The 50,148-nt window shown below is 31.3% G+C and carries 45 protein-coding genes and 2 pseudogenes (1 of these 47 cut by a window edge); 13 read left to right on the top strand and 34 right to left on the bottom strand.

Features of this window, described 5'->3' with window-relative positions; all coding sequences use genetic code 11:
* The 5 genes and pseudogenes from BM319_RS20775 to BM319_RS20795 form a co-directional block, all read right to left on the bottom strand.
* Positions 1–939, bottom strand: partial view of a DNRLRE domain-containing protein gene (locus BM319_RS20775; RefSeq protein WP_025568270.1) — the 5' end (the start) only. 3,276 nt of this gene lie to the left of the window's left edge; the window shows 939 of its 4,215 coding nt (coding positions 1–939); it begins with the start codon at positions 937–939; its stop codon lies beyond the left edge, outside the window.
* 572 nt (positions 940–1,511) lie between these two features.
* The gene (locus tag BM319_RS20780; RefSeq protein ID WP_025568271.1) at positions 1,512–3,200 is read right to left on the bottom strand and encodes a hypothetical protein; all 1,689 of its coding nucleotides are present in this window, start codon (positions 3,198–3,200) and stop codon (positions 1,512–1,514) included.
* Positions 3,200–5,281: a hypothetical protein gene (locus BM319_RS20785; protein ID WP_025568272.1), complete on the bottom strand. Its 2,082-nt coding sequence runs from the start codon at positions 5,279–5,281 to the stop codon at positions 3,200–3,202. Before BM319_RS20785 ends, BM319_RS20780 begins: the two co-directional genes overlap by 1 nt.
* Positions 5,271–5,939 carry a hypothetical protein gene (locus BM319_RS20790; RefSeq protein WP_025568273.1) on the bottom strand — a complete coding sequence of 223 codons (669 nt, stop codon included), beginning with the start codon at positions 5,937–5,939 and terminating at the stop codon, positions 5,271–5,273. The genes BM319_RS20785 and BM319_RS20790 overlap by 11 nt, the downstream gene beginning before the upstream one ends.
* 270 nt (positions 5,940–6,209) lie before the next feature.
* Positions 6,210–7,568 (bottom strand): annotated as a pseudogene (locus BM319_RS20795) (IS1182 family transposase).
* A 638-nt stretch (positions 7,569–8,206) separates the two neighbouring features.
* Here BM319_RS20795 and BM319_RS20800 point away from each other — a divergent pair.
* The gene (locus BM319_RS20800) at positions 8,207–8,827 is read left to right on the top strand and encodes a recombinase family protein (protein ID WP_025568274.1); all 621 of its coding nucleotides are present in this window, start codon (positions 8,207–8,209) and stop codon (positions 8,825–8,827) included.
* Between the two features lie 167 nt (positions 8,828–8,994).
* Here the strand turns inward: BM319_RS20800 and BM319_RS24885 are convergent, their stop codons facing one another.
* From BM319_RS24885 to BM319_RS20815, 4 genes are all read right to left on the bottom strand, one after another.
* Positions 8,995–9,162, bottom strand: a complete 168-nt coding sequence (locus tag BM319_RS24885) for a hypothetical protein (RefSeq protein ID WP_175495657.1) — start codon at positions 9,160–9,162, stop codon at positions 8,995–8,997.
* 102 nt (positions 9,163–9,264) lie between these two features.
* Positions 9,265–9,510 (bottom strand): type II toxin-antitoxin system HicB family antitoxin, encoded by a 246-nt coding sequence (locus BM319_RS20805; protein WP_025568275.1) that lies wholly within the window; start codon positions 9,508–9,510, stop codon positions 9,265–9,267.
* A gap of 14 nt (positions 9,511–9,524) precedes the next feature.
* Entirely contained in the window at positions 9,525–16,496 is a 6,972-nt protein-coding gene (locus BM319_RS20810; RefSeq protein WP_175495661.1) for a DNRLRE domain-containing protein, read from the bottom strand.
* Positions 16,497–16,840: 344 nt separating this feature from the next.
* Positions 16,841–17,143 carry a hypothetical protein gene (locus BM319_RS20815; RefSeq protein WP_025568862.1) on the bottom strand — a complete coding sequence of 101 codons (303 nt, stop codon included), beginning with the start codon at positions 17,141–17,143 and terminating at the stop codon, positions 16,841–16,843.
* Between the two features lie 176 nt (positions 17,144–17,319).
* Between BM319_RS20815 and BM319_RS20820 the strand changes: the two genes are divergently transcribed.
* The gene (locus BM319_RS20820) at positions 17,320–17,616 is read left to right on the top strand and encodes a restriction endonuclease (RefSeq protein ID WP_091024496.1); all 297 of its coding nucleotides are present in this window, start codon (positions 17,320–17,322) and stop codon (positions 17,614–17,616) included.
* A 184-nt stretch (positions 17,617–17,800) separates the two neighbouring features.
* Positions 17,801–18,655: a DUF3800 domain-containing protein gene (locus tag BM319_RS20825; protein WP_025568861.1), complete on the top strand. Its 855-nt coding sequence runs from the start codon at positions 17,801–17,803 to the stop codon at positions 18,653–18,655.
* A 170-nt stretch (positions 18,656–18,825) separates the two neighbouring features.
* On the opposite strand, the gene BM319_RS20830 is transcribed toward BM319_RS20825, so the two are convergent.
* The 6 genes from BM319_RS20830 to BM319_RS20855 form a co-directional block, all read right to left on the bottom strand.
* Positions 18,826–18,993, bottom strand: a complete 168-nt coding sequence (locus BM319_RS20830) for a peptidoglycan-binding domain-containing protein (protein WP_091024498.1) — start codon at positions 18,991–18,993, stop codon at positions 18,826–18,828.
* A gap of 102 nt (positions 18,994–19,095) precedes the next feature.
* On the bottom strand, positions 19,096–19,455 hold the full coding sequence (locus BM319_RS20835) for a M15 family metallopeptidase (RefSeq protein WP_025568860.1): 360 nt from the start codon (positions 19,453–19,455) through the stop codon (positions 19,096–19,098).
* Positions 19,448–19,642, bottom strand: coding sequence for a phage holin family protein (locus BM319_RS20840; RefSeq protein ID WP_091024503.1), 195 nt, complete (start codon positions 19,640–19,642; stop codon positions 19,448–19,450). The genes BM319_RS20835 and BM319_RS20840 overlap by 8 nt, the downstream gene beginning before the upstream one ends.
* A gap of 550 nt (positions 19,643–20,192) precedes the next feature.
* Positions 20,193–20,606: a hypothetical protein gene (locus BM319_RS20845; RefSeq protein WP_025568859.1), complete on the bottom strand. Its 414-nt coding sequence runs from the start codon at positions 20,604–20,606 to the stop codon at positions 20,193–20,195.
* A 77-nt stretch (positions 20,607–20,683) separates the two neighbouring features.
* On the bottom strand, positions 20,684–22,168 hold the full coding sequence (locus tag BM319_RS20850; RefSeq protein WP_175495662.1) for an amidase domain-containing protein: 1,485 nt from the start codon (positions 22,166–22,168) through the stop codon (positions 20,684–20,686).
* A gap of 379 nt (positions 22,169–22,547) precedes the next feature.
* Positions 22,548–22,748: a hypothetical protein gene (locus tag BM319_RS20855; RefSeq protein WP_025568856.1), complete on the bottom strand. Its 201-nt coding sequence runs from the start codon at positions 22,746–22,748 to the stop codon at positions 22,548–22,550.
* A 66-nt stretch (positions 22,749–22,814) separates the two neighbouring features.
* On the opposite strand from BM319_RS20855, the gene BM319_RS20860 reads away from it, so the two are divergent.
* Positions 22,815–23,342: a DUF4238 domain-containing protein gene (locus BM319_RS20860; RefSeq protein WP_025568855.1), complete on the top strand. Its 528-nt coding sequence runs from the start codon at positions 22,815–22,817 to the stop codon at positions 23,340–23,342.
* A gap of 139 nt (positions 23,343–23,481) precedes the next feature.
* Here BM319_RS20860 and murA read toward each other — a convergent pair whose 3' ends face one another.
* The 10 genes from murA to BM319_RS20910 form a co-directional block, all read right to left on the bottom strand.
* A complete protein-coding gene (murA, locus tag BM319_RS20865) occupies positions 23,482–24,780 on the bottom strand; it encodes a UDP-N-acetylglucosamine 1-carboxyvinyltransferase (RefSeq protein ID WP_025568854.1) in 1,299 nt (432 codons plus the stop codon).
* 98 nt (positions 24,781–24,878) lie between these two features.
* Complete coding sequence (locus tag BM319_RS20870; protein ID WP_025568853.1) at positions 24,879–25,604, bottom strand: polysaccharide deacetylase family protein; 726 nt, start codon at positions 25,602–25,604, stop codon at positions 24,879–24,881.
* A 100-nt stretch (positions 25,605–25,704) separates the two neighbouring features.
* Positions 25,705–27,423 (bottom strand): carbamoyltransferase family protein, encoded by a 1,719-nt coding sequence (locus BM319_RS20875; RefSeq protein ID WP_025568852.1) that lies wholly within the window; start codon positions 27,421–27,423, stop codon positions 25,705–25,707.
* Positions 27,424–27,542: 119 nt separating this feature from the next.
* Positions 27,543–28,805 (bottom strand): glycosyltransferase family 4 protein, encoded by a 1,263-nt coding sequence (locus tag BM319_RS20880; RefSeq protein WP_025568851.1) that lies wholly within the window; start codon positions 28,803–28,805, stop codon positions 27,543–27,545.
* Between the two features lie 260 nt (positions 28,806–29,065).
* Entirely contained in the window at positions 29,066–30,001 is a 936-nt protein-coding gene (locus BM319_RS20885; RefSeq protein ID WP_025568850.1) for an NAD-dependent epimerase/dehydratase family protein, read from the bottom strand.
* A gap of 38 nt (positions 30,002–30,039) precedes the next feature.
* A complete protein-coding gene (locus BM319_RS20890; protein WP_025568849.1) occupies positions 30,040–31,149 on the bottom strand; it encodes a DegT/DnrJ/EryC1/StrS family aminotransferase in 1,110 nt (369 codons plus the stop codon).
* 301 nt (positions 31,150–31,450) lie between these two features.
* A complete protein-coding gene (locus BM319_RS20895) occupies positions 31,451–32,428 on the bottom strand; it encodes an ABC transporter ATP-binding protein (RefSeq protein WP_091024511.1) in 978 nt (325 codons plus the stop codon).
* Positions 32,428–33,228, bottom strand: a complete 801-nt coding sequence (locus BM319_RS20900) for an ABC transporter permease (RefSeq protein WP_091024514.1) — start codon at positions 33,226–33,228, stop codon at positions 32,428–32,430. The genes BM319_RS20895 and BM319_RS20900 overlap by 1 nt, the downstream gene beginning before the upstream one ends.
* A 3-nt stretch (positions 33,229–33,231) precedes the next feature.
* Positions 33,232–34,029, bottom strand: a complete 798-nt coding sequence (locus BM319_RS20905) for an ABC transporter permease (protein ID WP_091024518.1) — start codon at positions 34,027–34,029, stop codon at positions 33,232–33,234.
* Between the two features lie 533 nt (positions 34,030–34,562).
* Positions 34,563–35,030 (bottom strand): NUDIX hydrolase, encoded by a 468-nt coding sequence (locus BM319_RS20910; protein WP_502686169.1) that lies wholly within the window; start codon positions 35,028–35,030, stop codon positions 34,563–34,565.
* Between the two features lie 1,656 nt (positions 35,031–36,686).
* Between BM319_RS20910 and BM319_RS20915 the strand changes: the two genes are divergently transcribed.
* A complete protein-coding gene (locus BM319_RS20915; RefSeq protein ID WP_091024523.1) occupies positions 36,687–37,304 on the top strand; it encodes a hypothetical protein in 618 nt (205 codons plus the stop codon).
* A gap of 89 nt (positions 37,305–37,393) precedes the next feature.
* Positions 37,394–38,368 (top strand): hypothetical protein, encoded by a 975-nt coding sequence (locus BM319_RS20920; RefSeq protein ID WP_091024525.1) that lies wholly within the window; start codon positions 37,394–37,396, stop codon positions 38,366–38,368.
* A 284-nt stretch (positions 38,369–38,652) separates the two neighbouring features.
* Here BM319_RS20920 and BM319_RS20925 read toward each other — a convergent pair.
* A pseudogene (locus BM319_RS20925) lies at positions 38,653–38,991 on the bottom strand (Tn3 family transposase); the annotation flags it as partial.
* Positions 38,992–39,460: 469 nt separating this feature from the next.
* On the opposite strand from BM319_RS20925, the gene BM319_RS20930 reads away from it, so the two are divergent.
* Both BM319_RS20930 and BM319_RS25165 read left to right on the top strand, forming a co-directional pair.
* Positions 39,461–40,336: a hypothetical protein gene (locus BM319_RS20930; RefSeq protein WP_091024527.1), complete on the top strand. Its 876-nt coding sequence runs from the start codon at positions 39,461–39,463 to the stop codon at positions 40,334–40,336.
* 24 nt (positions 40,337–40,360) lie between these two features.
* On the top strand, positions 40,361–40,483 hold the full coding sequence (locus tag BM319_RS25165; protein WP_286143863.1) for a hypothetical protein: 123 nt from the start codon (positions 40,361–40,363) through the stop codon (positions 40,481–40,483).
* 321 nt (positions 40,484–40,804) lie between these two features.
* On the opposite strand, the gene BM319_RS20935 is transcribed toward BM319_RS25165, so the two are convergent.
* Positions 40,805–41,014, bottom strand: a complete 210-nt coding sequence (locus BM319_RS20935) for a DNA methyltransferase (protein ID WP_091024559.1) — start codon at positions 41,012–41,014, stop codon at positions 40,805–40,807.
* Between the two features lie 308 nt (positions 41,015–41,322).
* On the opposite strand from BM319_RS20935, the gene BM319_RS20940 reads away from it, so the two are divergent.
* Both BM319_RS20940 and BM319_RS20945 read left to right on the top strand, forming a co-directional pair.
* The gene (locus BM319_RS20940; protein ID WP_091024529.1) at positions 41,323–41,928 is read left to right on the top strand and encodes an RHS repeat protein; all 606 of its coding nucleotides are present in this window, start codon (positions 41,323–41,325) and stop codon (positions 41,926–41,928) included.
* Between the two features lie 10 nt (positions 41,929–41,938).
* Positions 41,939–42,196, top strand: coding sequence for an RHS repeat-associated core domain-containing protein (locus tag BM319_RS20945; protein WP_091024530.1), 258 nt, complete (start codon positions 41,939–41,941; stop codon positions 42,194–42,196).
* On the opposite strand, the gene BM319_RS20950 is transcribed toward BM319_RS20945, so the two are convergent.
* Positions 42,173–42,982: a class I SAM-dependent methyltransferase gene (locus BM319_RS20950; protein WP_091024531.1), complete on the bottom strand. Its 810-nt coding sequence runs from the start codon at positions 42,980–42,982 to the stop codon at positions 42,173–42,175. The two genes, BM319_RS20945 and BM319_RS20950, sit on opposite strands and share 24 nt — an antisense overlap.
* Positions 42,983–43,157: 175 nt before the next feature.
* On the opposite strand from BM319_RS20950, the gene BM319_RS20955 reads away from it, so the two are divergent.
* Positions 43,158–43,640, top strand: coding sequence for a hypothetical protein (locus BM319_RS20955; protein ID WP_091024533.1), 483 nt, complete (start codon positions 43,158–43,160; stop codon positions 43,638–43,640).
* Positions 43,641–43,735: 95 nt separating this feature from the next.
* On the opposite strand, the gene BM319_RS20960 is transcribed toward BM319_RS20955, so the two are convergent.
* The 4 genes from BM319_RS20960 to BM319_RS20980 form a co-directional block, all read right to left on the bottom strand.
* Positions 43,736–44,056: a YndA family protein gene (locus BM319_RS20960; RefSeq protein WP_139226552.1), complete on the bottom strand. Its 321-nt coding sequence runs from the start codon at positions 44,054–44,056 to the stop codon at positions 43,736–43,738.
* A gap of 308 nt (positions 44,057–44,364) precedes the next feature.
* Positions 44,365–45,306, bottom strand: a complete 942-nt coding sequence (locus BM319_RS20965; RefSeq protein ID WP_139226553.1) for an IS3 family transposase — start codon at positions 45,304–45,306, stop codon at positions 44,365–44,367.
* Complete coding sequence (locus BM319_RS20970) at positions 45,228–45,557, bottom strand: transposase (protein WP_091024537.1); 330 nt, start codon at positions 45,555–45,557, stop codon at positions 45,228–45,230. The genes BM319_RS20965 and BM319_RS20970 overlap by 79 nt, the downstream gene beginning before the upstream one ends.
* A 307-nt stretch (positions 45,558–45,864) precedes the next feature.
* The gene (locus tag BM319_RS20980) at positions 45,865–46,965 is read right to left on the bottom strand and encodes a hypothetical protein (protein ID WP_091024542.1); all 1,101 of its coding nucleotides are present in this window, start codon (positions 46,963–46,965) and stop codon (positions 45,865–45,867) included.
* A 296-nt stretch (positions 46,966–47,261) separates the two neighbouring features.
* On the opposite strand from BM319_RS20980, the gene BM319_RS20985 reads away from it, so the two are divergent.
* On the top strand, positions 47,262–47,777 hold the full coding sequence (locus BM319_RS20985) for a hypothetical protein (protein ID WP_091024544.1): 516 nt from the start codon (positions 47,262–47,264) through the stop codon (positions 47,775–47,777).
* Between the two features lie 20 nt (positions 47,778–47,797).
* On the opposite strand, the gene BM319_RS20990 is transcribed toward BM319_RS20985, so the two are convergent.
* Positions 47,798–48,253, bottom strand: coding sequence for a hypothetical protein (locus BM319_RS20990; RefSeq protein ID WP_091024546.1), 456 nt, complete (start codon positions 48,251–48,253; stop codon positions 47,798–47,800).
* A gap of 495 nt (positions 48,254–48,748) precedes the next feature.
* Here BM319_RS20990 and BM319_RS20995 point away from each other — a divergent pair, with 495 nt between their 5' ends.
* On the top strand, positions 48,749–49,498 hold the full coding sequence (locus BM319_RS20995) for a hypothetical protein (protein WP_091024549.1): 750 nt from the start codon (positions 48,749–48,751) through the stop codon (positions 49,496–49,498).
* Positions 49,499–49,592: 94 nt separating this feature from the next.
* On the opposite strand, the gene BM319_RS21000 is transcribed toward BM319_RS20995, so the two are convergent.
* Positions 49,593–49,820 (bottom strand): hypothetical protein, encoded by a 228-nt coding sequence (locus BM319_RS21000; RefSeq protein WP_091024551.1) that lies wholly within the window; start codon positions 49,818–49,820, stop codon positions 49,593–49,595.
* Positions 49,821–50,148 lie beyond the last annotated feature (328 nt).

Below are 50,148 nucleotides of genomic sequence, written 5' to 3' on the forward strand. Positions count from 1 at the left end.
CGGATACGCACCCATTACAAATGTGTCTGATGAGTTTGTTACTGAAGTTGTGGGATCAATAAAGATTGGAAATACACGTTCCGAACTAGCTAACCATTCTGGATCTGCATTTAAGGTTAACAAATACCCCTCTTCAGTTTTTTCAATCTCATAATTTACTTTATTAGAAGTTGCAGTTTCTCCCGAACCCTCATTATAATTTGAGTCGGACATAACAGGCTTAGGTAATTCAAAAATTTTTTTATTATCTTCATCTTTCAATAGGATGCTGCCATCCTCAATTACCGCTTCTAGATCTGTTTTTAATTTAAATTTAAAAATATGATAACCATCGTATTGATGTAATACTAAATCTTCTTTGGTATTCTGACTAAAAGTGTAATTTTGTAAGTCGATTGAAGGGAAAATACCTTTATGAACAATTTTATTAGTATTTTCAACAAAAGCAGCGTCAACATCTTTGGCGTTTAATGTTGTTTTGTCCTCTCCAATAGCTTGCAAGATTGATAGCGACAATGAATGTCCCTCATATGAAAAATTAGCATATTTACCATTAGACATTGTTTTTAAGAAATCAGTGTCAATTGCTGTATTTTCCGTTGTTACAATATTTGTTGTTGATTGATCTTTTACTAAATCAGGAGATATTTCTTTAAAATTTTCATCTCCTAATTCCTTCGTGTGTATTGGTTCAAAATATATTTTTTCTGTATATTTACCCTCACCGTTATAGAAAGTTTTGGTATTTTCGGTACGTTCATCAACTATTTCTCCTACTTCTGGTTCATTAAAAGAAGTAATACCTGTTTTAATATTATTTGCATCAGCATTATTTATTGGTATTTTCGCTTCAGCAAAAATATTAGTAGGTAATGATGCAAATAACAAGCTAAACATCACTAAAATCGTAAAAACATTCTTCAAATTCAGTTTTCTCACGTTGTATTTCTCCCAATATTTCATTTTTTTAAACTATTCCGATTCACTCTACCCTCCATAATTTAATATTCAAAAACCTTTTTCATTATAATTTGATTAGAAATAGATTACAATATTATTATTATTGTTAATTTTAATTATAGTAAATTTATTAGGTAAATTCAGAATATATTTTATTTAATTTCAAAATGTTTACCCCAACTTCTTGATATAATTTTCATATATCTTCTTTTTGCAACAATTTTTTCCATAATCTCAACCTGAATTAGTTTGTCCTAATTAAAAAAAAGAATATGAAGATAAATATTCCCTATTGCAAAGAATATGTAATGATAAAGGAAATAAAAAGAACTAAAACTAAAAAGAACCACTCCATTGACCAGAAGTGATTCTTTTTAGTTTTAAGTTATAGAAAGTTCAACTATGAACAACAACATTTTATCTATTTTCTTTCTATGGTAGTGGTAAAGGAGTTTCTAAAGGATGTCAAATTAAACTTCCTCTTTTTTATTGTTACTAAATCTCAATATCCATTATTGCAATAAAATTGATTTCTTTAAAATAATTGTTTTTTATAGCATATCAATCATTATATGGAATAAATATACTTCTATTCCGTTTCTTATATGAACAGTCTTTCCAACTTTAATATTCGCATACTCATAACCAATCAATTCTTGATATCCTATAGATTTCAATCTAAAATCATATTTCTTTATATATTCAACATACCTATTCCAAAATTCACCAAAATTATTTGATGTTGAATAAATTAATATAAAATTACATTTTAATCCCATTGTATCATATTTAAATATCTTATCTAAATGTAGATTTAAATATGTCTTTTTTAATGAATTTAAATTTAAAGCTTCTATAATTGAAAAAGGACGACCATCTTTTTGTTTTACAAAGATATCAACTTCTCCAGATGTTTTTCCTTCATTAGATTTTCCCCATAAAGTTTGGTCTTTATTACTAATGCCAGCCATATCTAAACAAGAAACTATAAATGTATTTCTTTCATTTTCCGTTTTATCTCTATATATATGGTTTCCTTGTAAATTAATACAAGCGTATAAGATAGTATCTAATAATTTTTCATAAGTATACTCTGAAAGCAAATCATATAGAGCTAACATTTTCTGAGTGCTTGTTTTTCCTTTTAATTTTTCAAATTCTTTTTCGATCCGAGTTTTATCGGCCATAGGAAATGTATTAATTATTTTACTTAATAACAAGTTAGCTTCTGCTTCTTCATTTACCTTGTTATCACATGCTAGCTTTTTTATATATAGAAGAAATTCAACCATTATTTGATCGTCTTTTACCTCATCCAAAAACTTATCAATTTTAATTATCTCAGCATTAAAATTTATTGAAAATATCGGTTCAATAGACCTTCTTATTAAATTTCCAGAAACATTTTTCAATAACGAACCTTCTACTAGTTCATTGTAAACCTCTTGATTTTTTATTTCATAAAAGTAATAACAAAGATTGTTAAACTCTTTTTTATAATCTAACCAATCTGATGGTTCGCTTAATCTTATCTTATTAAATGAATACAGCGTACGATAAAGTCCTACCTGAAAATGTGAAACTTCGTTAGTTGTAGAAAATATTTTTTGCTGCCATAATAGCTGAGCTATTTGTTTTAAATAATTTTCATTATTACCTTCCTGTTTTTGAATGATAGCTAGTAACATAGATACGACTAATATAAAAAAATCTGCATCAGTTCTGTTCTCTATGCAACTACTTGCATCTTCAAAATATTTAATACTTAATTTTAAAGAACAAATATATTCTTTTTGATCTTCAACTTCATTTGCCTTCAAAAAATTAACCAATCCTAGTTGAAAAAAACATTCACTTTGAATTTCACTTTCATCATGTTCACTTAACTTCAGATATATTTGCTCAATTTCGTCGGAATCTTCATCATAAAAAAGAAATAACTTTCTTAATCTGGTTAATTCTAAAAAACACTCTTCTGAAGAATCCCACTCGTCTACCAATAAGTTTAATGCAAACCTTTTTTTTATTTTATTTATCATTACAAAATTTATAAACTTTTCAAGTGCTTTCTTTCGAATATACTCATTCTCATCATTATCCTGTATAATTTTTTTAAAAAATTGTTGAAGTAATTTACTATCTAAATTTATCAATTCTTCAATACCTTTATTTTCAAAAAAATAGTATTTGTCCTTTAGAGGTAAAGTCTTAAATTTCTGTAAATCAACAGAATATGACATTAGAATACATATTCCTCTCTATTAAATACTTTTTCATTTTCAAATTTACTAACTAAATCTCTTTCTGCAGTTCCAATAATAATTTGCAACTGGTTAGAATATCTTTCATTGATGCCCTTTAATACATCTTTTAATCCATTTAGATAGTTTGAATCACCTTCTTCTTTATTTGGACTATCTATAATTAAAAAACGTGTATGTCTTCCAAAATTATATTCTATATCCAACTGAATAAGTCCTAAATATAAAGCAAGCTTTGCTCTTAATTGTTCACCTTCAGTTATCCCATCAAATGAAATATACTCTCCATCTTGTTCATAATGAATATCAAAATTTTCATTAATTCTAATTCCTGTTATTGAATGTAATCCAAAGTGTTTCAATTCCTCTAACATTAAATCATTTAAATAACCAATTATTTTTTCACTATTCTTATATCTCATCTTACTTAAATTTTTTATAGCCATCTCCAATAACTTTATTTTTATTTCAGCACTTTTATATACCATTTCATTAGAAGCATCTAATTCACTAAGACGATATTCTAAAACTGCTTTTTCTGAAATTAGAATATTAATATTTTCATTGTCATATTTTTTACTATCTAACTCGTTTAAATGTAATTCAATTTCAGCTAAACGAGTATTTAATTCTATCAAGTCACTTTTTTCGGATTTATTTATTTCCAATTTCTCTATTTCTTTATTAACTGTATCAATCTCTTCTTTCATTATTAAAATATTATTCTTTATTATTTTCTGTTCTTCCATTAAGTTTTCTTTTAAAACTTCTAAATCATTTATCTTCTGAATGTATAATTCTCTATTTAATTCATAATCCGTGTCATCTACTAATTCATGGCATAAAACACATTCTTTTTCTACATGATCACTTTTTATATCGTTAGATACTTTACGATTACAACTAGGACACTGCTTAATATTTAGATTTGAAAAGAAAATACCGATATCTATATATTCCTTCATATCATTTATTGAACGTATAACTTTGTTAGTTTCTTTTGTAATTCTTTTTAACTCAGTATTGTAGGATGTAAGTGTAGTTTCTAGTTGGCTACTTTGATTGTAGAATTTATTTAGATCAAGTGTTGCTTTCTTTAATGAGGAATTCTTTTCATTAATTACATCTATAATATAATTGTATTCTTTGTATAACGGACTAATAGGATTAATTTCAGCTTCTTTTAATTTTAGAGTAGTTAACTCCTGATCTATATCCCTTATTCTATTTAATAAATCTAGTTTTTTATCTTTCTCGCTACCAATAATATCTTTTGTTTGAGCGTTATTGAATTGTAAAAAATCTTTTTTTATTGAAAGTTGATTAATCGCGTATGTAAGTTCCAAACCTAACAACATCTGTAAAACTTTCTTACCTTGACTACCATACATTAACTTATCGCTATCTTTTGATTCTAAATAAATAGATTTAAAATAAGTTTTCCAACTTGCATTTGCTTCTATTAGTTCATTTTTATCTTTACTTGAGCTCTTTTGAGTCCATTTTAATGAATAGTATGAAAACTGTTTGAAAAAGAAATCTTGAATTTGTTCTTCATAGTCTTCTATTCCATTGGCGTCAATAATAGGATCTAACTTTTCCAAATTTAGGTCATCCAGATTATTTATAGCCTCACCATACAGTAAACCTTTCAATTTTCGAGATTTATTAAAAGTGATTATAATAGAGAAGTCTTTTTCATTGATTTTAAATACCAAAGCAAGAGAATGTAACCACTTTTTCACATCATTTTTAAGCTTATTATTACCTGTGAGCGCTAATTGAATAATTTTGAACAAACTAGATTTACCTTTAAAATTATTCGCAATAATTATATTTACTCCACTATTAAAGGGTAAATTAAGGTCTATCTTTTCCCCTTTACTCTTTTCACCTCGAACTATTACTCTTTGAATTAATAATTTTTTACCAGTTGATATAGGTGTATCTTTTTTAAAATCATTTAAACTACTTAATAATTCTTCAGTTTCTTTAAGAGTAAAAAATTCTTTGAATTCATTGTAAATTTCACTAACGAATTTTTCATAATTAAATTTCATATAATTCTTCTCCAAACATTTCAAAATATGTTCTTCTTACAGTATCTTGTATATCACTAATATAATCTTTATATGATGTATTTCTGTATTCATCAATTTGATATTGCATAACTTTTAATTGCGACCCAGAAAGATCCCCAAAATATTGTTTTATCAGTTCTAATCTTGATACATACCAGTTAAATGAAGACAAATGATTTACTTCTTGAAATTTTTCTACTGCTAAATCCGTAATAAAATATTGTTTATCTATAGTCTTTAAATCCAAACTCTTTTTACTTTTAAAATCAATAAAACCTATACTTTTTAAGAAACTTATTACATCGTCAATATTCTCATATGCGCCAAAGAAAAACCTTTCCATTTCAATTCTGCGAATAATTGGTTCATTGGAATCAAAGATAGTATTAATCAGATTTTTACAATCGATTTCATTTATTTTATTTTCCTTTGCAAATAACATAACTTCATAAGCAAAATAATCAGGATTTCTTAATAAAAAGTCAATTTTCTGTATTTTAACCTCACTTTTAAAAATCCTTCTAAAAGAATTTGGTTGATCTAATTCTTCAGAAAAGATATATAAAATTAAAAAAATCCTAAGCTTATCTTTATACCCTTTAATTTCTTCAGAAAAATCTATAGCATGATCTTCCATTTTTTCCTCCAATATTCACTTTAAGATATGATTTAATCTTATACTCAGTAATAGTAACTTTCAATTATTTCTGTTAAAATTATCCATTCAACCGGAATAGCCTTATTTCTATCTTTACAAGCTTTATAAATAAACACAACAAAAAAAAGACTTACACCGAGTGTAAGCCTCAGATTGTCGACAAAAGGGGTTCGGAATGGTCTTATTCCGAACCCCTTTTGTCATTTTTTTATATTTTGAGTGAGAATAGACCTCTGTTATCCTCATTTACTATGCTGTTTTTGGACCACTCCAAGTCCAAGTGGCCATCTTTTTTAAATTCATGGATGCAAAAGTAAGCATCGCCTGCATCGACAATTTTTTAAGTCCCCTTAAAGTTGTCCATCGCATACCATGCTTTTCTTTCGCATCTGCGAAAACACGTTCAATCGTTTCTTTTCGCTTCGCATAGATCGGTTTTACTTCTTCATGATGACGAAGGTGTTCTGCTTCCTCGATGTATTCTTGCCAAATATGACGAGTCACCACTTTTTGATGATCTTTACTTTCCGTACATTGCGCTAAAAATGGGCATGTCGCACAAATCTTTTTAGGTGATTTGTATTCACGATAGCCTTCTTTCGTTGTAGTCGAGTAAGTCAAAATTTCTCCTGCTGGACAAAGGTAACAATCATAGTGCTCGTCATAAACATATTCATGTTTTCGGAAGAAGCCTTCTTTTGTACGTGGTCGTGTGTATGGTAAAGCTGGTGTCATTTCGTTATCAATCAAGAATTTCGCAATAGCTGGTGTTTTGAATCCCGCGTCTGCCGCAACCGCAGTAGGCTTTCCAACTTTTTCAATCACTTCTTTTACTAATGGTTCCAACAGTTGACTATCATGTACGTTCCCCGGAGTCACAATACTTCCTAAGACAAAGCCGTTACGATCTTAAGCTGCATGAAAAGAGTAGGCGAATTGTTTGGTCCTTTCATCTTTTACATAGTAGCCACTTTCTGAATCAGTTGTACTTTCTTTGATTTCTTTTTCTTCTTCTTTCTCAAACTTGTCCGGGGGAAACGGCTTTTTTCCATGGTCTTCACGATCTTGATTGATTTCTGTTTGAAGCTGTTCTTGATAAGCTCGAGTTTCTTTACGAACGACTTTCTTTTCGAATTTATTCTTATTCGCACTCGCTTTCACATGGGTAGAATCAATGAAAATGTGCTCTGAACTAATTAATTTTTTCTCGGCAGCCAATTTCAAAATACGATAGAATATCTGTTCAAATAAATCGGAATCTTGAAAGCGACGCTCATAGTTTTTACTAAAGGTTGAAAAGTGTGGTACTTTATAATAAAAGCCATAGCCTAAAAACCAACGATAAGCCATGTTTGTTTCCACTTCTTCAATCGTTTTACGCATGGATCGAATGCCAAATGTATATTGAATAAAGGTTAACTTAATTAAAATAACTGGATCAATACTTAGGCGGCCCACAGGAGAATACATATCTTTCACCAAATCATAAATAAAAGAAAAATCAATTGATGCTTCTATTTTTCGAACTAAGTGATTGTCAGGTACAAGTTGGTCAAGTGCGATCATCTCTAATTGATCTCTTTGAATTGAATGATGTTTCGAAAGCATGTATTTCACCTCAAGAAAATTTTACTAATTCTATTTTAAAACAAAAAAGACTGTAGGCAAACTCGATTTTCATCGAGTTTGTCTACAGTCTGAGACTTACACCGAGTGTAAGCCTTATATATATTTTAGATAAATGGAGTTATGAGATTATTTAATGAATTCCACCTATTTCTAACATTCCCTTGATAATATTAATGCGGCCGAGAGGACTTGCCCCCCCACGGAGAAGCCTCCACTATGCCCTCAACCAAGTGTTATATATTACACACAGGATTTTTCATCATTTTTTCAATTTTTACGATATTTTCACCTGTCTACCCCAGAACTCTTTTTGAAATTACTTCGTCCCAACTCCTTTTTTATTCCTATTGTTGAAGAGTCAAGAGTCATAATTAAATAAATCTACCTTGCATTTTAATTCCATAAAAATTAATACCCAGAACCTCAAGATCAAATCACTTATATTCCCGTTCGTTAAAGTACACTTAGATGAACGCTTCTAAAATACTTGTAATCTACTAAAATGTATGTTCGTTATTTTGTGAAAATCAATTTTTGAACGTTCGGTGAATTCAAATAGATTTACGGACAGAATTTGGTATAATTTAGATATCAAATCGGAAAAAGGAATGAATATAATGGATAGTCGAAAATTTGGATACATTCGAGTAAGTAGTAAAGATCAAAATGAACAAAGACAATTGGATTCGATGAAACAACATGGTATAGATGAGCGTGATCTTTTCATTGATCAACAAAGTGGCAAAAATTTTAATCGAGAACAATATCAACTGTTGAAACGAATCCTTAGAAAAGGAGATATCCTTTATATTCATTCTCTCGATCGATTCGGAAGAAATAAAGAAGGTATTTTAGAGGAATGGAACGACATAACCAAAACTATTCAAGCTGATATTGTTGTCTTGGATATGCCGTTGTTGGATACAACTCAATATAAAGATAGTTTGGGTACATTTATTGCTGATCTTGTTTTACAAATTCTCTCTTGGATGGCTGAGGAAGAACGAGAAAGAATACGAAAGCGTCAACGAGAAGGAATTGATGCAGCTCTACGAAATGGAGTCAAATTTGGGAGACCTACTATACAACTTAGTAATGAATTTGAAAATGTATATGAAAGATGGAAGTCGAAGGAAATTACGGGGGTTGCTGCGATGAAAGAATTAGGAATGAAGAAAACGACTTTTTATAAATTCGTAAGAGAGTACGAGAAAACTAAAAATGAGTTGTATATATAATAGGAAGAAACTAGCTTAATCATCTGTCTAACATACCAGACCTTATCATCAACTAGTAAAAATATGACATTAGATTCAAAGTGTATATTTCTTGAGTACACTTTAAAAAAGCAAGTTTTTCAATACCTTTATTTTAACTTAATAATATATCATTATGAATTATTAGTTTAAGTTATCCATAGCTCATTATATGGATCTTCTTTATCAAAAACAAATCGTTTACTTGACGGGTTAATGCTTGTTTTTGATGACTGAACTACTCCTGCATTGAGCTTTGCGTATTCGATTGCTTGCCAATAACTTGCCCAATCTTGTTTTTTTAAAGTTTTTTGCATTTTTCAAACCAAACCATAGATAAGAAAAAGAGAATCATGGACCTATAGCCACAGATTCTCTTTTCGAATGATAAACTAAGCAATCATTAATATACAATATTATTAATTTAACGTTCTAGTTATCAAAAATAACATTTCATTTTTTTTCAAATAGATTTGTTCAGCTGAGCTTGGAATCGGTAACTTTTCAATTGGAATATCCCTAATATATAATTCCATAGCTTCTTTTGCCATTTTTTGCGCCTCTACATTTGACCATGCACAGGATAAACATCCTGGTAAATCTGGAAAAGAAATGTTAATACCATCATTGTCGTATTCAAAAATTGCATAATATGATACCTTCATTTACGCCCATCCTCTCATAATCCGGCTTGTTTTCTAATACTTTGTAATGTACCAATAGGAAGATCTTTAGCTCCATGCCATGGTACTGTGACTCTTCTTGATCCTTTTCCTAGTTTAACGTGGCTTCCTTCTTGATCAATCGCTTCAAATCCCTTTTTTTCCAGATATTTAATTACTTGTTTTGCGTTTTTTGGACTACGAAAAAATGTATTTGCTTTGGTTACACCACTTTTCTTCGTATTTTGCTTCCATTTACCAGTCTTATTTTTATAATCGGTCGTTCTTGCTGCTTTCCGTTTATAATAACCACCATAGGCATCGTTTGATTCAGATTTATAATAGGAATAATTTAATGGTGGTTCACCTTGTTCCATTTCTTCTTCTGGTAACTCTCTATTCCCATTAGGATCAAAAAATCTTACTGGGTTATTACTTGCATATTCATAACCATTTTGTGTAATTGAATCACTTTCTTTACCTGGATCCGGATCTAATGATAAAAATACTCCTTGTTTAGGGTGGTAATATCTAGCAATTAGATAGTAATAACCTGTATCCACATCATATTGATAACCAGCAAATCGATAAGGATTATCTTTTACTTCAATTGTTTCTTCTGTTTTTAATGGATTACCCCAAGCATCGTACTCATATGATGCAACAATTTGGCCCGTCTGATTAGTTAAAGCAATAACGTCTCTATGAGAGTTATAATGGTAATAAAATAGTTGCCCCTGAGTTTTCATCGCTAGACGTTGACCATTAACTGAATAGATATAGGATCGTAACACAGCCCCCGTACTATCTGTTTCATATAGTACGTTGATACTGTCTCCATCGTAAAAATACTTAGTTGTGACACCATCAACCGTCTTCTCAATACGACGACCTTGCTCATCATATTTATAAGTCGCAAATGGTATACTTTCTCCGTTTTTCGTAACTGAAATTAGTTGACCTAGTGGATTCCACTCGTAACGATAATCTCCGTCATCTGTACGATTACCATCAGCGTCATAATGAATTGGGTCATTACCATATTCAGTTAATTGATTTTCCTTATTAAATTGGGAGTTTGTTTCAGTTGTTGCGCCGTCTTTAGTTTCTTTCACATTTGTACGATTACCAAAGCCGTCATAACTATAAACGTTTTTTGTACCATTTGGAAGTTCTTCCGATGTTAATTGATTTAAAGAATCATATGTGTAAACAACTGCTTGATTGTTTGGTAAATTTACTTTTGTACGATTACCATTTGCATCGTACTCATATGATTCATCTAATAGGATTGAACCATTATCTAATTGAATTCGCTCTGTATCAATTAAATTCCTATTATCATATTGATAGGATGTACTCGAATTATTACCTGCAGTATAGGAACGCAAGTTTCCAAGTTCATCATAACTAAATAAAAAGTTTTTGCCTCCATTTGAAACAATTGAATTTTGATTCATATTGTTATACGAATAACTTGTTGTTTCAGACATTTGCCCTTGGTTAAAAGTTGTGCTTATTAATTTATCTGAATCAGATGGATACAACCACGTTTGGACCGAGCTTGCCGTTCCTTGGGTTATGGTTTTTTTAGTAATACGGTTTTGAGTATCAATTACATCGTTTGTAGTTGTTCGATTTAATAGAGCGTCATCAACTTCTGTTTGATTTCCATTTCCATCGTACGTAAAATCATAATAGTTTATATGATTGTAAGCAATTGAAGTTATACGATTTGAACCATCATAAGTATTTGAAATCGTTGTACCACTTGGTAATGTTGATTCAATTAACCGACCATTATCATCGTACTTATTTGTTGTAGCATCATTTAATGGTCCAGTTGTTTTTACTAAATTACCATTGTCATCATAGTCAAAAAGGTAGGTCTGACTAAGGTTATCTATTGAACTATTAATTGTTTTACTTGTTTGTAAACCTGCTTTATATTTGTAGTCGATAGTTGTGTGATTCGCAAGTGTTACATAGTCTAGTTGATCTGCATTATCATAATGGAATTGTTTCACATTTTGACTCGGACTCGCATCTGTTACCTTTGTTTGATTTCCAAACGAATCATATTCAAATTTAGTTGAATAATTTGCTTGGTCAGTCGTTTGAATTAAGTAATTACCATCTGTATCATAGATTGATATTGTTTTATTTTTTCCTTTTATAATGCGAATACCATCAAACCAAGCTGTACCTGTAAAGTTCCCTCCAAAAACAACTGACACATCAATTGTATTGATAGGTTTTGATGCTAATGCTGAGATATCTGTATATGCTCGATTCCAATCTTTTGTTCCATCTAAAAAGTTTGCAGTAATAGTTGCGTTTGTTCCATCTGTGTAATTAATGACTGCTTTTAATGCATATTTAGTCGAATCTTTCGTGCCACCAATTGGAACAACAACATTTGTTGCTTTAGACAATCCCGTTAAAGTTAGATCAATTGGTTGATCATCTGATTTTTGGCCAATTAAAACCGTTTGTTTATACTCATTTGTAGGAGCTGTGGAACTTGAACGAACGATTTTTAATGAATTTGATGAATCAAAATGTTCTGCTGTGTCAACAGTACCGCCACTACCTATCCAAGAAGTTAGTGCGTTTTCAAAGCCTCCATTTTCAATTGGGTTATAACTAGATTGAAACTCGGATTTTTCCAATTGAACCGAGTCAAACCACACATCACCTTTACCATTAATAGAATTGTGATCTACTTCTAATTTTACTTGAACTTTCGTTGTTCCAGCAGGCGTTTTAAAGGAAAAAGGTTTATTAATCCACTCTTGTTTTCCAGAAACATTAATTGTACCGACTGTAGTACCAATACTTGTGCCACTTGCATTAAAGAACTGGAATCGATAGATTGCTTGTACATTTGTTAAATCAGACTTAATATCTGAACTTAAAGTATATATCGTATTTTCTTTAATATTATTAATGGTTTGATATAAATATAGATACCCAGTAGAATCAGATGTTGATACTGGAGAAAATTTAATGGATTTATTTCCACTAATACCATCTTTACCTACAGAATCAATACTAATTGTACCTGTATCATTTACAGGTGTAACAATTTTAGTCCAACCAGTTAAATCACTTTGGAAGCTACCATTCGTTACTAAATTTGTTGCTGCACTTAAACTATTACTAGTTTCGATAGCATTTCCAAAACTATCATATTTCGTATAAGCTGCAATCGAATTCGAAATATCATTATCTGATACAGCATTCACGCCATCATAAACGGTAGATGATTCTTTTGACTCAGTATCTGTGTATGAAGTTTCATTATTTAAATTATCGTATTCAAAATCTTCTGTACCATAATGAGATGTAGCTGTATCTGTATTACCGTTCGTATCATATGAATAGGTTTCAGTTGGCGATTTATCAACATCATTTGGATCATATGATTCTTTCAATCTATTACCTTCATAGTAATATGCAGTTGTCGTATTTTTCCCGCCAACATCTTCTTTTATTCTAGTGGGATTGGCATCTGCATTGTACCAATACTGATTGATTTTATCATTTGGGAATTGAACTTTTACAAAATTCCCTAATGAATCAGAATCATAAGTTAGTTGATAGATTTTATTCATCGGATCAGTTATGGAAGCTACTTGATCATCTTGATACACAATATTTATAGCTGGCGTATTCGTTGAAATAACTGGTAATAATACTTTTGTCATTTTATTTTCAGAATCATATTCGTACTGAGTTAATTCATTATTTGGATCGGTTACTTTTGAAAGCAACAGACCATTATACTCATAATTGATTGTACGACTCGAGAATAAACTTAACAGATCGATATGTCCATCAGCATTATAATGAACATCCACCACTTTTGTATTTGATGCATCAGATATTGACGTCAATTGATTAGTAGTATAATTAAATGTCGTTTTAAGATGATTTCCATCTTCAATACTTTTAATATGACCAGTCGTCTTATCGAAAGTCTTTGTTATTTGACTATTATCTTTAAGTGAAAGTTCTGAGCCATTATCTGTTAATGTTAAATCAACGCCAGTTGGTGGTTGATATACTCCTTTTAAATCTTTTTCAAATGTTAAAAGTGTGCCATCTTCATCTACATAATGAGCTTCATTATTTATTAATGTAATCGATTCATCTAAGTTACTATGCCAGCCTACTCCAAATAATCCATTGATTGTTGACTGACTATTATAAGTTCGTTCAATTGTGATTCCTGTTCCTTTTCCACCTAATGAAAAATCATTTTCACTTCTGATATAGTTACCAGTTGCAGTATTAACACTACCACCAGGTACATCCACATATGACCAATAGTCTTGAATACCGAGGAATGGTACTGCATCTCCAATTACTGTTCTAAAATATGTTGTTGAATATACAGTTTCTCCTTGGGTATTATATGCACTTATCCTAAAGTAATAGTATGGACTAGTTGCATAAGTTGTCCCATTTTTTGCATACAGTTTAGATGGTTCGAGAGGTAATTCTACACCACCATAATTAGGATCATCCGGGTTAGTCGGATGATGTAAATTTTTCATGCCACCATCAATTTCCGATTGACTCGGCCAAATTCCTTTATTTTGTGTGGTCCAACTATCTACATCCCCTACATCATAGGATTCATAATCTTTTCCATTGTAAACCCATACTTTATAACCTGTTGCTCCCGAAATCTTATCCCAACTCAAGTTTACGTATCCTGAGTTACTTTGACTTAAATTTGTATAAGCTCGTCCTGTTGGAGGACTAGGTACAGGAATTTGCGGAATGTATGAATAAGAAGCTGCAGGTTGCACCGTCTCACCATTAGCATTATATGGAACAATTTTTAATACGTAATATCTTGGTTTATAATTGGGATTTGCTTTTTGATAGACTATAGACGGATCTATTGCTAGTTCATCACCCGATTTTGTGTTATCTAAATGTAAATCATAACTTTCTGTCGGTTTTGGCCAATACTTTTTATCTTTCGTTGTCCATGATGTCACATTGCCGATATCTAATGATTCGAATGCTTTTCCGTTATACATTAAGAACTTGTAACCAGTTGCACCTGTCACAGGCTTCCAACTTAAATCAATATATCCGTTTGTTCCTCTAGTAAAACTATTAACAGAGGTCATTTCTGCAAATTTCAGATTTGGTATCGTCGGTTTAAAAGGTGGGTCAGATTGAGCACTTTCACCTAACGGATAGATAGCTTTTATACGAAACCAATAATTTGTATTTGTAGGGTATTTATTTCCATTCTTTTTATATAAAGCTGATGGATCATTTGGTAGTTCTACTCCACCATCTGTACTGACATGATGCAATGTATAAATTCCACTTGCGATTTCTGATGGCGATGGCCAAATTTTCCTCCCTTTTGTACTCCAGCTTGTTACATTTCCAACAGAAAACTCATCATAATCATTCCCATTGAAAATTAACACTTTATAACCAGTCGCACCTGGAACTGCATCCCAATTTAAATCAACGTATCCTGAATTGGTACTATCACCATATGAATAGGCATATCCAGTTGGTGAATCAGGTGTTGGAATAGTATAGTTAACGGATATGTATGGATTGTTATCAGAATTTGAAGTTGAAATTATTTTTTTCCAATAAGATGATCCATTTCCGTTTTCATGTAATTTAAGACCATAATTAGTTAAAGAACCATTTAACCAACTTTTTACTGTATTTGTAACATCAAAGTTTGCCCACTGACCTTCTCCTACAGTAGTAGTTGCTATATTTGTAGAACTAGGTTTCGTATCCCAAGTTACGGACGAATTAGACCATGATCCTGTAATACGATCTAACCAAATACCTGTTGCACTCGAAGAAGCACTATGTTTTACGTATGCATTAAACGAAGCACTAGTAATCGTTAAACCAGTTAGATTTGCTGGTAACCCTTGGTTTAAAAAGGCATAACAAGTACCGGTAGTACTATCATAATTACCAATTTTTAAGATATATGCACCTAGCCCAGAGTCCCATTTTGAAGACGTACTAGAATAATTTGTAGTTGGATAGGCGCTCATTACAAACGTATCTGATGAATCCGTTACAGAAGTTGTCGGATCAATAAATACTGGGAACACTCGTTCAGGACTTGCTAACCAATCTGGATCAGCATTTAACGTTAATTTATATCCACCATCTATTTCTTCGATATCGTAGCTCACTTTATCAGATGTAACTGCTTCTCCGGAACCTTCATCAATATTCGAATCCGACATAAATGGTTTCGGCAATTCAAAAATCTTCTTATCATCGTCATCTTTCATTTGGATATTGCCATCTTCATCAATCGTCGCTTTTAAGTCAGTTTGAATATTAAAAGTAAAAATATGATAACCATCGTAATGGTGTAAAACTAAATCTTCTTTTGTGTTTTGATTAAAGGTGTAGTTTTGTAAATCAATTTGCGGAAAAATACTTTCATGAACAATTTTGTTCGTATTCTCAACAAACTTGGCATCAACATCACTTGCGTTTAATGTTGTTTTATCTTCTCCAGCAGCCTGTAATATAGACAATGACAAAGAATGCCCTTTATATGAAAAATTAGCGTATTTGCCATTTGACATTGTTTTAAGGAATTCAGTATCGATCGCAGTATTTTCTGTTGTTATGATATTTGTAGTTGTATTATCTTTTACCAAATCCGGAGAAATTTCTTCGAAGTTTGTTTCTCCTGGTTCTTTCATATTTACAGGTTCAAAGTAGACTTTTTCAGTGTATTTACCGTCGCCATTATAGAATGTCTTGGTATTAGTCGTACGCTCATCAATTAATTCTCCGACTTGTGGTTCAGTATCTTCAACCGAGTTTGTTTGAACTACTGTCTCATCAACTTTTTTCGTACTAGTTAATTCTTCAGCAAATGCTTTTAATTGAATTGAACTAATAACTAAAACTGTTAACACAATCCTAATAAAGAAAAGCCTTAGTGTATGTTTCTTCATGTGTATAGCCATCCTCTTATTCAATTTTGATATGTTCTAGATAGAAATTGACCACTTTTTTCTGAACCTCATAAACCTTTCTTAATATTTAGAAAACAAATAAAATTATAAATTCGTTACATTTTTATTACAATGTTTTTTACTGAATATTATAAATTTTTAATTATATACCCAACTAATCAACTATAAATTTATTAGTCTTTAAACAACTCAATATTACTATTTATTCATTTTTTCTTTGCATTAAAACATCCAAGTTATTCTCGCATAAATATCAATATTTCTAATCAATAAAAAATGCTTGTAGCCATGTATAATTACCTCTTTGTCTATCAAGCTAAAACTCAATTAAATTTGATTTTATAAATACTTCTTCGGACCATGGATATTCTTCCAAACATAGCTGAATAAACTATGAATCTTTGAAACTTCATTTTCATTAATCTCAAAAATTTCAACAGTATGGTCCATATTTTTGTCTTTAGCATAAGTACAAGAAACACTTCTCTATCCGCATCTGTGATATAGGAAGCCGCTAAATTTTGTGCATCTTCTGGGCATTTAATACTATACTTAACAAACGGTGCTGATACTTCTCTAATTTCTTGCTTGATTCTTACAACTTCAAAGATTGATGTTAATTCCATGTTTCAAAACTCCTCTTCCCTTAGTATTCAGTTAATAATGATTTAATTCTTCCATCAACTACCCCAGAATCTGGTCTTTAAGTTCTTAAAATCATAAATACACCTAAAGCTCTACCAATAGCAGTAATTTTACGAATAGCATCTACTATCTTTTTATCCTCAATTAATGAGTATTCATCCGATTAACCAGAGATTTAAAAACCCATGCTACAAATGCAACCAAAGATGATGGGAAAGATATTATTGCATATGATGAAGATAACGAACCGATATATGTAGAAGTAAAACATTGGAAAGGAAATGTTGGTAGACCCGCCATACAAAAGCTTGAAGGAGCAATGAGTGCAGATCGTGTTAAACGTGGTTACTTTATTACTTCATCTGGATTTACAAAAGAAGCCTTAGAATATGCTTCTAAAACAAATATAACGTTAATAGGTGGAAATCAATTAATACAGCAAATACACAGCTAAAACCCTTGTTAATTACAGACAAGGGTTTATTGTTTTGAAAATGAACGTATTTTATGTGGAAGTTTTTTCTTTAATTTCGTAATTTTTCTGCTCTTTTTTTAAATTTTGATTGAATTATTTTTGGTTGGTCGGTATATTCCATATTATAATTATTTTTATTAAGAAAACAGAGGGATGTGTGAGCTTGAGCTGGAGAGAGAGACCAAGGGTAATTGAAGATTGGAATGAAGAAATCGATTCGATCATGTCAATTGATGAAAACGGAACAACCGATTTAAGTTTTTATAAAAAATTACTACTTAAACATTTTGATTTTAGTGATATTGACCAAACCCATTTACATGACAAAATATTTACCGTTACTGGAGTAGTAATGAATCGTAATGATTTTCCAGCTTTTAAGGATAAAATAACTACAATAAAAGAAACTCATTGGGAAAATGGAATTTTTCAATATAAAAACAATGAAAAAAAAGTTGTTTTTCACTCAAGAGAAATTAGAAAAAAAGAAGGACCATTTGAACCAACCAACATTAATTATCCAAAATTTATTACAGATCTTTCTTCATTAATGACAGAAACTCGATATAAAATATTTAGTTCCTCAATTGATAAGTTGGTCCATTGTTATCAATATATCGACCCTTATCACGTTTATAATTTATGTTTAACGTTTGTTATTGAAAGATACTGTATGCACTTAAACAATTACAATTTAAATGGTTTACTTTTACTTGAATCTAGAGGAAAGAAAGAAGATGCATTTATCTTAAAACACATTACAAGGCTATTGGATCGCGGTACACAATATAAGTCTCCAGAACACTTCAATAGAATTAAAGGTGTATATTTTAATCCAAAGTGGGTTAAAAACGATCCTTCAAAATCTTACGCACTTTTAGAATTAGCAGATTTAGCATCATATCCAATTCATAAATATTCGCGTTCTTCCCAAAAAGATTTAGCATTTGAGTCAATTGAACATAAATTTTATGGATATCCTTATTACAATGGAAAAGGACTCAAAAAATTCCCATAAAAAAAACCGCACAATGGCGGTTTCCGTCCGGGACACCCCGAACCCTACTTATATTATAAACAAAAAATGATACTTTAAGCAACATTATTAAAATAAATCCCTGCTACCAAACGGTAACAGGGAATTTCTTGCATGTTGATATTGTGTTAATTCTGCATTGATAAACCTTCTTAAAATATTTTACTCCAAGTTTGTTGACTAACGACTCCATCTACTTTAAGACCTTTTCGTTCTTGATTCTCTTTTACTTCTTTTCTAGTTACTTCGTCATAAACACCAGTAACTTGTACTTTTACTGCTCTTTGAATACGTTCTACATCTTTACCCTTACTACCCACTCTTAAAGGCCGGGGTAAGGAGCAATATCTTTATCAATGATTTCAGCTTTAATAGCAGTATCAGGCTTAGTAATTTTAGGTGCTACCCAATCTTTCTTTACTTCAAAAATGGGGATTATCAGCTTCCTTCCAAGTACCCCCCCATGTAATTCCTAACTTTTTAGCAATTTCACCTGCTTTTTTAAATGAAGTAAAATCATATAAATCTTTCGGTTTATTTACAGCAATATCCCATGCTAAACGACCTGTATGATTACTTGACCTTGTCCACGTTACTTTCTCACCTTCTCTTGTTCTACCATAAGAATAGAGATAATCTTGTCTTTCTTGTGAGCGATATGTTTCTGTAATGAAAATGTCTAGATTTGCTTTTTTACATTCTTTAAGAAATAATTTACAAGCTTTTTGTGCAACTGGTAAAAGTTCATTAATATCTCTACATGATTTAGTTACATCAGTCATTTTGATCCTCTCCTTTATCGAATGTTTTTAATTTGTCCTCCACTTGAGAAGGAAGTACCACACCAATAGCACTTAAATTTTCTACAATACTTCCACCTTCTTTATAGATAAATAAAGCTAGTGTAAAGCCTGTTAAATAGAAGTTAAGACCCAATACAATATCGAGAGCTAATACAAATACAATGATCTACCTTCTCTCCATTAAAATAGCCCTGTATAAACAGTGCATAAAAAATACACCTTACATTAAATCCTTTGTAAGTGCAAACATTGGTAAAACAACTTCTTCAGTTATTAAAGCTATTGTTTCATCGTATTGCCCTTAATCAAAAGCAAATCGATAGGTTGTCTTTGCCTTGCCACGCATGCTCACCTCCTTCTGAAAAACCCCGTGGGGAATTTTTTGTGCGTTCGATGGATACGCGGTATTACAGACGCGCGTCCTAGCTTTTTTGGTCCCCCTAACCATACATTTAAAAGCTAACCATCTTCTTAGCATCCTATTTTAAGCCTAGTATCTATTTCAATTCCTGAGACAAAATAAAAAGACATTCACCAAGTGAATGCCTTTAATCGTCTTCTTTTCCTTAATTTCTTTCCTATGTTTAGTTTTTTAAAAATTTAGTAGCTTTTACAGTAATATTTAAAATGTATCCAATGATTTTATAACTTCTACTATCTTAACTAGAAACTATTCAACTAAATTATTGTGCTAGTTATATAAGGATATTATATCATTAATTATATCCTTGATTTTTAATTCTCCATTTTCCCTTTATGCTATCTCTAACTAGAATCCAACTATAATTAGTCTGAGTAGAATTTGGCTCATAGAACCCATCACTACCAGAAGAATCAACTTTAAAGTTAGAAAGCAAAACCATTTCGTAATCGCCACCAGAATCTGTAGATTCTTCATTTTCTTTTTCTGAATACCATATTTTCGTAAGTTTGCAGCCTTTTATATTGAAATTTTCCTTCACGGTAATTACAGCTTCATTTATTTCTCTCTTATTGAACTGATTAGAATGTCCTATAATTACCTTTACTGTATCAGCATTCACGGTATCCTTTTGATGCTGATAAATTAGAATAGAGATTCCAACAACTAGTAATAGAAAAAGAGAGATATAACGTTTCTTATTCTTCATAAATTAAACCTCTATTTTTATTTTGGATTTTTATTAGACCAAGTTTTACAGTCAATACCACAAATTTAATTGTTTAACTAAAACTTAATTACTCTATAGTCATTATATTGATCACTAATGGTGAATAATGAATAGCGTGTTCTATTAGTGTCATGACCATCGTACGTAACAGTACCATTATAATTATATGCTATTACAATTGTATGATACCAACCATGGTCACCTTTTCTATCAAGCAATTGAACAATATCACCTGCTGCGGCATATCCCATTACTCCTGATGCATAACTATATTTTTGTGTTGAATGACCTTGGCTACCCACCCAATAATTATAAAAACCAACAACAGTTGACCAGGAATTTGAGTAATTTTGTGAGTCTTTATAATACCAATAGTCTCCACTAGGATCTACACCAGAATATGTTCTACTTTTCATCGTGTAACCACCTGCTTTGACTACTTGAGACGCAAAATTTGTACAGTCATGTCCAATAAAGTCTTTGTAAGATGGATTTCGAGCATTTGACCAGTAGTCAGCATAACTTATCGCTGCACTTCTGTTATAAGTTATCATAGGGTCTACAAGAGATGATGCTGGTTGTTTCGTCTCTAATTCATAGTTCATTACTTCGTTTTCATTTCTAATCTCATTAATAGTTTTACTTGTAATACTCTGATTTAATTGAAAATTACCGTCTGTATTTCCTGAATTATCTAACTCTACTAAATATGTACTTGCGTAAGTTCTTATAAAATTATAGTCTGGATTTGCTTCAAGTTCAGAGAATTCCCCGTCATTTTGAGTGCTCGTAAGCATATCCACTAGAAAACTTACATATTCTGCTGAACCGATAATGTAATTTAAATTATTTTCTACCATATATTGATCTAATAATGTTTTACCATCGGCAATTGTAAATCCCGTATCTGGATGGAAATCAGGTATAGTAGGAGTAGCTGCTTCTGAAGCATCACTCTCACCATCGCTAAAAACTGCTATAACTCGTACCCAATAATTATACGAATAAGTATAATTCGGCTGTCCTAGAAAATGGAAGTTATTATATGCATTAATATAAATAGGAGTTGGATCTAATGGAAGTTCCTGACCACTTCCATCATCATGAAATCCATAATATCCATCTTCTATTTCACTTTGTGTCATCCAAAGCCCTTTACCTTTTGAAGTCCATTGAGTTTCATTTCCAGCATCAAAGTATTGATAATTAAGACCATTAAAAATTGCTACCTTATAACCAATGGCATTTGGAACAGAATTCCAACTAACATCAATGTATCCAGTATCACTACCATCTTTATAGTTAAATGAATCTACTGTTGGTCGATCTGGGGCAGGCCAGACGCTGCTTGTCTGTTGAACTCTTGTCTCTTTCTTTGGCACTGGAGCTGGTATTAAATCCAAAAGAGTCACAGTCTTATTTTCCTGGGTTGTTTCTGCAAATATTTTTTTGGGTGAAGCTAATCCACTTAGTGAACTAGCAATTATTGTTGCAGATAATACATAGGTAAAACCTTTTTTAAATATGTTTTTTTGTCTCATGCCACATCTCATCTCTATATTTATATATATATATTTTGAATATACCGGTACATGAGAATAGTAGCATGGCAGAATTAAAGTTTGTATTGGGAAAAAACATTAAATTCCCATGTGAAAACTTTAATGTTTTAATTAAAATAACTCATACTAAAAGACTATTAAAAATTATCTTTAATAAACTTTATTATTTTTTCCTTTTGACATTTTTCAGGTACCGATATCCCTTAAAATTTGAGTACTACTTTATTGAAAACTACTTATATCAAAATATAACAAAATCCAAAATAAAGAAGCGGGTACGGAATTCTGTAAAAGCCATTCTATAAGACGGAGTCTTTTGTTACACGATCACCATTATACATTTAGGAAATTATCCCTATTACGACAAGATTATAAATTGGGGGAATTTCGATATTTTTAAAGAAACTAAACATTCTAATGTTACATTCATAAGCCAAGATGAAATTTCGTCCCATTCGGCTAAATGCTCATGCCTTGCGTGTCTATTGAATCTCTCAATCTCTCTTTCTGATAAAATCTCATTTGCTACCTTTTCAAAAACCTGTTCTTTTGTTATCATTTCCCATTTTCCTCCATTGATTGCAAATATCAAGGATATTGCTGCAGAAAAAGATTTTAATAGAATATGGGACTCAGAAAAGGAATTTTACTGGGAACATTTTTTTCGAGTGAAGTTGAACCAATGATCCCTAAAGTGTTAGATAATCTTATTGCTGTTTCAAATATTATAAATAATAGATCCGTTATTTTGAATAAAAGTTTTAAAAGAGAACTAGCTAAAATTATATATTTTCAACAACTAAGAACAAAAAAAGCGAGAAAAATGCAGTTTCGATTAGGAGAAAAAGTTGCTACTGAGGTTTTAACTTCTGTAGAAAACGAACTTGACAAGTACTTATCGACGGAACAACGTGAATACTTAAATGATTTTAAATATAATGAGAATTTCCACAAAGAAATAACATTTCCAATAATAACTTCTCCAGAAAGGTTGGATATTGAAATACTTTTAGAAAAACACTGGGTGTTGTATAAAACTCCTTCAAGTAAAAAGTATCCATTTCTTACTAGTGATAATCCAGTCTGTTCATATTATATATATCAGCTCCATCATATTTATTTTCAGTTTTATTCAGCTTTAAATGGTTTATAAATTTTGTTTTTTGAATTTCCCAGGATCCCATCTATTTATATAATTTTTATTATAAGGGGATATGCCAAATAGTATAAAAGTACCCGAACAATAGCCCTTTTTTAAAGTGTCTTTTATTCGGGTTACAATTCAAAGTTATTTACTCAGAAACATATTCAATTTCTGCACCTAATTCATATAGTTTATTGACTAAATTCCCGTGTCCACGATGCAAATGTTCTAAACCACTTAAATAAGTAGTCCCTGTTGCAGCTATTCCGGCACAAACAAGACCGACTGCAGCACGAATATCCTTAGCTTCCACATGAGTTCCTTTTAAAGATCCTACCCCATTAATTCTAACAAGATTACTTTCCCTGTCTATCTCTATAAGAGCACCCATTTTCCTTAATTCTGCACAAATTGAAAATCTTCCATCAAAAACGGTATCTTTTATCACTGATTCACCTTGACAAATAGTTGCTAAACTAACTATTTGAGGTTGCATATCAGTAGATAGACCTGGGAATGGAGAAGCACTTATACAAATAGATTGCAGTTCTTTCGGGGTAAATACGCTTATCGAGTTTGTACCTATATACTTCAATTCAAGTCCGATCTCTTTCAACAGTGCTATTATTGTACCATTGTGCTCTGGAATGACACCATGGATAATTCCTTCTCCCCTTGTTACTGCAAAGGCAACGAGTAATGCCCCAGCTTCTAGACGATCCGGAATTACTTGGTGATTAACACCTTCTAAATTCTCAACGCCTTGAACGGTTATTTTTCTTGTTCCACTGACTTGAACATTCGCACCCATTTTATTCAAAAAAAGTATTAGATCAACAATTTCCGGGTCGATGGCAGCATTCTCTATTACTGTTGTACCAACAGCACGGCAGGCGGTAAGTATTGATTGAACTGTTGCACCAAAGCTTGGAAATCTTAAATTTATATTAGCCGCTTTAAGAGGTAATTCCTTTGCTTTAGCATATATGATTCCATTTTCTATAGTAGTATCTATACCGAGTGATTTTAAAGCACTAATATGTATGTCAATCGGACGGTCTCCAAAGTTATCCCCCCCAGGCAGAGAAATTTTAGCTTCTCCTAAAGCTGCTACAAGAGGTCCCAGAAAAAGAATTGAGTGACGTATCTTAGACATCAAGTTCTGACTAATGTGTCCGCTCTTTAAACTTGTGCTATCTATAGACAAAGTAGATCCTTCCCTAGAACTTATGATTCCAATTTCATCCATTATATCTATCATGACATCTACATCCGACACTAAAGGAACATTCTCTAAATTAGTTACTCCTCTAGTCGCCACACATGCTGCTGGAATTAAAAGTATTACAGAGTTCTTTGCACCATCAACAGTTGTTTCCCCTCGAAGCCGTTTTCCCCCATTTATTCTAATTGTCTTACTTGAAAGTAGCTTATTTTCTACACTCATTTATCTCACACTCCTCATTAGTATACTTTAAGCGCTACTTGCACTAATGAAAATTCTATATTATCAATCTCAGGTATAAACTAACTAAAATTTAAAGTTTACTCGGCCATTTCTAAATCAATAGTCGAGCTCAATATTGACGACTTTTCGTCAATTAATACATTTATATTTGAAAAATAATCATACCCAAGTCTGGTCCATGAAAAAGGATGAACTAATAGTTGGAGTTTGGGGTATAACTGTAATGATGCACTATCTGGATATCCATAGTCCCAACGATGCATGGAATCTGCAAAATATTTTACTCTAAGGTTTTCTAGATTATCCTCCTTATTCCTATATTCAAAAAAACGATCTTCATAGGCATTTATGAGACCATTCATCTTTAGATTTAACAATAAAACTTCTTTGGTAGGTCTATGGAAGGAAAATCTATCAATAGGTATATCAAGAAAATTTTGCATAACAGTAATGTCATCACTAATATATCTCTCTAGATATTTTATATTTTTAAGCATACCTAAATGAACATGTATCCCAATTTTATGTCCCATCTTAGCAATAGATTGTATCTTTTCAATGTTCTCTTTAGAAAATATATTATAGGCATTGTTTCTTATCTGGAAGAAGTAACTTGAGCATACACCGAGTTTATTTTCTAATTGAGCCAAAGCATGTGCCCTTTCAACTGAGAATTCTACATCATGCCGAATAATAGCAAAGTTATTTGTAAAATCATCAATATCGCTAAAATCAAGTACTTGATGTGTCTTCTTGATACGATTTATTATCTCTTTATATTCCTGGAAAGAGAATCTATTCATAGTTTACTTCCTCCTTTACTTTATGAATAATAAAAAATACTATCAACTCACTATCATTCTTGTAAAGATTGTACAAATTACAGTACAGGCTAAGTATTGCTCAACCATTATTTTTTTCTATTACATAATTACCCATTATTAATATATCCAATCCAGTACCATAAAAACACCTGATCGCATCCTGCGGTGAACATACAATTGGTTCACCTCTAACATTAAAAGAGGTGTTCAGTAAAACAGGTACCTTACTTAGCTTGTAAAATTCGTTTATTAAACTCCAATATCTATAATTAGTCCCTTTTGAGACGGTTTGGTGCCTAATAGAACTATCCACATGAACTACAGATGGTATTAAAGCTTTCTTTTCATTATTTATATAATCAGCAACAATCATAAAAGGAGATTCAAATGAATGATATAAATAATCTTGTTGATACTCCTCCATAATACTCGGGGCGAAGGGTCTAAAGTATTCTCTATATTTTATCGTTCCATTAACTTTATCCTTCATTTCTGGAATTGTTGGGTTAGCCAAGATAGACCTATTCCCTAAAGATCTTGAACCAAACTCCATCCTACCTTGAAACCAAGCAATTATCTTTCCATAATGTAGTTGTTCCCCTGCAAACTTTTCAATATTTTCCACATAACGATAATTTAACTTGTTATTTAGTATGATTTTCTCAATTTCTATATCTGAATATTCAGGACCCCAATAGGCGTGTTCTAACTTATTTTTTAATGGGGAAATATGCAGGTCCTTACAACAAAGTAGAGCTGCTCCAATAGCAGTTCCTGCATCATTAGAAGCTGGATTTAAGAATAAACGATCCACTTCAGGTAACTGGTGAATCTCTCCGTTCATTTTGCAATTCATACCTATTCCACCTGAGATGCATATATCTCTAATGCCTGTTAGCTTTACGTATTTGTTAACGATTTTAACTACGATTTCTTCTAATTTCCTTTGTACCTCATAAGCTAAATCCATGTGGTATTGTAATATCTCACTTTCGGGTGTTCTAGGACTCCCAAATTCTAAAATTAACTTATCGGTAAACCTTTGACTATATTCCCTTTTCCCTTGGCATATATAAGATGAATCGATTTTATATTTTTCTTCTTCCCACCAAAGAACCTTATCTAATTTATTTCTAATCTTCATATTTGCAGAGCCAAAAGGTGCTAAACCCATTACCTTACCTTCTCCACTATTAGCTTTTAGTCCTAAAAATTCCGTGAAAGCTGAATAAAACCACCCCAAAGATTCTGGTTGAACATACTTCTCCAATTCTATTAGTTCGTGATCTTGTCCCCTGTAGATTACCGTTGTGTTCTCTTCACCATGAGCATCTAAGGCTACAACTATTGCCTCCTTAAAGCCTGAAAGGTAGTAAGCACTTGCAGCATGAGAGAGGTGGTGAGAATAAAATGATACTTGAGGTAGGTCACCTTCTATTCCTCCACTCTTTAGTGCATAGGCAAGCATACGTTTTTCCAATTCAGGATTGTATTCAATCAATTGAATACTTTGTATCGCCGATCCTATAATATCTTGATCATTAAAGCTTTGTTTATAGAAATGATTCATATAATTTGGATATTTGTTATTGTCCCAGCCTATTGCTATATGATCTATGTCACTTATTTTTAGTTTACTCCATTCTAGTGCAGCTTTAATTGCATTGATAGGTCTACGGTTAGGAGCTTTTTTAATTCTACAAAACCGTTCCTCCTCAGCAAAAAAGGTCAATTTACCGTTTTCTATTAGGCAAGCTGCCGGGTTATCCCCATTTGATAACAATCCTAAAATATTCATTATCCTACACTTCCTTTCTAATCGTTTTACCGCGTTCTAACACAATGAAAGGTAATTTAGTCTTTTGAATTGACCCTTAACAAAAGTGAGATAGTTGGAAATTCTAACTACTCCTACCACTAAAAAGACTTTTTGTCATTTGTAAGCATTTGTCTTTGATGGTTCTCGTGATGAATACGATTTTCATATTCTATTAGAGTCTGATTATATACTTCTAAGGTTTTAGTTGCAGTACTTGCCCAGTTAATATCCTTAACTACCTCCAATCCTTTCTTTGAGTACTTCATTGCTGTTTGTTTATTATTTAACAGTAAAATTATTGCCCGAGCTAATTCCTCTATGTTATTTGGAGAAACTAGAATTCCATTTTGTCCATCTTTCACTATCTCTACTAAACCACCCACTGCTGATACTATTAGAGGAGTACCTTCAGCCATTGCCTCTAAAGCTACCATAGGAAAGTTATCTGTTAAACTAGGTACTACGTGTACAGAAGAAGTATTTAATATCTCTCTAACCTCACTTGGTGATTTATAACCTGTAAATTCAACAAAGGGTTCGAGGTTTAGTCTTTTTACTAAATACTCTAACTCTTCCTTAGCATTTCCATCTCCTATAATCTTTAATTTTAGATCTGTACCTGAGTCAATCATGTCAAGAACCTTTGCAAAAGCTGATATTAATATATGACAACCTTTAATAGGAATTAATCTACCACAGAAAGTTATTATTTTCCTTTTTTGAAAATTTCCTTTCTCTTTTGGTAACATTTTATTGCTAAAATTACTACTTACACCATTGTGTATAACCTGGACACTAGTGCTTATCTTACCGAACCTAGGCTCTAATTGTTCTTTCATCCATGAGCTTACTGCAATAATTGAATTTGAGTTATTCAGTATGTATCTTCTATTAGAATCAACTATATTAAAAACAGTTGTAGAGAGGGCATGTAATGTTGTTACCATAGGTATATTAAACAACCTCTTTACAATAACTGATATGTAAGCATTATAGGCATCATGCACATGCAATATATCAAACTTTTTACACGTTTTAAGGTAATTGAATACCATTGGAAATATTTCTAAACTCATTGCGGCAAATTTAAAAGGATGTATTTCAGAACGGTACTTATTGTAGTCAAAATCCTCTATATCAGGAAAATTAACTTTAAATTCACTAGGGAATGTTACAACCGTAAGATTTTCTGAGGAGATAACCTTAAGTTCATCCGGATTAAGAGTAGATCTGTCTAATCTAATAACTAGGACTGTAACCTTGCACCCTTGTTCTATCAAATTTGAAGTGAGTTCCTTTACATGACTCCCAATCCCTCCTACACTAGGCGGATAATCTGGAGTTATCATTAATACATTCATTCCAAGCCCCTCCCTTTGAAAGTTATAATTGTTAGGTTATGTTTGTTAAAGGTGACAGAAGATGTTTGCTGTAAACTCTTAACCACAGTTTACGAACACTAAGATATAACTGAGTGCTTTCTTATATTTTCGAGTCATTTTGTTTTACTAATTTATTTATAATCAAGGGTAGAGTTAGTACTCTATAATCTATGAAAATCAAATTTCTATTTTTCCATAGATCAATCTTTAATAGATAGCTATTCTTATAAAACGGTTATTTAAGATGTTAAACTTTCTTTTTGACAAAGAATCCAATTTAAGTAATCGACTATTCCATCATATAATGTCTTCTTGGGAGCCCATTCTAGTAGCTGTTTAGCTTTATCAATTGAAACTAACGTTCCAAGAAAATCGCCTTCTCTTGATGGAATATATTCAATAACGGTATGCGGACCCAATATCTCTTTAATAGTTTCAGCAATTTTATTAATAGAGATGGCTTCTTGTCCTGCAATATTTATAATTTGATTTTGAGCATTTTCGGACAGTGCTGCCACACATCCAGTTGCAAGATCCTCTACATATATAAAGTTACGGAACTGAAGCCCAGATCCATGAATTTGAATAGGTTTTCCATTTAAAGCATTTTTCAAGAAATTGTAGAACACTGTACCATTTCTTGATCGAGGTCCATAAGGAATACCAAACCTAAGTATTGTAAAGTTCACCTCTGTTCCTTTACAGTAATTTTCACATAATACTTCTCCGATATATTTTGTAGAAGTATATATATGTGTCATGTTTTTAATATTTATTGGAGATGTTTCATCAACAAGAATTCTATTGGCAATAGTTTCTGCCTCAAAAGCACTATATACCCACTCAGTACTAGCATAGATAATTCTTGGAACTCTATTTTTACTTAATGCCTCTAGTACATTAGCAGTCCCCTTAATATTTACCTCTACAGTTCGCGGTTTATCCTTTATAGCTATATTTACATCAGAAACCGCAGCCAGATGATATAAGACGTCAATGTTTTTAATGTTATTTAAGCAACAATCTAAATTGAGGATATCTGTGTGGACAAACCTAACACCATCATTGTTTGGGTTTACATAATCAAATACAATAACCTCATGTCCCCCTTTTATTAACATATCGACTATATGTGAACCAATAAACCCTGCCCCACCTGTAACACCAACTCGCATCTAATCACTCCTAATTAATTTAATTTATGATAGCAACCTTATGCCATTTTAAGCACACTGTTGATAGCATCACATACATGTTGCACTTCGGCCTCTGACATATCTGCAGATACTGGAAGGCAAATATGTCTATTTGTAAATGATTCAGTCCCTGGGAACTCTATTGAATCTATTTTTGTTATCGGTTGTCTATGACAAGGAACCTTATACACTTCTCCTCCACATAGTACACCTCTGTCTTTAAGCTTTGATTTAAAACTCTCTCTATCAATTCCTTCTTCCAAAATAAAGAACACCTTGTACCAATTAGTCGAACCTTCTTCAACCGGGGAAACAAATTTTATTCTTTCATTACAAATTTCCGACTTATATGTAAGTGCTACCTTATTTCGAGCATCAATAAAATTTGAAAGTCTTTTGAGTTGAAAATAACCAAGTATTGCATGCAATTCACTCATTCGCCAGTTTGAACCAAATCTTACGTGCAGATTGTTTGAAAAATCCAACTTTCCTTGATCACGATAAATTTCAAATTCACTATGTAAATTCTTATGTTTTGTAACTACTATTCCTCCTTCACCACTAGTTATAACCTTTGTTGGATAAAGTGAGAATGTACCAATATCACCAAATGTTCCTGCTTGAATATCTTTAAGAGAAGCACCTATAGCATGAGCAGCATCTTCAATCAGTAAAAGATTGTTTTTCTTGCAATAGTCTCTAATAGATAGGATTTCAGGAACTATTATTCCTCCTATATGAACTACAACAACTGCTCTTGTATTAGAATTATGCAACCTTTTAATCTCATCAAGAGTAATACAACCAAAATGAGGGTCACAGTCTGCATAACGTACTATTGCGCCATTTCGTTTAAAGGATATTGGAGTAGCAATAAACGTATTTGAAGGAATAATTACTTCTTTTGATTTTAATTCCAAACTTAGACATGCTATTTCTAAGGCACTTGATCCACTAGAAACAGCAGATACATATTGACTTGCTAATAGTTCCTTTAATTCATTCTCAAATCTTTGTGTGAAGCCCCCTAATGTCAATCTTCCGCTAGAGAAAACTTCTTTAAGATCTTCAAAAATTAATTCTTGATCTTCCATGGGAATTACAACTTTTGTAGGATTTACTTTCATACACTTAATCTCCATTCAATAAAATTAGTTTTAGGGATGTACATAAATCTTTTTTACTTCTTATGTATCGTAATGCCTCCTTACATGTTTAATGGAATATGAATTTTCCATTTTTTAATACAAAATTAAAAAATACATTAAATACCAATACATTGATTAAAATTCTGTTTTTTTGTATATGAGATACTTCCTAACAATAGAGGAGACTCTTAAGAGGTATTAGACTCCTTGCCATAGCCAAGATTATCTATAACTACTACATCATGACCTCTTTAATGTAAGGCATAATTTTTTAAAGGCATCATCTCCTACTGGTTGTATACATTTGCATAATGATATCCTCAATTTTAGGTTCTTTAATCGTAAGATTCTGAATTGTCATTATATCTGCCAATTTCTTAATAATTATTGCTATTTCCGTATCATCATGTACACGAAACCAGATGTTACCATTCTCCACTTTTTCTATATCGGGCCCCTGCCACGTTTCTTTGTTCCAATCTTTAGCTTCTACTACAATGTAGCGGTGCTCTCCAAAAGACTGAATCATTTCCTGTGAACTGCCATCAAAGTGTACTTTTCCTTTATTTATAAAAATGACTCTACTGCATAGGCGTTCAATATCATCGAGATTGTGAGTAGTTAGGATGATAGTGACTTTCTTTTCCTTATTTATTCTTTTTAGGAAATTTTGAATTTTTTCTTTAGCAACTAAATCAAGACCAATTGTAGGTTCATCAAGGAAAAGGATATCTGGATCATGTAACAATGCAGCTGTTATATCACCTCTCATCCGTTGTCCAAGACTTAACTGTCTTACTGGTGTTTTTAAAAAGCTTTCCATATCTAATAGCTCTGTAAATAAGTTTAAATTAGCCTTAAATCTCTCAGATGGAATATTGTAGATCTTACCTAGGAGTTTAAAGGATTCAATAAGTGGTAAGTCCCACCAGAGCTGTGTCCTCTGTCCAAACACTACTCCAATATTCCTTGAATGCACTTTTCTTTGTTTATATGGTTCTATTCCATTAACCAACACTTTTCCATTGGTGGGTACTAAAACTCCCGAAAGAATTTTGATGGTAGTTGACTTACCAGCTCCATTTGGCCCTATGTAACCCACAAACTCACCTTTTTCAATAGAGAAACTAACATTATCTACAACTCTTTTAACTGATCCACCTTGAGTAAATAATCTTTTTAAAAGACGAAAAGAGCCTTGTGTGTTGCCATGAACCCTAAATTCACGTATTAATTGATCCACTTCTATAACAGGCATTAAGATCCAGCTCCTTTGTAATTGTTTATTGCTTTTATCCACAAAGTATAAGTAATAAATGACATCAGAATTGCAACAATAGGTGAGGCATAAATAAGGTAACTAGAGAATGGTGCATCCTGGACATCTCCAAAGAATAGGTAAGAAGGATAGAAGTTAATAAAAGCAATCGGTATAACAAAAGTTAGTATTGATTGAATCCAATTTCCATATATAGTTAAGGGAAAACGTGTAAATTGTTCAAAGAAACTACGAACAATTGTCCTAAGACTAGTACTTTGTAAAGTCCAAAATGAAGTACATCCAATTATTGTATAAATAGACCATTCTATTACCAAGCCACTGACTACAACTATAAATAAGTTAATCAATTTAAGTGAATTCCAATCCGTGATATGATTAAAACATATAAAAAATCCTATTAACCCTGCAATGAAATCACCAATACCGGCAATTTCAAAACGGGAAGTAAAAAATTGAAACAATGTACTTAGTGGTCTTAAGAAATAACGATCAAATTCACCATTCTTTATTATGTTGTCAATTTCCCAAATTTGCCGAAAAAACATGACAAAAATTGAGTGGGGTACTAACCATAAAGAGAATATAAAAACCATTTCATAAAATCCGTATCCTTCTATTCGTGGTACCCGCTCTGTAATAATCCAGGAAAACATTATATTTGCGATTCCTAACAATATTACGCTTAGGATTCCAATAATGAAATTAAACGGATAAATAGATTTAGAACGTAGGTTAGCAACTTGAAGATGCCAATAAAGTTTAATGTAGTAAAACATATTTTATCCTCCTACAGTAAGCAACTGCTTCTCAGACCACTTTATTAATAAGGATCCTATAAAAATTAATAAGACTATCCATATTCCTTGAAATAGTAGATTATAAAGAATTTCACCTTCCTGTATTTTGCCAATATAAATTGATAATGGGATATAATACATTCCTTGGAAAGGTAGCACAGTTAGTACTCTTTCTATGTAATCAGGGAAAAACCATAGTGGAACGAAAGAACCTGAGCACAATTGTACTAAAGTAATTACAATTAGATTAAAACCCCATATTTCTGTAAATAAGAAAGATAATAAACCAAGTATAAAATCTATGTAAAACGCAATAATTATAGATAATAGCAAACTGATTATGAAATAAAATAGTTTCCATATGCCAGGAAAATTAATAGGTGAAAATAAAAAGATAGCAATGCTGATAGGAAAAATAACATAAATTAAAGAGAAAGAAACAAAACCCAGAGCCCTACTTAAATTCATTAGTTGAAAATTCCAGGGCTTCTGTAAATCAAGAATAATGTCACCAGTCTTTACCCTAGAAGAAATATATGAAGAGATTGGAAATATAAATAAACGAGAAACTATCACTGAGACAGTTGCATATGTTGCCATATCCTTGAGAGATACCCCTAAAGAATCATCTAAATTAGGCTTATTATCATATATAGCTACCCAGATTTCTCTCATAGCAACTACCATTAGTATGGAAGTTATTACTCTTAGAAAAACATCTAATCGGTAAACTTGTATGTTCTTATAAGTTGTAAAAGAATACCAGATGTATTTGTCCATATCTTACCCCCAAAAGTTATGTTTTTTTGTGAAAAACAGCATATGATGTAGTTTTAACGATTATTTTAAAAGAAGAAATAAAAGATAACTAAGTCATCCATAGAAAGTGAATTATCCTCAATCTATAAAACTCTAAATATATTTCTCCTTATATAAAGGTGAATCTAATGAGATGTATTATTACCCTTGGGCATTTTTCACCGACACTTGTGTCGTAAAAATCATGAAAAGATTTCTTTAACACCCCACTACCTCTATTTAAACTCTTTAGAGAGCTTGTTATTACATTGAGTTGTGTATTTTTTGAAAGGTAACTAGAGTACCTGCCTGTATGAAATAATTACTTGTTATTCTGAAAAAGAAGGGGACTATATTTCTAATTTAATCATTACTAACATTCACATTATTTTTAAAATTGTATCCAGATATTTAAGAGTCTGTGTGTTGATAAATTAAATAATTCTATACACAGAACTATAAATTTAATTCTGCTGACTTCAATATCCTAAGCGAATGATAGGGTAATTATCTTACTAACAATCAAGCCTAGTTAGTAAACTATAGGGGTTGGTATCCCATGCTTCATATGGAACAAAACATTTTTGTCTCATAGCGTCAAGTGTACGAGATTTCATATGAGGTCGTGTAATATACTGATCAATATTACTCTCATCTAGTCTAATGAAAGAACCCTCTTTAATTTCTTTAGGTTGAATACGCAGCTTTCCACCAACATATTCTGCATAAAAACCTACGGATAAAAGACTTTTTGTTACATTGTAATAAACACCAGTTATTCCAACTGGTCGTATAACTATACCGGTCTCTTCAAGTAACTCCCTGCTTACAGCCTCACTTAAAGACTCCCCTTCTTCAACTTGCCCCCCTGGAAGTTCCCATGTATCTGAACGCCAGTGTGTTTTAACCAACAGTACCTCATCTTTACTATTGGTTAAGTACGCAAAGACAGAAACAATATGCTTTGGATAAGATGGAATTATTGCCAATAAAAACTCTCCTCTATCTAAATAGTCTACGGTAAATATATTTCCCGATAGTCCCTAGTCTTTAGACTAGGATTTAAAATTGTGTCACCAAAAAAATGAGGATGCGATCAAACTTCCCTTTTAACAAACGTATGTTCCAAATATAAGTATAGACATTTTTTACTACCATAATAAAAAGGAGATTGTATGCTTAATGACGTTCGTTCTCATGATTCTTATCTACACTTTTTTGGTTTCACAACTAGACAAATTCTATAAGAACAAACCACTTTTGAGCTTATGAATATGCATTATCAAACTGGAAACTAGTGTGGATCAATAACCTTTTATGACTTTTTTTACACCACTGGCTAGCATCATCCCCACATTTTTCTAACCGAAAGAGAAGAAAGTTATAAACAATAGGCACATGATCAACTTCAGATTCAAGGTTTATTTGGTATGCATTTTGAATTGACTTTAGAAATTCTTTTTGTCGCTCACATTACTATTCTTCATTGATTTTCTTCCTCATTGTATTCACTTTGCAATCGGTTACAAAAATAGTAGTAGTGTCATCATTACCAGTTAAGTTGATAGTGATAGTGTTGTCATTACCAGTTAAGATGATTATACCACTATTTTCTATTTATGGAAGTTTTTTTCGATAATTCTGAAATTTATTCTTACCTTTCTTATACTACTATCACTCTTTTCTTAAATTAGAAAAATGTAATTTTCTTCCATTAATATAACTATTTCTTGATTTTTATTTAAAATCTCTTTAGTGAATTTTGTCTAGTTTCGTCTGAAATCGATGAAATAGTTATTAGTTTTAACTGACTTTTAAGTTATATACCTCATCTCTTTTTGAGTATTTAATAAAAAGAGGTTCCATTTCAATTTCTATATCTACAATATATCGAGTATTTGTGCTGGTTATTCTTGATCACATTTACTTTCGTCCTATTATCAGCGCTACTTGCTTATAAATCAATAGCTTTCATTTTTTGTGCTTTATACTAGTCTTCTTTTTATACATAGAATTCAAACAAGACTGGTCTTCTAAAGTCAGTTACATTCATCTGTAATCTAGGCGTAGAACTATTTCGTGTATGATTTTATCAGCTTGTACTGTAAGCCCTCATTTTTAAATGCTTGAGAAACTTTATAATAGTCATCTACTTTTAACGCTGTATAACTTTTAAATAGCTTTATCTTTATTTACAACAGTATCGTTTTATCTTGAACAAGTAACATAAAAGTTTATCAAATAAAGAGTGTTTTATTATCTTTCAGGTGGAAATATATTTTCCCCCAAGTTCAAGTGTAACAAAAGTCACTTGTATATTATTTCATTCGCATTCCTTCGTTCCATTATTCCTGTGTTTCTTACAATCAATTCATATTTAAACCGAAATTTTTAGGGCTTTAAGTCGGAAATGCATTATTCTTATAAAAAATTCCCACAATTTACTGAAAATTCAAAATATATTACACTAAGAACATCAAAGCTTTGTTTTTTTCTAAAACCAAAAATATGTTATTTATTGTGTGCACTAAATAATTTAAGGGGGCTATACATGTAAAAAATCTTATATAAGCGATAATAGTTTTTTATACCGAAATCTATAAGAAATACAATTTATGAATCAAATGGAGGAAAAACTTATGAAAAAAAGGCATATTCTTGCTTCATTATTAAGTTTAGCTTTTTTATTGCCATCATCCAGTACATATGCAGAGGAAACAACCCCATTAATAATAGGAGGAGAAGAGATAGATGGGTCAGCAATTGACAACAAATATCCACTTTGGGCAGAAATTAGTTCTGAAGACTTAGCGACTATTCAAAATGATTATCAACAGGGTATGGAAGTAAATGACCCAAATGCTGTTGAGAGTCAAGCGTTACAAACTGATAGATTCACCCTCTATAATTCAAAGAGTGTTAGCCAAGGCTCTGGAAAAATTGATGGAGATGTAAAAATTGAGTTAAATTGGTGGAATCATAGGGCTTCTGGAACAATTACTACTACACGAACTTCAGGATCTGGTAATACCAAAACTAACTTTAGAGTCGTAGGATATGGGGTTGTAGGAAGTGGAGGTCTTGGAAAAACCGTGGATGAAAGTGTGTCTTCAGGCGTAAAGAGTTCATATATAGCAACATTATACCTAGACACAAGGTTTGAAGGTAATGTTGCTATATATAATATTTACTCTACTGGTTATATATATTTCTCAAGCTCTACACTATCAATTCCTGCAAAAATGACAAAGCAATAAATTCCAAAAATCTCACAAATAAAAGAGATATGTCATATCTCTTTTATTGTGAGATGGCATACTTATTTAAATAGAAAGTGGAAAAAATGATGTCTCATTATAAAATTTTTTCAAAATCAGTACTATTATTTTTAACCGTTTTTACTTTATCCGCCTGTAGTATTAAATCTTTTGTAATTAATGATGAAAAAATAAAAATTCCAAAAGATACTGCAAAAAAAATTGAAAATACTATTGAACACGTTTACTTTGAAGAGGATATAATAGCTGGGTGTATAAATCCTTATACAAAAAAGCCAGATTTGATATTTACGTATGCGTGCATATCAGTAAACAATACTATATTACATAATAAAGTGAAAATAAATGAAAAGAAGATACAAAAATACTTATTATTAAAGCTAAATATTATAATAAAAAACAAAAAAACCACAGAAAATCTTGAAGAAGAAAAGTATCTGTTTTCATTGATTAAGCAATATAATTTGTCTTTGAATTCTGAAATTCGTAAAGAAGTTCTATCGATTTTAGATGAACATTTAAAAGAAATAGATCATACTAAAGAGAATTATAGTTTTCAATATAAAACTTTTATTCATTATAATTATTTAATGATATTGACCCAATTTAAAAATGAGTACATTTCTTCAGAAAATAAAAAGAGAATTATGGAAAATTTACAAAAAGCGGAAGAAAATGCAGTTAAAGAAGATAAATTTGTAATGAGGGCACTATTCCTTAGATGGGAGATCCGTTACTTGTCTAATAATACAAAATCTGTTGATGTCAATTATATTATCAGCGACGTAAAAAAGTTAGAAAATAAAGATGGTGGGTATAGAGCCCATCCAAACCTTGAAAAAACAAATAGTAGTGATTTACTCTCTACTAGAATGGGATTAGAAATTTTGTCAGAATATAATAACTTTAATGAGCAAGATTTAGATAAAATACAAAAATACTTATTAAAAGCGGAAAGAGAAATCGAAAATACGAATAACATTGATCTAGTAAAAATTGGTGAATTTATTAAGATATTAAAATTAAAAACACAAAAGAGGTGAGTACCTTATGAATATTGCTTGGCCAGGAGTAATTATGTTTATAGTGAGTATAGGAATTTTAGCATTGATGATATGGAGGATAAGGCATAAGTTTTTCTCAAAAAGTAAATAACAAGTTACTTTTTGCCAATCCAAAACGAACATAAGCTAGATAGTCTTTTTGCATCCTTATAGAATTTTCCTGTTTAGGGTCCCGGTAGCAAAACGCGGAAAACATACGCTAAGCAAATTTCGACATAAAGAAAGCCGAGTTTTCCTACTCTAAGAAAATTCGGCTTTCTTTATTATTTTATTAAAGGTCTCAACGAACTCAATTTAGTAGTTTTGTTAATATCAAATGAGTACTCTCCAAGGAAATTGATGTGCTCCCAACCTAAAGGGGAGATATGTTGCATTAATTCCTCTTTGAATAGCCCGTTATCCTTTAAAACAGTAGTAGCTTCTGTTAAGTAAACAGTATTCCAAACGTTAATAGCGTTTATTAGGATATTCAGAGCGCTTGCTCGCTGAAGTTGTTCTTGAAGGCCTCGCTCTCTTAATTCACCTCTTTTACCAAAAAATATAGCCCGAGCAAGACCATTCATCGCTTCTCCTTTATTTAATCCTTTTTGAACCCTACGTCGTCACGGTTGCTGGTATTTTTACCGGGATTTACGGCATAGAAAACAACCTCTTTTTCGCACCAATCCTGACGGAAAGTCGCCTTTTTAAATGCACTTTTTAATAGATTAAATAAAAATGTATGGTTTTCATTGGTCTCCGAATTTTTGCGCGGTTTTTCTTATTCAGTTTCTTAAGTAGTTTCTTCAATTATAGCAATTTTTGTTACTCGGGTTATTTGGTGAAAGGATTTTGTCGAATGCTGTAATAAATACTTTAATTATTTATTAATTGTATGATTATTAGCATAAAAATAACCCGACTTAACAATATTGAGGTATTTAATAATTGTCTTTATAATCAGAATTGAGGGAAAATAGTATGATTTTCAATTTCCTTATTACTACATTTAAAAGGTATTAAAAAAGTGATAACAGATAAAGTGAATCGTACATTGTGTTAAAAACTAATCATGAGTGAGGGGAATTAATTATGAGTGATCATAAATTAAAATTTTTAACTAAACTGGGAGTTGGAACATTATCTGCTGCTATAATAGCTGGAGGGATTTTACCGGGTGTTGGACATGCTCAGAGTACTAATAATCAAATTAGTAGTATAGCAAAAACATATTCCCAAAATTTAAATGAAGATAGTACTTCTGATGATTTGATGAATGTACTAAAAAGTCTTGAAGTATCTACTTTAACAGATTCTTGGTCGGATTCTGATAAAATAGAACTGTTAGAAGATATTTTGAGTGAGGTACCAGAAGATGTATTAGAACAATATCAGATAGATAAAATGGTTGAAATTAATGGGGTTTTATCTAATGACTTATATGTTAATTCTGAGATAGCTCAAACAATTAAACTAAATGATGGTTCAGTTGTTGCTCTGTCTTCAACAGATGAGGAAGATGGAGATTCGGGTTCTGTTGAAAGTATTATTCCAGCAAAACAAGGTAAAAGTGCAGGTTCTATTGAGATGGGCCCATATATTTCGGAAACTAAAGCATATGGCAATAGGCTTTACACAGCTTGGGTAAAACTTAAAAGTTTAGGTGTTACCGTCGCCACTTTAAAATTGGGTAATCATTATTCTGTAGGTACATATGGCTTAAAAATGCGTTATGCCGATGTGGCAGGAACAAACGGGTCTGCTTTATCAGATGTATCCGCTACGGCAGAAGTTACTGATCCAAAAGCAGAGCAAGTCGGGTATGATATGAATGCTAAAGGTACTTATAAATTAACTGGTTATCTTAATAATGGGTACATAAGTCTTGTGAGTACCATTAAACTTATATCATGGAATAAAACAAACGAATCTGTATATGTTCAACAATCATATAAATATACGGACTAAACTTATAACGATGGAGGTAAAAAAATGAGTGTATCTGTGTCACCTTGGTATTTAATTTTTGGTGTAATAAAGATTATTTTAATAATAGGGGCTATACCTGCTATAGTTTATGTACTTTATTTGTTACGTAAAATTGCAAATAAATAAGAAATTATTAGTATATTGATAGAGAAGACGATTAGATTGTAAGACTAAACGATGAAGAATTTAATTCTGGATGTAAAAGCCTTCCTTTTGTGCTTTCGTGTCTTACTTTTCATAAACATCATTTGTTGAATCTTTAATCTTGTTTATACTTATATGTATATTTACTGAAGTCGAGGCTGTTTTCTCTTTAATTAATTCTAAAATAATATTATTATTCAATAATAGTTATTCTATTATGCCCTTTAAGTTTCTTTAACATTCTTGAACATAATTTAGGTTCATTTTTCACTTATACACAATTTAGGGTTATGTACGGGATGCCTATATTCCAAAAGTTAAACCAATAAATTTCCTATTTAAATTTAATGCTGCTTGTCCTATTGAACCTGATCCCATAAAGCAATCTAATACCGACTTACCTTCATTAGTATGAATTGCAATTAGTTCTTCGAGAACAGTAACTGGATTTCTTATGGTTCCTTCTTTCTTTACATGTCGTTCCCCATACCCAGAGAGAGGACAATACTCTATTCACTAAAAGACATATATGATTTACAAGGTAAAGTAATAAAATCGAATTTTTTCAGTTACTATATTAAAAATAATTACAACCTCTACAAAGATAAGTACTGGCAGTCCATTATGAGGACAAATGCTTTAGAAAAGATAAGACAGAAATTTCTAGGATAAAGCTGATTAGATTAAAGGATATTTAATGAGATTTATTTTGAAATTTTATGTAATAATTTGGTTTAATTTATAACTCCACCGGTTTTTAATCGGTGGAGTTATATTATGTAACAAACTCCTGAACCTTTAAAAAATAATCTAGCGGAGAAGTGTTTTCAAAAACATCCACTCTAAATACAGAAAATGAACTTATCAGTGTCAATTATACAGGTGCCGTGAATCAAAGTATCTCATATGTGTATGACAACGCTGGTAATATTACGGGTGAAACGACGTCAAATGGAACATCCTCGTATCAATACGATGAAAATAATCAGTTGACTAATGAGACCTTGCCAGATGATACTACTAATAGTTACATCTATGACGCTGTTGGAAATCGCACATCTGACACTTGCAATGGGGTAACAGACACTTTTACCTATAATAATGCCAATCAAATTTCAACAAAAAATGGTGTTTCATATTCTTATGATAGTGACGGAAATCTGACTCACGACGAAAATTTCAAATATGAATACAACGTTCTTGGGCAGCAAACCCGAATTTTGACACTCCAAGGTGTGGAAGTCGCTCATTATGAATATGACGAGAACAATTTACGTACGAAGAAAATCATTGGAAATGAAACACATGAATACTACTATGAGTCTAATAATCTTTCTTTAGAAGTTATTCGTAATGAGAATGGTATTAAGCAGTACAGATATTATCAATGGGATTCTATAGGATTACCGTTCGGCATGGTTAAGTGAAACTGGACAGATGGCGCAGGACAATCCAATTCGTTATGCAGGGTATTATTATGATTCTGAAACGAAGCATTATTACTTACAGGCACGATACTATAATCCTGAAAATGGTAATTTTTTAGCATTGGATCCTGTTCCTGGAGCTTTAAGTAATCCGATATCACAAAATGGATATACTTATGCTAGCAATAATCCTTTGATGTTTGTCGACCCAACAGCGTTAGTTACACAAGCATCAGTATTAATTTTAATTTTTCTTGCCAATGTATAGCAGGTGAGAGGAATTTCCAAGAATATAAGGATCGGTTGCTTTTTCTTTAATTAAATTTATAATTTTTTCTACCTCTTCTTCACCTTTTTCTCTCCAGTAATTCCAACTATCATTGTTTAAAATAGCTCCTACATTTGAACCAATTAAATCCAAAGTTTCAAATCCTTGAGTTTCCATAAAAGGATTGATGTCCTCAATATTAAAATAATATGCTCCTGTAAAACGCCCCTCATCTGAATGATTGAAACAACCAGATTGTGAAAACTGATGAATAGTGTCCATATTATCGTTTGGTTTCCAATTATTTGGAGATAAGAGAGATGTAAATATATGCCTGATCCTTGGCATAAAAGCAACAAATACAAGTCCGTTCTTTTTAGTTACTCTATTTAATTCTTGAATAGCCATAATACGGTCATTTTCTTCCTGTAAATGATACATCGGACCAAGCATTAATGATGCATCAAACTGTTCATCATTGAGCATGTTAAGCTCTCTCGCATCAGCCGTATAAAAACCATCGAATTGCCCGTCTAATTGAAAGTCTTGAGTTTTGTTTTTAGCAATCTCAACTAATTTAGGTGTTAAATCAGTTAATGTTACTCTATATCCATCTTTAGCAAGCTCCATTGAGTATTTTCCAGGTCCAGCTCCATTATCAAGTATATATCCTGTTTCAGGTAAATATTTCTTTATAAAGTGCCAATTCACTTGGAACTCGATTGGTTCACGTTCAAGCCTTCCCCACTCATCAAATTGATTATAGTAACTTATTATTTTGCTCATTAAATTCACCTATTTTCATTTTTTCAATACTAATTCTACATAAATCACATACTATCCTTTACATCACTACATTTTTTATTAAATCAATTTAATTCATTTCTAGTTTACATATATGTTTATAGGAAACTTGAATAAAAAGTACTTGTCTACATATGTTATTAATGGAGGTGTAGGAATGAAAAAAATATTTCTAGTTTCAATCTTAACAATTTTCATCGGTATATCTGCCTTTTGGGGTGTAACCCATGCAAGCAATAATGAAGTAATAAAGGTTTCATCAATGAAGTTTTCAACGTTAGACAAAGTAAATAACCAATTATACGGAAACTTTGTACTAGATCTTTATCGAAAAGAAATAATGAACCATATCGAAGATTTTTATAAAAACAAAAATGAAAAAGTCCAAGGTTATGCTGCTCCAGAAGATGAAAAGTATGTTTCTATACGAGCAACAAGAAATTTAAAAGGTTTAGAGGACAAATATAGTTATGTATTAAAAATTACAATACGTCCAGTTGATCAAAAGGGAAACATCCGTGGTTTAGACACATTATATTTAGCTGTTGAACCATCAAGGGTAAACACGAATAATCTTCCTAAAGGTCTTGCAAAAACGAAGTTATTAAAATATGAGCATAAAGAAGTAGAAAAGCAATAGTATTAATTAGTTTTTATAGCTCATTTAAATTTGGAGTAAAAAAAGGGTGAAAAACACTTAATGTTTTCACCCCTTTTTTCTTATAAAAACGTTTTTTATTGATATACATCTGCTCGTATTGAACTATCACTATATCTAGGTGTTCCAACTCTGAAATAAAACTCTGCTAATCCATTATCACCATCTGCCGTTGCACCATATATATATGTACAACTATTACCAGTCATGGTTTTATCAGCTAATTTTGTTAGACCTGTAGCACCATCATCTTCATAGGCTTGTAGTGTATAATAGTTACTGCCGTTATCCACTCCACTTATACATACTTGAATAGTTCCTGTCGCAAGGTAATATGTCTGAGAACTTTCCCATACACCATATGACAAGCTCAAAAAATCATATCCTTGCCAAGACATTGCTGCTGCTGCCTGCTGAGGTATAGATACAGCTATCGTAGCTACTGTAAGTAGGCTAAAAATGGCATTTTTTATTTTTCTCATTATGATTCTCCTTTTTCAACCTTTTTTAAGATCCTAGTATATTGGCTCATTAAATGGAAAATCCTGTTAATAAAAAAGGGATTAGAACAAATAAATATCGACAAAATCTATGAATATTAAATTCATTTCTTGTTTACATAATGGACCTTAACGGCAACAAAAAAAGGATCTTCGAATTTGGTCTTACCCCTGTCAAGTAGACACTTAAATAAAAGGTACATTATCTAAGCAGCCTTAGCCCTATATTCTATAGGGCTAAGGTTATTTAACTTTTTCTGAAAGCGTTTATTGTTGTAAAACTTAATATATTTTTTTACTGCTATTTTAACCTCTTGTGAAGTCTCAAAATGATAACGGTAAAAACATTCAGTTTTAAAGTGACTAAAAAAACTTTCCATACATGCGTTATCTAAACAATTTCCCTTTCTAGACATGCTTCCTTTAATATTGTATCTGTTTAAAAGTTGGTTATATCTTATTGAAGTGTACTGGAACCCTTGATCACTATGTATTATGAGACCTCTTATATCCCTATTTTTTATAGCTTCTTTTAAAGTATCAGCCACTAACTTTAGGTCATTTCTTTCACTTATTTTATAAGCGACAATCTCATTATTATATAGGTCCAATATAGAAGATAAATAGATTTTCTTTCCGTTAAAAAGTAAGTAGGTAATATCTGTTACCCATTTTTCATTTGGACGTTTAGCTGAAAATTCTCTATTTAAATAGTTTTTTGAAAGGACAAACTTTTCTTTGCGTCCAAAGTGTTTCCATTTCTTTTTTCGTATCTTAGCTTGTATCTTATTTGATCTCATCAAACGATATATTTTCTTATGATTCACTTTTAGACCGTATACTTTACTCAGCCAAGTTTTAACTCTTGGATAGCCATAACTCCAATTAATATCTGGATCTTGTTGGCATTCAATAATTTTTTTCACTATTGATTGATCTTCTAAATCTTTTTTTGTAGGGCTACTCTGACGTGTTACCCATTTGTAGTACCCACTCTTTGAAACACCTGCTATCTTACATAAAATGACAACTGTAAATTGATTCTTAAGCTCATGAATTATACTGTATTCTATTGATTTTTCTTTTCCTGTATCATCCTCCTTTTCGCAGCTAAGAGCTTTTTTAAATAAGCGTTCTCTGCTTCTAATCGGTTGATTTTTTCAGCATCATTTTCATCATCTCTTTTGACTTTCCTTCTAAATAAACTGTCTGATTTTCCTCTTTTTTCTTCTAATCCTTGGATTCCTTCACTTTTGTAATGAGTTATCCATCTTTGAATGGTCGTATATCCTATATCTAGTTCTTTAGCTATTGTTCTAATCCCCATATCCTTTTCAAAGTACAAATTTATAGCTTTCAACTTAGTTTCTTTAGAATAAGTTTTTCTAATTTTCCCCATAAAAAAATCCCCTCCATAATAGACAGTACGATCCTTTTTTTTGACTGTCTACTATAAGGGGATAATAACAAATTAGATGATCCTTTTTTGTTATATAATGATATTTTTAACAAAACTTATTTATCATTTGATTTTTTAGATCTTGAAATAAATCTATTAACTAATGTTATACTGGAACCAAAAATTAAAATTATGAGAGAAATCAAATTATTACTTATTTTACCATTAAGGAAAATGAATATAAGTGCTCCACTAATAAAGAGAAAGATTATAAGTAATATGTCTGATTTTTTCATTGTTATACCCCTTAATTTGATTGATATTTAATCCAAGTAGGTACATACCCTATTCCTGAAGAAATAGGTATTTTATTTACACGAATTATAACACCGTGAGGGACATTAGAAATAAGATACCCAGCTACTCCCAATGCACCAGCAACCGCCAGTCCAACTTTGTATGGAAGTTTTAATTTATCTGCAATCTTATTTGCTGTTGCTATTACCCCTGATCCGAGTGCATTTACTACGGTTTTACTAAGGTAAACCTTATATCCCCACCAGTAAGATTGTACTTTAGTAACACCATCTATATAACCTTTTACTGATTCATCAACAGTATATGTTAAACTTCCATCACCTACTGAGACAGAGGTACCAGGGCCAGGACTATAATAAAGAGAACTATTTAGCTCATTAGCATCTTCTATATTTTGTTGAACTAATTGTAACTCATTATCAGTAAGAATTTCAGATAAAGCGTCAGAATCATTTACAGAAAACTGACCAGTAAAGTCCATATTTATGTATGGGGATACTTTTTCAATTAATTCCTCATCTACCTCAGGAAAAGAAGCAATTTCTGCATCAGATACTGCACTTTCACCGTTTTCATAAACTGCGACAATTCCCACAGAAACGCCATTTAAAGTTCGAAAGTCTTTTGTTTCATCAAAGAATGAAGCAGCGTATGAATTATAATAAATCCCAGAAAGATCCTGAGGTAATTCTGCTCCTGTTCCATCTAAATGAAGTTGGTATCTACCACTGTTAATTTCATCATTTGTTGGCCAAATACCTTTATTTTGGGATGTCCAAGATGTTGCGTTGCCAACATCAAAGTATTCATAATCTAATCCATTAAATATCGCTACTTTATAACCTATTGCATTTGGAACACTATTCCAAGAAACATTGATGTACCCTGTATTACTTCCATCGTTATTCTTAGTAACTTGTAGTACTGGTTTTTCAGGACTTTCAAGACTAAGATCTACACTTCTTGAAATCTTAGAAATTGAACTAGACTTTGAATTGATCGTTTCAGCATATGATAATGATGGAATAGCAGTACCTACCATTGCAGCTGATAAAACAACAGGTAATGTTTTTTTTAAAGCTTTTTTCATAATAATTCCTCCCTTTCTAATAGATTTAATTGTTATATTTATTGTTACTCCTGTTGACTAACAGCTTAAGTATCTTTTAATTCAAACTATTGGTCAATTGGGTTAATTATCCCCCACAGTATTAAATATTCGAGTTTTAAACGACAATAAACTACATAATTAAATAGGTTAAATTGGGTTAATTTTGTAAAAAAAAAGGAACTTTCTACTGGGAAGTTCCTTTTTTGCTAGTTATTAAATTAGCACATACTCTGGTTAAATATTGGTTAAAATAAATAAAAAATGGAGGTACTTTTATGAAATTAATTAAATATATTTTAATAATATTTATTAGCTTATTAAGTTTAAATCACCATTCATATGCAACAAAAAAAACTACTACAGAAGAAAAATTCTATAATACTTTGCAATACGGTAAATTTGAATCTGCTTTACATAAATTTGAAACAGAAAATAATATAAAAATTAGCACACCTAAAAAATTTCCATTTGAAGTTACTCATAAATTTGGAAAAATTAATGATGGTACCGGTTATAACAGATTTTTGGATTTATATTATTACAATGAAAATACAAAAGAGTGGATAACAACTATTATTATCAATGGAAATAGAGAAATTCAAAAAATACCAACTGACCAAAATATAAAAGTAGATAACTTAAATGTAATGTATAGAAAGAGAAATGATGGGAATCTTACTGCTCAAATTGAGTTTCATAAAGAGAACCTAACATATGTAATATTAGTATCAAATAAAGTTAATAATTTCCAAAAAAACGATGTAGTTAATATTGTTAAATCAATAAAATAAGCACACAAAGTGTGCTTATTTTATTGGCGAGTATAATCAGCTTTACCCTCACCTTCACATTGGTAACTAGGGTCATTACCAAAACAAAGAGCTCGAACCTTATAAGATCCAGTTTTTGTAGCTCTCCAAGAAATAGCTCTTCCATCACCAAATGGACCTGCGTTAATCGTTGTACCAGGTACGACTAAACCAGTCGAATTATCAATTAGATAAAATCTCATGTTAAATTTGCTATCTGGGAATGTAGTACCATTAATTAAAACGTTAGCTCCATATGGAATGGTCATGTCAGGAGAATAACCTGCTGAATCACCGTATGCAAGTTGAACAGCAACACATACAGAGCTTGAATCTGAACAATTGTATGAATATTTTTGAGTAGAAACACCATCTGTACTAGCAGCATAACTAGTACTTTGACGAGAAGCGACAGCGAAAATAAGAATTAAACAAGTTAATAGAACTTTTTTAATCATTTTTTAACCTCCGTTATCTTGATATCCAAGTATTTCTACCAAATATTGGAAATACCTGTTAATTCTACAAAAATTAGACTAAATAATTATCGACAATTTCTATGAATAAAGTATGCAAATTTAGTTTACATAATGGAGGATTTAAATGAAGAAAATTTAAAAATGTAGTTAAAGACTAGCCAATCATGGCTAGTCTGTTTTTGTAGTTCTTTTTATGAATAACATATACATATCTAGTTTACAGAAATAAGCTTATCGGCAATAGCAAAAGGATCGCCCTTCAAAGGACGATCCTTTTTACGTACAATATCGTACAAAAAAATTAATCAAAAAGAAAACATCTTTATAATAAATTGTTATTTCATAATTTGTCATAGGAGAACTTTCCTGATTTTTAAAATTATTTTGTCAAATAAGAAGGTAAAATGGCGCAAAATGTGAAAATTAATACCAAGGTAAAATTTTCCAAAAACAAAACAAGGGAGTTCTTATTGTATGAAAATCAAAAAAATACTTTCAATGGCATTAGTATCTGGTTTAGTTTTAGGACTTACGGGGTTTAATAGTACTGCAAGTGCTGATTCAGAGGTGGTACAAAAGATTAATTTAAAACCTGAAAAAAATAGTGAAACACCGTTTGATAGTGTTACTTATACTAAGGATGGTACTGAAGAGAAATATGTAATAAAAGGAAGCAAAAAAGCTGATGGAATCATAAAGGAATATAACGTAAGGATAGATAAAGAAAATAAGACATATAAGGTTGAGAAGGTAGCTAATCCTATTGTGGAAAAAGATAGTAATTCTGAACCTACTGGAGTAATGCCACTAGCAGCTGGTACATATCATACAGCTTGGGTTAAAGCAAAGACGGTTGATTTACCAACAGTAGATTTATGTTATACAAAATTAACTGCAAATTGGGCAGACTATGGCTCCGATATTTCATTTGTTAGTCAAGATTTAGCAACCTGGGCTGCTAACCCATCTACAGCAAAAACTAATTGGTTCTTATCTAGTAAGCATTTATATACTGCTAAACCTAATAGTGATTATTCAAAAATTACTTATTCAGCTGATGCTTTTTATTATAACTACGACTTTTTGCTTCCTAATGTAAGAACTGACCTTCATCATGATATTTTTATTACTGCGAATAATAATGGAACATATACCTATGATGTAAATTGGGTACCTTCTGGAGAATTTAATAACGCATTATTTTTAACTGTAACAACTAGCTAAAAAATGAAAAAAAGAGATACTTAGTAAATAAGTTCTCTTTTTTTATTACTACATAATCAATGAAGAATAATATATCACTACGAGATATTAAGTTCTAATTACTTCTTTTTTTTTTGTAAAAAGCAAGAATGAATGGTATTAATGGTACAAATCCAAGTAGTCTGATCGAATCTCCAGCTCCTACAAAATAAAGCATTGGAAGTAAAAATAATGCACTCATATTTAGCGCTTTCCAAGAATTTTTCCATAATCCATAAATGAAAAAAAACAAACCAACTATGATCAATGTCCAAAAGATAATTCCTGGTAATATAAAATCCATATTCTCACCTCGCGTTTATAATAATATCTATGTCTATTATTATATGTTTTTTTCAATAGTTCTTTTTCTGTAAAGTTATTATGCAAAATTCATTTAGATTAAAATACAATAACTTGTTTATTAAGCGAAGCATTTATAAATGTTTTTAAACTACCTCATACTTATATTCTATAATTTTCCAATTAATCCTTTACGACCCACATTTACTTTGTACGTGATTCATAAGTATATCCAATTTTATTTCATTGAATATCCTATACAACTCTAGTTTACATAATGGACCTTATAGGTAACAAAAAAAGGATCTTCAAAAGAATGATCCTACATT

The sequence above is a fragment of the Bacillus sp. UNCCL81 genome, from assembly GCF_900112535.1.
Classification (GTDB): domain Bacteria; phylum Bacillota; class Bacilli; order Bacillales; family Bacillaceae_G; genus Gottfriedia; species Gottfriedia luciferensis_B.

What these genes read in the sequence shown, in the direction of transcription:
- BM319_RS20950 (WP_091024531.1), bottom strand. Translation starts at nt 42,982, where the DNA reads ATGAGCAAAATAATAAGTTACTATAATCAATTTGATGAGTGGGGAAGG.
- BM319_RS20880 (WP_025568851.1), bottom strand. Translation starts at nt 28,805, where the DNA reads ATGAATGTATTAATGATAACTCCAGATTATCCGCCTAGTGTAGGAGGG.
- murA (WP_025568854.1), bottom strand. Translation starts at nt 24,780, where the DNA reads ATGAGTGTAGAAAATAAGCTACTTTCAAGTAAGACAATTAGAATAAAT.
- BM319_RS20785 (WP_025568272.1), bottom strand. Translation starts at nt 5,281, where the DNA reads ATGAAATTTAATTATGAAAAATTCGTTAGTGAAATTTACAATGAATTC.
- BM319_RS20955 (WP_091024533.1), top strand. Translation starts at nt 43,158, where the DNA reads ATGAAAAAAATATTTCTAGTTTCAATCTTAACAATTTTCATCGGTATA.
- BM319_RS20915 (WP_091024523.1), top strand. Translation starts at nt 36,687, where the DNA reads ATGAAAAAAAGGCATATTCTTGCTTCATTATTAAGTTTAGCTTTTTTA.
- BM319_RS20860 (WP_025568855.1), top strand. Translation starts at nt 22,815, where the DNA reads ATGGGACTCAGAAAAGGAATTTTACTGGGAACATTTTTTTCGAGTGAA.
- BM319_RS20930 (WP_091024527.1), top strand. Translation starts at nt 39,461, where the DNA reads ATGAGTGATCATAAATTAAAATTTTTAACTAAACTGGGAGTTGGAACA.
- BM319_RS24885 (WP_175495657.1), bottom strand. Translation starts at nt 9,162, where the DNA reads ATGCAAAAAACTTTAAAAAAACAAGATTGGGCAAGTTATTGGCAAGCA.
- BM319_RS20980 (WP_091024542.1), bottom strand. Translation starts at nt 46,965, where the DNA reads ATGAAAAAAGCTTTAAAAAAAACATTACCTGTTGTTTTATCAGCTGCA.
- BM319_RS20870 (WP_025568853.1), bottom strand. Translation starts at nt 25,604, where the DNA reads ATGAATAGATTCTCTTTCCAGGAATATAAAGAGATAATAAATCGTATC.
- BM319_RS20850 (WP_175495662.1), bottom strand. Translation starts at nt 22,168, where the DNA reads ATGAGACAAAAAAACATATTTAAAAAAGGTTTTACCTATGTATTATCT.
- BM319_RS21000 (WP_091024551.1), bottom strand. Translation starts at nt 49,820, where the DNA reads ATGGATTTTATATTACCAGGAATTATCTTTTGGACATTGATCATAGTT.
- BM319_RS20895 (WP_091024511.1), bottom strand. Translation starts at nt 32,428, where the DNA reads ATGCCTGTTATAGAAGTGGATCAATTAATACGTGAATTTAGGGTTCAT.
- BM319_RS20875 (WP_025568852.1), bottom strand. Translation starts at nt 27,423, where the DNA reads ATGAATATTTTAGGATTGTTATCAAATGGGGATAACCCGGCAGCTTGC.
- BM319_RS20990 (WP_091024546.1), bottom strand. Translation starts at nt 48,253, where the DNA reads ATGATTAAAAAAGTTCTATTAACTTGTTTAATTCTTATTTTCGCTGTC.
- BM319_RS20920 (WP_091024525.1), top strand. Translation starts at nt 37,394, where the DNA reads ATGTCTCATTATAAAATTTTTTCAAAATCAGTACTATTATTTTTAACC.
- BM319_RS20995 (WP_091024549.1), top strand. Translation starts at nt 48,749, where the DNA reads ATGAAAATCAAAAAAATACTTTCAATGGCATTAGTATCTGGTTTAGTT.
- BM319_RS20845 (WP_025568859.1), bottom strand. Translation starts at nt 20,606, where the DNA reads ATGAAGAATAAGAAACGTTATATCTCTCTTTTTCTATTACTAGTTGTT.
- BM319_RS20855 (WP_025568856.1), bottom strand. Translation starts at nt 22,748, where the DNA reads ATGATAACAAAAGAACAGGTTTTTGAAAAGGTAGCAAATGAGATTTTA.
- BM319_RS20800 (WP_025568274.1), top strand. Translation starts at nt 8,207, where the DNA reads ATGGATAGTCGAAAATTTGGATACATTCGAGTAAGTAGTAAAGATCAA.
- BM319_RS20970 (WP_091024537.1), bottom strand. Translation starts at nt 45,557, where the DNA reads ATGGGGAAAATTAGAAAAACTTATTCTAAAGAAACTAAGTTGAAAGCT.
- BM319_RS25165 (WP_286143863.1), top strand. Translation starts at nt 40,361, where the DNA reads ATGAGTGTATCTGTGTCACCTTGGTATTTAATTTTTGGTGTAATAAAG.
- BM319_RS20810 (WP_175495661.1), bottom strand. Translation starts at nt 16,496, where the DNA reads ATGAAGAAACATACACTAAGGCTTTTCTTTATTAGGATTGTGTTAACA.
- BM319_RS20790 (WP_025568273.1), bottom strand. Translation starts at nt 5,939, where the DNA reads ATGGAAGATCATGCTATAGATTTTTCTGAAGAAATTAAAGGGTATAAA.
- BM319_RS20885 (WP_025568850.1), bottom strand. Translation starts at nt 30,001, where the DNA reads ATGCGAGTTGGTGTTACAGGTGGGGCAGGGTTTATTGGTTCACATATA.
- BM319_RS20905 (WP_091024518.1), bottom strand. Translation starts at nt 34,029, where the DNA reads ATGGACAAATACATCTGGTATTCTTTTACAACTTATAAGAACATACAA.
- BM319_RS20835 (WP_025568860.1), bottom strand. Translation starts at nt 19,455, where the DNA reads ATGACTGATGTAACTAAATCATGTAGAGATATTAATGAACTTTTACCA.
- BM319_RS20815 (WP_025568862.1), bottom strand. Translation starts at nt 17,143, where the DNA reads ATGGAATTAACATCAATCTTTGAAGTTGTAAGAATCAAGCAAGAAATT.
- BM319_RS20890 (WP_025568849.1), bottom strand. Translation starts at nt 31,149, where the DNA reads ATGAAAGTAAATCCTACAAAAGTTGTAATTCCCATGGAAGATCAAGAA.
- BM319_RS20945 (WP_091024530.1), top strand. Translation starts at nt 41,939, where the DNA reads ATGGCGCAGGACAATCCAATTCGTTATGCAGGGTATTATTATGATTCT.
- BM319_RS20960 (WP_139226552.1), bottom strand. Translation starts at nt 44,056, where the DNA reads ATGTCTTGGCAAGGATATGATTTTTTGAGCTTGTCATATGGTGTATGG.
- BM319_RS20900 (WP_091024514.1), bottom strand. Translation starts at nt 33,228, where the DNA reads ATGTTTTACTACATTAAACTTTATTGGCATCTTCAAGTTGCTAACCTA.
- BM319_RS20985 (WP_091024544.1), top strand. Translation starts at nt 47,262, where the DNA reads ATGAAATTAATTAAATATATTTTAATAATATTTATTAGCTTATTAAGT.
- BM319_RS20780 (WP_025568271.1), bottom strand. Translation starts at nt 3,200, where the DNA reads ATGTCATATTCTGTTGATTTACAGAAATTTAAGACTTTACCTCTAAAG.
- BM319_RS20805 (WP_025568275.1), bottom strand. Translation starts at nt 9,510, where the DNA reads ATGAAGGTATCATATTATGCAATTTTTGAATACGACAATGATGGTATT.